The organism is Ureibacillus sp. MALMAid1270 (assembly GCF_049202975.1).
Taxonomy (GTDB): Bacteria; Bacillota; Bacilli; order Bacillales_A; family Planococcaceae; genus Ureibacillus.
The window spans coordinates 1-57,671 of sequence record NZ_JBMIRP010000099.1 but is presented as its reverse complement, the minus strand read 5'-3'; the positions used below and the strand labels follow the sequence as shown (position 1 = coordinate 57,671).

Annotated in this window: 48 protein-coding genes and 2 pseudogenes (1 of these 50 running past the window's edge); 41 read left to right on the top strand and 9 right to left on the bottom strand. The window is 38.2% G+C overall.

The window, feature by feature from the left end:
* The 12 genes from ACOQFO_RS16985 to pnp form a co-directional block, all read left to right on the top strand.
* Window positions 1-3,348, top strand: partial view of a PolC-type DNA polymerase III gene (locus ACOQFO_RS16985; RefSeq protein ID WP_421690865.1) — the 3' portion only. 978 nt of this gene lie to the left of the window's left edge; the window shows 3,348 of its 4,326 coding nt (coding positions 979-4,326); its start codon lies off the left edge, out of view; its stop codon occupies window positions 3,346-3,348.
* Between the two features lie 314 nt (window positions 3,349-3,662).
* A complete protein-coding gene (gene rimP / locus ACOQFO_RS16980) occupies window positions 3,663-4,139 on the top strand; it encodes a ribosome maturation factor RimP (protein ID WP_421690864.1) in 477 nt (158 codons plus the stop codon).
* Window positions 4,140-4,164: 25 nt separating this feature from the next.
* A complete protein-coding gene (nusA, locus tag ACOQFO_RS16975) occupies window positions 4,165-5,316 on the top strand; it encodes a transcription termination factor NusA (protein WP_421690863.1) in 1,152 nt (383 codons plus the stop codon).
* A gap of 76 nt (window positions 5,317-5,392) precedes the next feature.
* Entirely contained in the window at window positions 5,393-5,671 is a 279-nt protein-coding gene (gene rnpM / locus ACOQFO_RS16970; RefSeq protein WP_421690862.1) for an RNase P modulator RnpM, read from the top strand.
* The gene (locus tag ACOQFO_RS16965) at window positions 5,668-5,976 is read left to right on the top strand and encodes a YlxQ family RNA-binding protein (RefSeq protein ID WP_421690861.1); all 309 of its coding nucleotides are present in this window, start codon (window positions 5,668-5,670) and stop codon (window positions 5,974-5,976) included. Before rnpM ends, ACOQFO_RS16965 begins: the two co-directional genes overlap by 4 nt.
* Before the next feature lie 15 nt (window positions 5,977-5,991).
* Window positions 5,992-8,358 carry a translation initiation factor IF-2 gene (gene infB / locus ACOQFO_RS16960; protein ID WP_421690860.1) on the top strand — a complete coding sequence of 789 codons (2,367 nt, stop codon included), beginning with the start codon at window positions 5,992-5,994 and terminating at the stop codon, window positions 8,356-8,358.
* Entirely contained in the window at window positions 8,355-8,633 is a 279-nt protein-coding gene (locus ACOQFO_RS16955) for a DUF503 domain-containing protein (protein ID WP_421690859.1), read from the top strand. Before infB ends, ACOQFO_RS16955 begins: the two co-directional genes overlap by 4 nt.
* 54 nt (window positions 8,634-8,687) lie before the next feature.
* The gene (gene rbfA / locus ACOQFO_RS16950; RefSeq protein ID WP_421690858.1) at window positions 8,688-9,029 is read left to right on the top strand and encodes a 30S ribosome-binding factor RbfA; all 342 of its coding nucleotides are present in this window, start codon (window positions 8,688-8,690) and stop codon (window positions 9,027-9,029) included.
* Window positions 9,030-9,977: 948 nt separating this feature from the next.
* Window positions 9,978-10,898: a tRNA pseudouridine(55) synthase TruB gene (gene truB / locus ACOQFO_RS16945; protein ID WP_421690857.1), complete on the top strand. Its 921-nt coding sequence runs from the start codon at window positions 9,978-9,980 to the stop codon at window positions 10,896-10,898.
* Between the two features lie 11 nt (window positions 10,899-10,909).
* Window positions 10,910-11,860: a riboflavin biosynthesis protein RibF gene (gene ribF, locus ACOQFO_RS16940; protein ID WP_421690856.1), complete on the top strand. Its 951-nt coding sequence runs from the start codon at window positions 10,910-10,912 to the stop codon at window positions 11,858-11,860.
* Window positions 11,861-12,042: 182 nt separating this feature from the next.
* The gene (gene rpsO / locus ACOQFO_RS16935) at window positions 12,043-12,312 is read left to right on the top strand and encodes a 30S ribosomal protein S15 (protein ID WP_421690855.1); all 270 of its coding nucleotides are present in this window, start codon (window positions 12,043-12,045) and stop codon (window positions 12,310-12,312) included.
* Between the two features lie 403 nt (window positions 12,313-12,715).
* On the top strand, window positions 12,716-14,833 hold the full coding sequence (gene pnp / locus ACOQFO_RS16930) for a polyribonucleotide nucleotidyltransferase (protein WP_421690854.1): 2,118 nt from the start codon (window positions 12,716-12,718) through the stop codon (window positions 14,831-14,833).
* A gap of 352 nt (window positions 14,834-15,185) precedes the next feature.
* Here the strand turns inward: pnp and ACOQFO_RS16925 are convergent, their stop codons facing one another.
* Both ACOQFO_RS16925 and ACOQFO_RS16920 read right to left on the bottom strand, forming a co-directional pair.
* Window positions 15,186-16,472: an ABC transporter permease gene (locus tag ACOQFO_RS16925; RefSeq protein WP_421690853.1), complete on the bottom strand. Its 1,287-nt coding sequence runs from the start codon at window positions 16,470-16,472 to the stop codon at window positions 15,186-15,188.
* Entirely contained in the window at window positions 16,462-17,157 is a 696-nt protein-coding gene (locus tag ACOQFO_RS16920; RefSeq protein ID WP_421690852.1) for an ABC transporter ATP-binding protein, read from the bottom strand. Before ACOQFO_RS16920 ends, ACOQFO_RS16925 begins: the two co-directional genes overlap by 11 nt.
* 112 nt (window positions 17,158-17,269) lie before the next feature.
* Here ACOQFO_RS16920 and ACOQFO_RS16915 point away from each other — a divergent pair, with 112 nt between their 5' ends.
* Window positions 17,270-17,497 (top strand): hypothetical protein, encoded by a 228-nt coding sequence (locus ACOQFO_RS16915; RefSeq protein WP_421690851.1) that lies wholly within the window; start codon window positions 17,270-17,272, stop codon window positions 17,495-17,497.
* A 797-nt stretch (window positions 17,498-18,294) separates the two neighbouring features.
* On the top strand, window positions 18,295-19,521 hold the full coding sequence (locus ACOQFO_RS16910; RefSeq protein ID WP_421691083.1) for a M16 family metallopeptidase: 1,227 nt from the start codon (window positions 18,295-18,297) through the stop codon (window positions 19,519-19,521).
* A 51-nt stretch (window positions 19,522-19,572) separates the two neighbouring features.
* Here ACOQFO_RS16910 and ACOQFO_RS16905 read toward each other — a convergent pair whose 3' ends face one another.
* The 4 genes from ACOQFO_RS16905 to ACOQFO_RS16890 form a co-directional block, all read right to left on the bottom strand.
* Entirely contained in the window at window positions 19,573-20,175 is a 603-nt protein-coding gene (locus ACOQFO_RS16905) for a hypothetical protein (RefSeq protein WP_421690850.1), read from the bottom strand.
* Between the two features lie 11 nt (window positions 20,176-20,186).
* The gene (locus tag ACOQFO_RS16900) at window positions 20,187-20,807 is read right to left on the bottom strand and encodes an ABC-2 transporter permease (protein WP_421690849.1); all 621 of its coding nucleotides are present in this window, start codon (window positions 20,805-20,807) and stop codon (window positions 20,187-20,189) included.
* The gene (locus ACOQFO_RS16895) at window positions 20,767-21,654 is read right to left on the bottom strand and encodes an ABC transporter ATP-binding protein (RefSeq protein ID WP_421690848.1); all 888 of its coding nucleotides are present in this window, start codon (window positions 21,652-21,654) and stop codon (window positions 20,767-20,769) included. The genes ACOQFO_RS16900 and ACOQFO_RS16895 overlap by 41 nt, the downstream gene beginning before the upstream one ends.
* 99 nt (window positions 21,655-21,753) lie before the next feature.
* Window positions 21,754-22,128, bottom strand: a complete 375-nt coding sequence (locus ACOQFO_RS16890; protein ID WP_421690847.1) for a GntR family transcriptional regulator — start codon at window positions 22,126-22,128, stop codon at window positions 21,754-21,756.
* 287 nt (window positions 22,129-22,415) lie between these two features.
* On the opposite strand from ACOQFO_RS16890, the gene ACOQFO_RS16885 reads away from it, so the two are divergent.
* From ACOQFO_RS16885 to ACOQFO_RS16775, 23 genes are all read left to right on the top strand, one after another.
* The gene (locus ACOQFO_RS16885; RefSeq protein ID WP_421690846.1) at window positions 22,416-22,682 is read left to right on the top strand and encodes a YlmC/YmxH family sporulation protein; all 267 of its coding nucleotides are present in this window, start codon (window positions 22,416-22,418) and stop codon (window positions 22,680-22,682) included.
* Complete coding sequence (locus ACOQFO_RS16880) at window positions 22,682-23,464, top strand: dipicolinate synthase subunit A (protein WP_421690845.1); 783 nt, start codon at window positions 22,682-22,684, stop codon at window positions 23,462-23,464. The genes ACOQFO_RS16885 and ACOQFO_RS16880 overlap by 1 nt, the downstream gene beginning before the upstream one ends.
* Complete coding sequence (locus tag ACOQFO_RS16875) at window positions 23,458-24,048, top strand: dipicolinate synthase subunit B (RefSeq protein ID WP_421690844.1); 591 nt, start codon at window positions 23,458-23,460, stop codon at window positions 24,046-24,048. Before ACOQFO_RS16880 ends, ACOQFO_RS16875 begins: the two co-directional genes overlap by 7 nt.
* 102 nt (window positions 24,049-24,150) lie before the next feature.
* Entirely contained in the window at window positions 24,151-25,188 is a 1,038-nt protein-coding gene (locus tag ACOQFO_RS16870) for an aspartate-semialdehyde dehydrogenase (RefSeq protein WP_421690843.1), read from the top strand.
* A gap of 15 nt (window positions 25,189-25,203) precedes the next feature.
* Window positions 25,204-26,106 carry a 4-hydroxy-tetrahydrodipicolinate synthase gene (gene dapA / locus ACOQFO_RS16865; RefSeq protein WP_421690842.1) on the top strand — a complete coding sequence of 301 codons (903 nt, stop codon included), beginning with the start codon at window positions 25,204-25,206 and terminating at the stop codon, window positions 26,104-26,106.
* An 860-nt stretch (window positions 26,107-26,966) separates the two neighbouring features.
* Complete coding sequence (locus ACOQFO_RS16860; RefSeq protein WP_421690841.1) at window positions 26,967-27,203, top strand: hypothetical protein; 237 nt, start codon at window positions 26,967-26,969, stop codon at window positions 27,201-27,203.
* A 459-nt stretch (window positions 27,204-27,662) separates the two neighbouring features.
* Window positions 27,663-29,330, top strand: a complete 1,668-nt coding sequence (locus tag ACOQFO_RS16855; RefSeq protein ID WP_421690840.1) for a ribonuclease J — start codon at window positions 27,663-27,665, stop codon at window positions 29,328-29,330.
* 198 nt (window positions 29,331-29,528) lie between these two features.
* Window positions 29,529-31,865, top strand: coding sequence for a DNA translocase FtsK (locus ACOQFO_RS16850; RefSeq protein ID WP_421690839.1), 2,337 nt, complete (start codon window positions 29,529-29,531; stop codon window positions 31,863-31,865).
* Between the two features lie 311 nt (window positions 31,866-32,176).
* Window positions 32,177-33,238 (top strand): BMP family lipoprotein, encoded by a 1,062-nt coding sequence (locus ACOQFO_RS16845; protein ID WP_421690838.1) that lies wholly within the window; start codon window positions 32,177-32,179, stop codon window positions 33,236-33,238.
* Between the two features lie 1,453 nt (window positions 33,239-34,691).
* On the top strand, window positions 34,692-35,765 hold the full coding sequence (locus ACOQFO_RS16840) for a BMP family lipoprotein (protein WP_421690837.1): 1,074 nt from the start codon (window positions 34,692-34,694) through the stop codon (window positions 35,763-35,765).
* Window positions 35,766-36,366: 601 nt separating this feature from the next.
* Window positions 36,367-37,905, top strand: coding sequence for an ABC transporter ATP-binding protein (locus tag ACOQFO_RS16835; RefSeq protein WP_421690836.1), 1,539 nt, complete (start codon window positions 36,367-36,369; stop codon window positions 37,903-37,905).
* On the top strand, window positions 37,905-38,954 hold the full coding sequence (locus ACOQFO_RS16830) for an ABC transporter permease (RefSeq protein ID WP_421690835.1): 1,050 nt from the start codon (window positions 37,905-37,907) through the stop codon (window positions 38,952-38,954). The genes ACOQFO_RS16835 and ACOQFO_RS16830 overlap by 1 nt, the downstream gene beginning before the upstream one ends.
* Window position 38,955: 1 nt before the next feature.
* Window positions 38,956-39,915, top strand: coding sequence for an ABC transporter permease (locus tag ACOQFO_RS16825; RefSeq protein WP_421690834.1), 960 nt, complete (start codon window positions 38,956-38,958; stop codon window positions 39,913-39,915).
* A gap of 988 nt (window positions 39,916-40,903) precedes the next feature.
* Window positions 40,904-42,181 (top strand): EF-P 5-aminopentanol modification-associated protein YfmF, encoded by a 1,278-nt coding sequence (gene yfmF, locus ACOQFO_RS16820; RefSeq protein WP_421690833.1) that lies wholly within the window; start codon window positions 40,904-40,906, stop codon window positions 42,179-42,181.
* A complete protein-coding gene (gene yfmH / locus ACOQFO_RS16815; RefSeq protein ID WP_421690832.1) occupies window positions 42,168-43,466 on the top strand; it encodes an EF-P 5-aminopentanol modification-associated protein YfmH in 1,299 nt (432 codons plus the stop codon). The genes yfmF and yfmH overlap by 14 nt, the downstream gene beginning before the upstream one ends.
* Before the next feature lie 104 nt (window positions 43,467-43,570).
* The gene (gene ymfI / locus ACOQFO_RS16810) at window positions 43,571-44,299 is read left to right on the top strand and encodes an elongation factor P 5-aminopentanone reductase (protein WP_421690831.1); all 729 of its coding nucleotides are present in this window, start codon (window positions 43,571-43,573) and stop codon (window positions 44,297-44,299) included.
* Window positions 44,300-45,147: 848 nt separating this feature from the next.
* The gene (locus ACOQFO_RS16805) at window positions 45,148-45,405 is read left to right on the top strand and encodes a DUF3243 domain-containing protein (RefSeq protein WP_421690830.1); all 258 of its coding nucleotides are present in this window, start codon (window positions 45,148-45,150) and stop codon (window positions 45,403-45,405) included.
* Window positions 45,406-45,783: 378 nt separating this feature from the next.
* Window positions 45,784-46,575: a DUF3388 domain-containing protein gene (locus tag ACOQFO_RS16800; protein ID WP_421690829.1), complete on the top strand. Its 792-nt coding sequence runs from the start codon at window positions 45,784-45,786 to the stop codon at window positions 46,573-46,575.
* A 78-nt stretch (window positions 46,576-46,653) separates the two neighbouring features.
* Entirely contained in the window at window positions 46,654-47,577 is a 924-nt protein-coding gene (locus tag ACOQFO_RS16795) for a RodZ domain-containing protein (RefSeq protein ID WP_421690828.1), read from the top strand.
* 1,124 nt (window positions 47,578-48,701) lie between these two features.
* A complete protein-coding gene (pgsA, locus tag ACOQFO_RS16790) occupies window positions 48,702-49,283 on the top strand; it encodes a CDP-diacylglycerol--glycerol-3-phosphate 3-phosphatidyltransferase (RefSeq protein WP_421690827.1) in 582 nt (193 codons plus the stop codon).
* Window positions 49,284-49,421: 138 nt separating this feature from the next.
* Window positions 49,422-50,678: a competence/damage-inducible protein A gene (locus tag ACOQFO_RS16785; protein WP_421690826.1), complete on the top strand. Its 1,257-nt coding sequence runs from the start codon at window positions 49,422-49,424 to the stop codon at window positions 50,676-50,678.
* 224 nt (window positions 50,679-50,902) lie between these two features.
* A complete protein-coding gene (locus ACOQFO_RS16780; protein WP_421690825.1) occupies window positions 50,903-51,112 on the top strand; it encodes a hypothetical protein in 210 nt (69 codons plus the stop codon).
* The gene (locus ACOQFO_RS16775; RefSeq protein ID WP_421690824.1) at window positions 51,109-51,498 is read left to right on the top strand and encodes a hypothetical protein; all 390 of its coding nucleotides are present in this window, start codon (window positions 51,109-51,111) and stop codon (window positions 51,496-51,498) included. Before ACOQFO_RS16780 ends, ACOQFO_RS16775 begins: the two co-directional genes overlap by 4 nt.
* A gap of 169 nt (window positions 51,499-51,667) precedes the next feature.
* Here ACOQFO_RS16775 and ACOQFO_RS16770 read toward each other — a convergent pair whose 3' ends face one another.
* From ACOQFO_RS16770 to ACOQFO_RS16760, 3 genes are all read right to left on the bottom strand, one after another.
* Complete coding sequence (locus ACOQFO_RS16770) at window positions 51,668-52,048, bottom strand: hypothetical protein (protein ID WP_421690823.1); 381 nt, start codon at window positions 52,046-52,048, stop codon at window positions 51,668-51,670.
* A gap of 49 nt (window positions 52,049-52,097) precedes the next feature.
* Window positions 52,098-52,481: a hypothetical protein gene (locus ACOQFO_RS16765; protein ID WP_421690822.1), complete on the bottom strand. Its 384-nt coding sequence runs from the start codon at window positions 52,479-52,481 to the stop codon at window positions 52,098-52,100.
* A 135-nt stretch (window positions 52,482-52,616) separates the two neighbouring features.
* Window positions 52,617-53,234, bottom strand: coding sequence for a hypothetical protein (locus tag ACOQFO_RS16760; RefSeq protein WP_421690821.1), 618 nt, complete (start codon window positions 53,232-53,234; stop codon window positions 52,617-52,619).
* Between the two features lie 313 nt (window positions 53,235-53,547).
* Here ACOQFO_RS16760 and ACOQFO_RS16755 point away from each other — a divergent pair.
* The 4 genes and pseudogenes from ACOQFO_RS16755 to ACOQFO_RS16740 form a co-directional block, all read left to right on the top strand.
* A pseudogene (locus tag ACOQFO_RS16755) lies at window positions 53,548-54,051 on the top strand (ATPase domain-containing protein); the annotation flags it as partial.
* 768 nt (window positions 54,052-54,819) lie between these two features.
* A complete protein-coding gene (gene ltrA / locus ACOQFO_RS16750; protein ID WP_421690820.1) occupies window positions 54,820-56,313 on the top strand; it encodes a group II intron reverse transcriptase/maturase in 1,494 nt (497 codons plus the stop codon).
* On the top strand, window positions 56,310-56,696 hold the full coding sequence (locus ACOQFO_RS16745; RefSeq protein WP_421690819.1) for an HNH endonuclease: 387 nt from the start codon (window positions 56,310-56,312) through the stop codon (window positions 56,694-56,696). Before ltrA ends, ACOQFO_RS16745 begins: the two co-directional genes overlap by 4 nt.
* Before the next feature lie 95 nt (window positions 56,697-56,791).
* Window positions 56,792-57,358, top strand: a pseudogene (locus ACOQFO_RS16740) (DNA recombination/repair protein RecA); the annotation flags it as partial.
* Window positions 57,359-57,671 lie beyond the last annotated feature (313 nt).

Sequence of the window (57,671 nt, the reverse complement as noted above, 5' to 3'; positions counted from 1 at the left end):
GAAACAAGAAAAGATACTGCACCAGAAGGCGAAAAACGTGTAGAACTACATCTACATACGCCAATGAGTACAATGGATGCCGTTACACCAATCGATCAGTTAGTGGGACAAGCGGCTAAATGGGGCCATAAAGCAATCGCCATAACAGACCATGCCGTAGCTCAAGGCTTCCCAGATGCATATGCAGCAGGGAAAAAGCATGGCATTAAAATTATTTATGGTGTAGAAGCGAACTTAGTAGACGATGGTTCACCAATTGCTTACGACGAGCAACATATCGAATTAGATAGTGCAACATTTGTTGTATTCGACGTTGAGACAACAGGTCTTTCTACTGCATATGACACAATCATCGAGTTAGCCGCAGTAAAAATAAAAGATGGAAAAGTAATCGATAAATTTGAACGATTTGCTAATCCTCATAAACCTTTAACAGCAAAAATTATCGAGTTAACACATATTACTGATGACATGTTAGTAAATGCGCCAGAAGTGGATCAAGTTGTAAGTGAGTTCCGCGAATTTATTGGCGACGCCATTGTTGTAGCCCATAATGCATCCTTTGATATGGGATTCTTATATACAGCGTATGAAAAGGCTGGTATTAAGGACGTTATTCACCCTGTAATTGATACGTTGGAACTTTCTCGTATGTTAAATCCGACATTGAAAAGTCACCGTTTAAATACGTTAAGTAAAAAATATGGAATCGAATTAACCCAACATCACCGTGCGATTTATGATACAGAAGCAACTGGTGAGTTAATGCTTCATTTATTGAAAGAAGCGAAAGAAAAAGGTATTCATTATCATGATGATTTCAATAAACATATCAATGGTGATGACAGCTATAAACAAGGTAGACCTTATCACTGTACGATTTTAGCCGTTAATAATGATGGGTTAAAAAATATGTTTAAGCTCATTTCCATTGCTCATACCGAAACGTACCACCGTGTTCCAAGGATTAGACGTTCCGATCTTATTAAGTTAAGAAAAGGACTGATTATTGGATCTGGTTGTAGTAACGGTGAATTGTTCGAAACGATGATGAATAAATCACCAGAAGAAGCAGAAAAAGTAGCGAAGTTTTACGACTACATTGAAGTTCATCCGAAACCTGTCTACTCACAATTAATTGATGGTGGAATTGTTCATGATGAATGGAATTTAGAAGATATTATTCGAAAACTTGTGAAGCTTGGAAAGAAAATGGACAAGCCGGTTGTTGCAACAGGTAATGTTCACTATTTAAATGAAAACGATCATATTTTTAGAGAAATATTAATTAGTTCTCAAGGTGGGGCAAACCCTCTAAATCGTTATAGACTGCCGAAAGTTCATTTCCGAACAACGAATGAAATGCTAGCGGAGTTTGATTTCTTAGGTCCTGATTTAGCGAAAGAGGTCGTAGTAACGAATTCACAAAAAGTAGCGGATATGATTGGTGAAGTTGTTCCGATTAAGGACAAACTATATACACCAAATATTGAAGGGTCCAATGAGCAAATTACAAATATGACCTATGAAATGGCTCATAAAATTTACGGTGAGAAATTACCTGAGATCGTTGAAAAACGAATTGAAAAAGAATTGGATTCCATTTTAGGACACGGGTTTGGGGTTGTTTATTTAATCTCAGCTCAGCTCGTTAAAAAGTCGTTGTCAGACGGTTACTTAGTAGGTTCACGTGGTTCCGTAGGTTCTTCCTTCGTTGCGACGATGATGGAAATTACTGAAGTTAATCCATTAGCACCGCACTATATTTGCCCTAAGTGCCATTACAGCGAATTCTTTACAGATGGTTCAGTTGGTTCTGGGTTCGACTTACCGAATAAAGAATGTCCTGAATGTGGTACAAACTTGAAAAAAGACGGCCACGATATTCCGTTCGAAACATTCTTAGGATTTAATGGGGATAAAGTTCCCGATATCGACTTGAACTTCTCTGGTGAATACCAAGCTCATGCCCATAACTATACAAAAGTGCTATTCGGTGAGGATTATGTATTCCGTGCTGGAACAATTGGTACGGTTGCCGAAAAGACAGCTTACGGATATGTAAAAGGGTATTCAACAGATCATGGGAAGACGTTTAGAGGGGTAGAAGTTGATCGACTTGTACAAGGTTGTACAGGCGTTAAACGTACAACAGGTCAGCACCCGGGTGGTATTCTAGTTGTACCTGATTATATGGACATTTATGATTTCACACCTGTGCAATTCCCGGCAGATGCTCAAGACTCAGAATGGAAAACAACGCATTTCGACTTCCATTCCATTCACGATAATATCCTGAAGCTCGATATACTAGGACACGATGATCCGACCGTATTACGTATGCTACAAGATTTAACAGGGATTGATCCAAAGTCGATTCCAACCGATGACCCAGAAGTAATGAAAATCTTCTCAACTCCTGAATCTTTAGGTGTAACAGAAGAACAAATTATGTGTAAAACAGGTACACTAGGGATACCCGAATTTGGTACGCGATTTGTTCGCCAAATGTTAGAGGAAACAAAACCATCTACATTTAGTGAATTGCTTCAAATTTCCGGGTTATCCCACGGTACCGATGTTTGGTTAGGTAATGCACAAGAACTAATTCAAAACGGAACTTGTGTATTGGCAGAAGTAATCGGTTGTCGTGATGATATTATGGTTTATTTAATTTACCGTGGATTAGAACCAGGGTTAGCCTTTAAAATTATGGAATCGGTGCGTAAAGGGAAAGGCTTAACGGAAGATATGGAAGCTGCGATGAAAGCTCAAAATGTTCCGAATTGGTATATTGATTCTTGTAAGAAAATCAAATACATGTTCCCGAAAGCACATGCCACTGCCTACGTATTAAACGCAGTGCGTATTGCATGGTTTAAAGTGCACCATCCACTTATTTATTACGCAACATACTTTACAGTTCGTGCAAGCGACTTTGATTTACTTTCAATGTCTCAAGGTGCTTCGATGATTCGTGCCCGCATTGAAGAAATAAATGCTAAAGGTTTAGAAGCTTCGAAAAAAGAGAAAGATTTATTAACGGTATTAGAAATTGCTCTTGAGATGGCAGAGCGCGGAATGAATATTCGTAAAGTAGATTTATACCGTTCTCAAGCGAGTGAATGGGTCATTGATGGAAATTCATTAATCCCACCATTTGATGCCATTCCTGGATTAGGTACAAACGTTGCGAAGGCGATTGTAGCTGCAAGAGAAGATGGAGAATTCCTATCAAAAGAAGATTTACAAATGCGCGGCCGTGTATCTAAAACGTTGATTGACTATATGGATCAAATGGGCTGTCTTGATGGCATGCCGGATGCTAATCAGTTGTCGTTGTTCTAGAAACATGTGTCAGTTTTACGTAAATTTGCAATCAGTATTGATTTATGCTATTGTAAAAGTAATAATTTGTTGATAGTTATGCAGCAAAAGAGTGGGTTTATATCCCGCTCTTTTCTGTTGTTACGGTTATCTCAAATTTCGTAGGCGACTTTTAGACAGTTTCACCAGTAATGGTGAAGGTCTTATTTATCTAGCTAAATGTTGTAACCAAACTTAGTCACAACATTTCGTTTTCCGTATGTTCTTTGTATATATCTACTACAACTTGGAAATATAAGCATAAAGAACAAGAACGAGTACGTTGGGAGGATCTTATGAGCAAAGTAACAACAGTCATTGAAGAGCTTGTCACACCAATTTTAGAGGAGCTAAACCTTGAACTAGTTGATATCGAATTCATCAAAGAAGGGCGCAATTGGTTTCTTCGAGTTTATATCGATACACCAGGTGGCGGGATTGATATAGAACAGTGTGCATTAGTGAGTGAACGACTAAGCGTTATCCTCGATGAAAAGGATCCAATCGAACAAAACTATTATTTAGAAGTTTCTTCGCCTGGTGCTGAGCGTCCATTAAAGAAGGAATCTGACTTTGAAAAAGCGGTTGGTAAATTTATTTATGTGAAAACATACGAACCGATTAAAGACATGAAAGAATTCGAAGGCTATTTAAAAGCATATAATGATGATGGCTTAGAAATGGAAGTTCGTATTAAAACACGTAAATTAAATGTTTTCATTGATAAAGACAAAGTTGCAAAAGCTCGACTGGCAATTGACTTTTCATCATAACAGAATATTTAGGAGTGAAAATGAAATGAGTAGTGATTTACTAGATGCTTTAACTGCTCTGGAACAGCAAAAAGGAATTTCAAGAGATGTATTAGTTGAAGCAATCGAGGCAGCCCTAGTTACTGCATATAAACGTAATTTTAATCAAGCACAAAACGTGCGTGTCGACTTAAATTTAGAAAATGGTTCGATGAAAGTTTATTCACGTAAAGATGTAGTCGAAGAAGTAGAAGATGATCGTCTACAAGTTTCTTTAGAAGAAGCAAAAGAAGTGAATCCAGCATATGAAGTTGGCGATATTTTAGAACAAGAAGTAACGCCTAAAAACTTCGGTCGAATCGCTGCTCAAACTGCAAAACAAGTTGTGACACAACGTGTTCGTGAAGCGGAACGTGGAATCATTTATGAAGAATTTATCGATCGTACTGACGATATCGTTAACGGTACAATTGAGCGTATGGATTCTCGTAACGTTTACATTAGCCTAGGAAAAGTGGAAGCAGCTTTACCAGTCAACGAGCAAATTCAAGGTGAAGTTTACAAACCTCAACAACGTCTGAAAGTCTATATTACGAAAGTAGAACGTACAACTAGAGGACCACAAGTTATTGTATCAAGAACGCATCCAGGATTATTACGTCGCCTATTTGAAATGGAAGTTCCAGAAATTTATGAAGGTGTCGTTGAAATTAAATCAATCGCACGTGAAGCAGGTGACCGCTCTAAAATCTCTGTCTATGCTCATGACAAAGATGTAGATCCAGTTGGTTCATGTGTTGGTGCAAAAGGACAACGTGTTCAAACGATCGTTAACGAATTAAATGGTGAAAAAATTGATATCGTTGAATGGTCAGAAGATCCTGTTGTATTCGTAGCTAACGCATTAAGCCCATCTAAAGTATTAGATGTTCAAGTAGATGAAGAAGAAAAATCAACTACAGTTGTAGTTCCTGATTATCAATTATCTTTAGCTATTGGTAAACGTGGTCAAAACGCTCGTTTAGCTGCTAAACTAACAGGCTGGAAAATTGATATTAAGAGTGAAACAGATGCGCGTGAATTAGGAATTTATCCATCTGAATCAAGCACGTTCTTAAACCAATATGACGAAGATGAAGAAGAAAATGAGTCATTCGATAACGTAGAATACGATTTATATCAAGACGACGAAGAATAATCATCTTAAGATCATTAATTAGTGAGAGATCAATGCAACTCATATAGTGTAAGGAACTAGTAGGAAGGTGATTCTCATGTCGACAGGGAGAAAAGTACCTTTACGTAAATGTGTCGTAACAGGTGAAATGCTTCCAAAGAAATCTATGATTCGTGTTGTTCGCTCTAAAGAGGGTGAAGTATCCGTTGACCCAACTGGTAAAAAGAATGGGCGCGGTGCTTATATATCAAAAACTGAAGAGGCCGTTGAACTAGCTCGTAAAAAAAATAGTTTAGAACGCCAATTAGAAGTAAAAATCCCTGAAGAGGTATATGAGGAATTATTGAGACTGATCCGCAGGGAGTCGATTTTATGACAAACGACAAGCTATTCCAGTTAATTGGATTAGCGGCGAGAGCTCGTAAAATTATTTCAGGGGAAGAATTAGTTGTGAAATCTATACAAAACGGTGATGCTAAGCTTATCTTCTTAGCCTCGGATGCTTCTCATAATTCTTCCAAAAAAATTCAAGATAAATGTAAGTTTTACAATGTTGAGTATCATGTGATAGGTGATCGCTACGAACTAGGACATGCTACTGGTAAAGAAGCCCGAGTCGCAATTGCTATTACAGATAGCGGCTTTGCGAAAAAGATGTCTAGTCTACTCAACGAAAAATAAATCGGGGGTGAGCTGATGACCAAAGTTCGAGTTCATGAGTATGCAAAAAAAGTGAATAAATCAAGTAAGGAAGTCATTGAAGAGCTGAAAAAATTAGATATTACGGTGACTAATCATATGTCAACGCTGACAGATGATGCTGTATCTAAATTAGATTCTGTGTATAACCAAAACGGAAAAGCAGCCAACCAAAGTGCTTCTACACCAAAACAAGAGAAACAAGCTAAACCAGCTCCAAAAAACCAAAATATTCAAGGTAATCAAAAAATCCAACAAGAAAAACGAAAAGAAGATAGAATGACAGAACAAAATAAAACTACGCGACCAAATAACGCACCACAAAACAAACCCAAAACGTCAAACGACAAACCAAAAAACAACAATCAACGCAACAATTCTCAAAGTAATAGCCAACGTAACAATAACCAAGGTGGTCAAAACCGTGGAGGTAACGACTTTAGAGAAGGTAACAATAATAATCAAGGCAACAACCGCAACAACAATAAAGGCGGCGGTGGTGGTGGCTTTAACCAAAAAAATAAAAAGCCAGGAATTCACGGTGGTAAACGCCGTCATCCAAAAACACACCAACCTTCACAACCGGTTGCACCAAAAGAACTACCAGAAAAAATTACTTTCTACGAGTCACTAACTGTTGCAGAATTAGCGAAAAAATTACATCGTGAGCCATCTGAATTAATTAAAAAATTATTCATGCTTGGTGTAATGGCAACAATTAACCAAGATCTTGATAAAGATGCAATCGAGTTAATTTGTGCTGATTACGGTGTTGAAGTAGAAGAAGAAATTCGTATTGATAAAACGGACTTAGAAGTTTACTTCGAACAAAACGAAGAAACTGTTGAAGGCGAGTTAATTGAACGTCCACCAGTCGTAACAATCATGGGTCACGTTGACCACGGTAAAACGACTTTACTTGACTCAATCCGTAATACGAAAGTAACAGCTGGAGAAGCTGGTGGTATTACACAACATATTGGTGCTTACCAAGTTGTTGTTAACGACAAAAAGATTACATTCTTAGATACTCCTGGTCACGCAGCATTTACAACAATGCGTGCACGTGGAGCGAAAATTACAGACTTAGCGATTATCGTAGTTGCTGCAGATGATGGTGTAATGCCTCAAACAGTTGAAGCGATTAACCACGCTAAAGCTGCAGAAGTACCAATCATCGTTGCAGTGAATAAAATGGATAAACCAACTGCAAATCCTGACCGCGTTATGCAAGAACTAACAGAGCATGGTCTAGTTCCAGAAGATTGGGGCGGCGATACAATCTTTGTTCCAATTTCTGCATTAAAAGGCGAAGGTATCGACAATCTACTTGAAATGATTTTATTAGTTTCTGAAGTAGCAGAGTTAAAAGCAAATGCTAATCGTACTGCTCTTGGAACAGTAATTGAAGCTCAATTAGATAAAGGCCGTGGATCTGTTGCTACACTTCTAGTGCAAGACGGAACTTTACGTGTTGGAGATCCAATCGTAGTAGGTCATGCATATGGTCGTGTACGTGCGATGGTAAATGATGTTGGCCGTCGAGTAAAAGAAGCGGGCCCTTCAACTCCAGTTGAAATCACTGGTTTAAATGAAGTACCACAAGCTGGTGACCGTTTCGTAGTATTCGAAGACGAGAAAACAGCTCGTCAAGTTGGTGAATCTCGTGCGATGACAGCTATTCAAGCAAGCCGTTCTGAAAAACAACGTGTAACACTTGATAACTTATTCGAACAAATGAGCCAAGGTGAAGTAAAAGAATTAAACGTAATCGTGAAAGCCGACGTACAAGGTACTGTTGAAGCGATGGCTGCCTCATTAATGAAAATTGATGTAGAAGGTGTAAATGTAAAAATCATTCACACAGGCGCTGGTGCGATTACAGAATCAGATATCTCACTTGCTGCTGCATCGAACGCAATCGTTATTGGATTTAACGTGCGTCCAGATGTAAATGCAAAACGTGCTGCGGAAGAAGAAGGTGTTGAAATTCGTTTACACCGAATCATTTACAAAGTAATTGAAGAAATTGAAGCAGCGATGAAAGGTATGTTAGACCCAGAATTTGAAGAAAAAATTATCGGTCAAGCAGAAGTTCGTCAAACAATCAAAGTATCAAAAGTTGGTACAATTGCTGGATCTTACATTACAGAAGGTAAAGTGACTCGCGATGCTGGTTTACGTGTTATCCGCGATGGCATTGTTATCTTTGAAGGTGAGATTGATTCTTTAAAACGTTTCAAAGACGATGCAAAAGAAGTAGCAAAAGGATACGAATGTGGTATTACTATTAAAAACTTCAATGACATTAAAGAAGGCGACATTCTAGAAGCCTTTGTTATGGAGGAAGTTAAACGCGCATGATTGTCTACGCCGAAGTAGAGTTTATGATTCAAACAGCCCATTCGTTAAAGGAAAAACGTGCCGTTCTTCAAAGAATGATCTCTCGCACAAAGCAAAAATTTAACGTCTCTATTGCTGAAATTGATCATCAAAATGTGTGGCAGCGTACAAAACTAGGTATTGTCGCTGTCTCTTCTTCGAAAGACAGTGCGGAACGCGAAATTAATAATGCGCTACATTTCTTACAATCCTACCCCGCATGGGACCAACTAGATGTTTGGCGAGAATATTTATAAATGTTTAGGGGATAAATAACCTAAAGAAATTGTTGAGTATTAGGGGTGACAATTATGTCATTACGTTCAAATCGTATAGCAGAACAAATCCAAAAAGAACTTGGGGAAATTATTAGCCGCAAAATCAAAGACCCACGCGTTGGTTTCGTAACAGTAACAGACGTACGCGTGACTGGAGATCTGCAACAAGCAACTGTTTATATCACTGCTCTAGGAAATGAAAAAGAACGCCAAGAATCCTTAGCAGCCTTAGTAAAGGCTACAGGCTTCATCCGTTCAGAAATCGGTCAACGCATTCGATTACGCCGTACTCCCGAAATAACATTCGAATTCGACGCTTCCGTCGAATATGGCAATAAAATCGAAGAGCTCCTACGCTCGATTCATAAAGAGTAAAACACAGAAAGCCTGCGTCTGCATCCAACATGCAGGCAGGCTTTTTGTGTTGGGTTTGGGTTGTGGGGTGCTGTTCTGTGCGGGGTGCGGTGCTGGCGGCGGTGAAGTGCGGGAAAGCTGGAGTTGCGTGACAAAATATCGAGGAGAGCTCTGAAAGTGTCACGAAAGCGTGAGTTGCGTGACAAAAAAACGAGGATAGCTAAAAAGTGTCACGTCTGAGACATTTGGGAATGGAAACATGAGTGAAATGTCTCAAAAGCCGGTGAAATGAGACATTTTGAGTTGGAATCAGAAATAAAATGTCTCAAAAGAGGGTGAAATGGGACATTTTGAGTTGGAATCAGAAGTAAAATGTCTAAAAAGAGGGTGAAATGGGACATTTGGTGATGAAAACATCAGCAAAATGTCTCAAAAGAGGGTGAAATGAGACATTTTGAGTTGGAATCTAAAATTAAATGTCTCAAAAGCCGGTGAAATGAGACATTTTGAGTTGGAATCAGAAATAAAATGTCTCAAAAGCCGGTGAAATGAGACATTTGGAGATGAAAACATCAGCATAATGTCTCAAAAGTGGTTGAAATGAGACATTTGACGGTGGAAACCCCAAGGAAATGTCTCATATGCTGAATTCTCGGGACAACTTTCTTCAGAAACCAGAAAAAGTGTCTAGAAAACCCAATTTACTAGACAACTTTCTTCAGAAAACGAAAAAAGTGTCTAGAAAACCCGATTTACTAGACAACTTTCTTCAGAAAACGAAAAAAGTGTCTAGAAGACCTGATTTACTGGACAACTTTCTTCAGAAACCAGAAAAAGTGTCTAGAAAACCCGTTTTACTAGACAACTTTATTCACTAAACCAAAAAATTGTCCAGAAACCCAGAACACCAAATCCAGAAAACCCATCTTTATTAACTAATATCAATTCTCCCCGGAGGTGAACATACAAATGAGCGATTTAAACGGCATCCTGCCTTTATGGAAAGAACGAGGCATGACGAGTCATGACTGCGTATTTAAATTACGAAAAATTTTAAAAACGAAGAAGGTCGGCCATACGGGGACATTGGATCCGGCTGTAGAAGGTGTGCTTCCAATCTGTATTGGACAGGCTACGCGTATTGCGGAATACTTAACAAACGCCGGAAAAGAGTATGAAGCTGTTGTATCCATTGGTAGAACTACAACTACCGAAGATGCGGAAGGCGAAACGGTTGAGCAAGACGCCTCCATCAAATCCATATCTAGAGACCAGCTCCTAGCTGCCCTAACAAAACTAACAGGCGAAATCTCACAAACTCCACCGATGTACTCAGCGGTGAAAGTGAACGGCAAAAAACTGTACGAATATGCACGAAATGGGGAGACGGTTGAACGTCCGACACGTCAGGTGACAATTTATTCCCTAGAGTTGTTAGATGAAAAACCCCTATACGAAGGCGTAGAAGTGACGTTCAAAATCCGAATTGCTTGTAGTAAAGGGACTTACATTCGAACACTTGCAGTACAAATTGGGGAGCTTTTAGGCTATCCCGCACATATGGCTTCGCTAGTACGAACAAAATCTGGGACATTCACAAAAGATCAATGCCGAACACTCGAGGTAGTCCAACAACAAATGGAAGAAGGAGCAATCCAACAAGTCATCCTTCCTGTTGAATATGCGCTATCGTCATATCCATTTATTGAAATTACAGAAGACAATAAAAAACAAATTTTGAATGGACAAGTTCTTCCTATTCATGATTTATTAGAAATACATGATAAAATAGTATTTACTTCAGATGGTAAGGTACTTGCAGTGTATATACCTCATCCTGAAAAAGCAGGTTTGATGAAGCCTGAGAAAATGTTCCCAAACATAACGTAGGAGGCTTAGGTATGAATGTGATTCATTTAAAATATCCCCATCAGCTCAATGAATTAGAGGACTCAACCAATTCTTATTCATTGGCAGTTGGATTTTTTGATGGTGTACATAGAGGTCATCAAGCGGTCATTAAAAGTGCGATTCAAAAAGCAGAAGAATTAAATGTGCAAAGTGCAGTGATGACATTTGATCCGCATCCATCGATTGTTCTTGGTGGCCGTAAAGAGAAAGTATTTTATATTACTCCACTCCAACAAAAGATCAATATATTAAAAGAGCTTGGTGTAGATACGGTATTTGTTGTTCAATTTACATCCGATTTTGCCAAGCTGACACCTGAAGAATTTATTAATTTCTTTATCCGTGATTTGAATGTTGTGCATGTTACGGCTGGATTTGATTATTCTTTCGGTGCATTTGGAAAAGGAAATATGGACACAATGAAGGAATTAAGTAACGGTGATTATGGTGTTACAGTTGTGGACAAACTGACAGATGATGAAGAAAAAATTAGCTCTACACGAATTCGCAAAAGCCTACAAGCAGGCGATATGGAAGAGGTTTATCATTTATTAGGCAGACCATATGCAGTACCGGGGATTGTTGTTCATGGCGATAAACGTGGACGCACAATTGGTTTCCCAACAGCGAATATTCAATCGCAAGAAGGTAGCTTTATTCCAGCAACAGGTGTTTATGCCGTTCGTATTTTAGTTCAAGACGAATGGTATGATGGAGTTTGTAATGTCGGCTACAAGCCAACTTTTAAAAATCCTGAAGATAAACAGCTTTCGATTGAAGTTCATATTTTAGATTTTAATAAAAATATTTATGGCGAAGAAGTTGTCGTTGGCTGGTATAAAAGAATTCGAAGTGAGCAAAAATTTGATGGGATCGAATCGTTAAAAGCTCAAATCGAAAAAGATAAACAAGAGGCGATTCTTTATTTCCAAAATCATTAATCCAAAAATAAAGTAGGAAATCCAAACAGGCAAATCTAGCAAACGTGGATATTCCTTGCTCTCATTTTCGAATTGTGTTACTATACTTTAGTACAGTTATGTACTATCCTTAGCTCGGCTTTTCGATTCTCCAACGACTGCTGTGCTAATGGAGTTAAATAAAATTTAGGAGGTCCATCATAATGGCTATTACAAAAGAACGTAAAAACGAACTTATCGCGGAATTCCGCACACACGAAGGAGATACTGGTTCTCCAGAAGTACAAATCGCAGTTTTAACACACGAAATCAACGCGTTAAACGAACACATCCGTACACACAAAAAAGATTTCCACTCAGAACGCGGTTTACTTAAAAAAATCGGACGTCGTCGTCACTTATTAAAATACTTACGTGATACTGATGTTCAACGTTACCGTGAGTTAATCCAACGTTTAGGTTTACGTCGATAATCGAAAGTTTTCACATTGTGAGCAAAGTAGGTTTGAATTTGTATTCAACTACAAATACTATTTTCAAGAAAACTTCTTCGCGTACAATTAGAAAGCTGATCATACGAAAAGCGGGAAATTTTCCCGCTTTTTATTTATGTAAAAATAATTTTTTATAGTAAATACATTGATCCCCTAAATGAAATGTAAATTTTAACGAAAAATCCATTTTTTTATCGAAAATATTATGCATATAAAATTGTTTTTTGTTACACTTACTATTGGTACATTATATATATTGAGACGTATTGTGTCTGTACACTGATATGAAATTCAAATTAGATCAGTAAAAGAAATCAAATCGATTTTCACCAAAATAGATTGGCGACAAATCGTGTTTTTCTATGAGAAAGGGGTTCATTAAATGACCGAAAAGAAAGTCTACACTTACGAATGGGCAGGACGTCCATTAGTAATCGAAGTTGGGCAACTTGCTAAACAAGCAAACGGCGCTGCTTTAGTTCGTTACGGCGAATCTGCAGTATTAGCTACAGCTACAATGTCAAAACAACCAAAAGCACTAGATTTCTTCCCACTAACAGTGAACTATGAAGAACGTCTATATGCTGCTGGTAAAATTCCTGGTGGATTCATTAAACGTGAAGGACGTCCTTCTGAGCATGCGATTTTAACATCTCGCTTAATCGACCGTCCAATCCGCCCAATGTTCCCAGATGGCTTCCGTAACGAAGTACAGGTTATTTCAATGGTTATGTCATCTGATCCAAACGGTCCTACTGACATGGCAGCAATGATTGGATCATCTTTAGCATTAGCTATTTCTGATATTCCGTTTAACGGACCGATTGCTGGTGTTCACGTAGGTTACGTAGATGGTGAGTTTATCGTCAACCCAACAGTTGAACAATCAGAAAAAAGTACGATTCACTTATCAGTAGCAGGAAATAAAGATGCTATCAACATGGTAGAAGCAGGGGCTCTTGAAGTACCTGAAGAAATCATGCTAGAAGCAATCATGTTTGGTCATGAAGAAATTAAGAAATTAATTGCCTTCCAAGAACAAATCGTTGCTGAAGTAGGTAAAGAAAAAATCGAAGTGACTTTATTTGATATCGATAAAGAAATCGAAGCTCAAATTAAAGAAGCTTGTGAAGCTGATATGAATGCAGCAATCCAAACTGCTGAAAAACATGCTCGTGAAGAAGCAATCACTGCTGTTAAAGAGCGCGTAATCGCTAGCTACGAAGAGCAAGAAGCAGACGAAGATACAATGAAGCAAGTGAAAACAATATTAGATAAAATGGTAAAAGATGAAGTTCGCCGTTTAATTACAGAAGAGAAAGTCCGTCCTGATGGTCGTAAACCAGATGAAATTCGTCCATTATCTTCTGAAGTCAACTTATTACAACGTGCGCACGGTTCTGGTTTATTCACTCGTGGACAAACTCAAGCATTATCAATTTGTACATTAGGGCCATTAGGTGACGTACAAATTATCGATGGTCTTGGTCTAGAAGAATCTAAGCGCTTCATGCACCACTATAACTTCCCTCAATTCTCAGTAGGGGAAACTGGTCCAATGCGTGGTCCTGGTCGTCGTGAAATTGGTCACGGTGCGTTAGGTGAGCGAGCATTACTAGCTGTAATTCCAGATGAAAAAGACTTCCCATATGCAATCCGTTGTGTATCTGAGGTATTAGAGTCAAACGGTTCTACATCACAAGCTTCAATCTGTGCATCAACTCTTGCAATGATGGACGCAGGTGTTCCGATTAAAGCTCCAGTTGCTGGTATCGCAATGGGTCTTGTGAAAAAAGGCGAGCACTACACTATTTTAACTGACATTCAAGGAATGGAAGACCACCTTGGAGATATGGACTTTAAAGTAGCAGGTACTGCAAAAGGTGTTACTGCGCTTCAAATGGACATTAAAATTGATGGATTATCACGCAATATTTTAGAAGAGGCATTACAACAAGCAAAAGCAGGTCGTATGATCATCCTTGAACATATGCTTTCTACAATGGACAAGCCTCGTACATCATTATCACAATATGCGCCTAAAATTGAAGTAATTCGTATTAACCCAGAGAAAATCCGTGATGTAATCGGTTCTGGTGGTAAAACAATCAATAAAATTATCGAAGAAACTGGTGTAAAAATCGATACTGAACAAGATGGTACAATTTACATTTCTTCTACTAATGATGCAATGAACAAACGTGCGAAAGAAATTATCGAGTCAATCGTTCGCGAAGCAGTTGTAGGCGAGTACTACATGGCAACTGTACGTCGTATCGAAAAATTCGGTGCATTCTGTGAAATCTTCCCAGGCAAAGATGGATTATTACACATTTCTGAAATCCAAGAAGAACGTACAAATAAAGTTGAAGACGTTCTAAAAATTGGCGATCAGTTATTAGTAAAATGTATCGAAATCGACAACCAAGGCCGCGTAAACTTATCACGTAAAGTAGTTATTAAAGAAGAAAAAGAACGCGCTGAACAAGCTCAACAATAAGTATGAATAGTAAGTGACTCTGGGCACTGTTAATGTGCAGTGTGCCAGGCACTGAGTTCAAGGGCATTGCAAAGTACCCAAATACTTTCCGCAAGCAGGAAATGAAGAATGACTTCGTTTTCTGTTTTTTATTTTGTTTTTTGGAGTGGGGATGTGGATGTGGATGTGCTTGGGGTAGTAAAAATTGTATTTATTTAGTATAAATTTGATAATGTCGAGATTGTTGCGTGAAACTTCGCGATTTTCGATGAAATTGTCGGGATTATTAGTGAAAATTTCGGGATTATCAGTAAAATTGTCGGGATTAAAAATAAAAAAGGAATGAAGTGCGAAACTTCATCCCTTTTATTAATTATAATTCTTGTCTTAATGCTTGGATAACTTCAATTTTAGTTGCTTTACGAGCTGGTCGCCAACCGGAAAGGATTGCAACGAAGATACTAATACCGCCCGCTAATAGGACAAGGCTAATCGGAATGATAGAGAACGTAATGCCAGCCATATCAGTATTGTCTTCTGATAAAGCATAAGAAACAACTAATGGAAGAACCGCATTAATTACATAACTTAAACCGTAAGATACGATTACTGCTAAAATCGTTCCCACCAATCCAATGAAGGCACTTTCCATTAGGAACAGTCGCTGAATGATTGATGGAGAGGCGCCGATTGCTTTTAATACACCGATTTCACGAGTTCTTTCAGTTACCGCCATCGTCATCGTGTTAAAGATACCAATTGAAGCGATTAAAATTGAAATAGTACCGATAAAAATAAGTCCGATTTTGAAAATTAAGAAGAATAAATCTAGTTCTTTCACTTGCTCAATAGGAGAATAAACTTGGTAGTTATTTTCTTTTAATTGATCTAACACGGGTAATACGTTTTCTAATGTATCAACATATATTGTTGTCGCTGGATATGCAATTAAGTCAGGTTGTTCTTCAAGTAATTCGTCGCTGAATAAAATACTGCTGTCGACTAGGAACTCATAATCTGGTGCTTCTAAAATACCAACAATTGTAAAAGTGTGACCCTCATCTAAATATTCCATAGTCTCCGGATCCATAAATTGAAGCGTGACTTCTTTATTTAAAATCTCACCTTTATAGCCTTCTCCTAAACCATTATACCAATTGCCTTGCTCATCTGCTTCTTTTGATTTTTGTTCAATGATTTCACGATCTTTATCATTTAGTAAACGCTGTGCGAAATGGTATCCTACTACAATTTCATTTGCGTTTTCTGGAAGTCGACCTTCACTTAATGTAGATGGAAGCTTTGCCAGGTCTTCCATATTAACGGCTTTCCCCATAGATTCCGCTTCACGATCTTCTAAAGTTGTGCGAATGGAATCTGAAAGTTCATAGCGTGTTAACACGACGTTTACATGATCCATTTCTTCGATTTCTGTCATCTCTTCTTGCGTTAACGGTTCATCGCCCCAAAGGTTAATTTCTGTAATGTCTTCTTGATTTAAAATTTCTCGTTTAATTGATTCTTGCAGCCCAAACCCTACTGAAGCAAGGACAATTAAAAATGCACACCCGATCATAGCAGCTAGAACTGTCATAGTAACACGAAGTTTATTTTTACTCATATGTTGTAAAACGAATGAAAGTTGATCTTTAAATAACATGTTTCACATCTCCTAACAATAAACCATCATGCATGCGAAGTTTGCGGTGCGCAATTTGAGCAACCTCTTCATCATGGGTAATGATCATAAAAGTAATATTTTCTGTTTTATTTAAGTGCTTGATAAGGTCAAGAATCTCTATCTCAGTTTGAGAATCGAGACTTCCAGTAGGCTCGTCCGCTAAAATAATCGGCGGGTTGGTAATTAAGGCGCGTGCAATAGAAACTCGTTGTTGCTGCCCACCTGAAAGTTCGTTCGGATAATGGTCCGCTACATGGGTTAAGCCCACTTTTTCAAGAATTCTCTCTACGTTATGCTTACGGATCGATTTTTGGACACCCTTTAATTTGAGTGGAAGCTCCACGTTTTCGAAAACGTTCTGATTCGGGAGTAGCTGAAAGTTTTGGAAGATGAATCCGAAGTTTTCTAATCGGAACGCTGCGCTTTGCTTTTCATTAAATTTCGCGATTTCGGTGTTGTTGACCTTAATAGATCCAGAGTCCGGTTTCATAAACCCTGCAATGACTTGGAGAAGCGTCGACTTACCGGAACCACTTTTCCCAACAATCGAGATGATCTCCCCCTGATTTATTTTGAAGTCAATATTCTTTAACACCTCAATTTTCTTCTCTTTTCCTTTCTTCCTGATTTTAAATGTGTGATTCAAAGATTGAACTACTATCATATTCTCAGTCCTTTTGATTAATTTACTAGTTTGAGTCTACCCAACGAATCTGAAGAAAAGGGGAGAGAATTTATGAAGATTTTCTTAAGAAGTTTTTAAGGGGGGGAAATGATTGGAGTTTCGTGACAAATTTATAAGGATTAAAGAGATTCTGTCACGCAACAAGGGTATGCGTGCCAAAATTTCGGGGATTGATGAAATATTGTCACGAAACAAGAGAATGCGTGCCAGATTTTCAGGGATTAATGGAATTTTGTCACGCAACAAGAGAATGCGTGCCAGATTTTCAGGGATTGATGGAATTTTGTCACGCAACAAGCGGATACGCGCCATTTTTTAATTTTGAATAGAATCACGGAATTCTGTCAAAATAAACCTGTTATTTAGACAACTTTGAATAGAATCACGAAATTCTGTCAAAATAAACCAGTTATTTAGACAACTTTGAATAGAATCATGAAATTCTGTCAAAATAAACCACGTATCTCGACAACTTTGATTGAATTGATGAAATTCTGTCAAAATAAACCTGTTATTTTGACAATTTTGAATAGAATCACGGAATTCTGTCAAAATAAACCTGTTATTTAGACAATTTTGAATAGAATCACGAAATCCTGTCAAAATAAACCACGTATCTCGACAACTTTGATTGAATTGACGAAATCCTGTCAAAATAAACCTGTTATTTAGACAATTTTGAATAGAATCATGAAATTCTGTCTAAATAAACCTGTTATTTAGACAATTTTGAATAGAATCACGAAATTCTGTCTAAATAAACCACGTATCTCGACAACTTTGATTAAATTAATGAAATTCTGTCAAAATAAACCAGTTATTTAGACAATTTTGAATAGAATCACGGAATTTTGTCTAAATAAGCATCGTATTTAGACAACTTAGATTGGATTCACGAAATTCTGTCCAAATAAGCCCAGTATTTAGACAACTTAGAATGAATTCACGAAATTCTGTCCAAATAACCCCAGTATCCTGACAACTTTGACTTAATCCACGAATTTCTGTCAAAATAAACCGCCCTAAAACCCCGCCCCCAAAACCCCCTCAGTTGAATCCTCCCACAAATTAGCATATGATGTATAAATGTTAGATTTTTTTGAAATAGGTGAGCGAATGGTATCGGTATATACATGTCAAAATGGGGTGCGCATTGTGTCGGAGGTTATTCCGCATGTGCGTTCTATATCAGTAGGGATATGGGTAGGGGCTGGATCTCGTTTCGAAGCACCGGAAGAGAACGGCATTACGCATTTTATTGAGCATATGCTTTTTAAAGGGACGAAGACGAGAACGGCGAAACAAATCGCAGAGGAGTTCGACCGAATCGGTGGGGAAATCAACGCCTTCACAACAAAAGAGAACACTTGCTACTACGCAAAAGTGCTCGATCATCATGGTGAGCTCGCAATCACGATCTTAGCGGATATGTTTTTCAACTCGCTTTTCAATCCAGTAGAGTTGGAAAAAGAAAGACAAGTTGTACTTGAAGAAATCCTGATGAGTGAAGATGCGCCTGATGATGACATTCATGAGCAATTGTGGCAGGTTATGTATCCAACAGATTCACTTGGACTACCGATCTTAGGAAACAGCAAGACACTAGAAACGTTTTCAGCGGACACAATCTACAATTATATGCAAAAGCATTATTACCCAGAAAATATTGTGATCTCTGTGGCTGGGAATATTACGACGGAATTATTAGTACATATTGAAAAGCTATTTAGCCAATTCACAAGATCTCCGCATGCAATAGAGCAAACTGTGACGTATCCTGCATTTCATTCAGGACGATTTGTAAAAAGTAGAGATGTGGAGCAGTCGCATATTGCAATTGCGTATCCTGGTGTTGGCGTGAATGACAAAGGTTACTATAGTTTTATTGCCATGAATAACATCCTTGGTGGGAATATGTCATCTCGTTTATTCCAAGAGATTCGCGAGGATAAGGGGCTTGCGTATAATATTTTCTCTTATCATTCAAGTTACACGGACGTCGGGTCACTGACGATTTACGGAAGCACAAATAATCAGCAATACCCACTGCTTCAGGAATCGATTGACGAAACACTCATGAAAATAAAAAGCGAAGGTGTTTCCGAAACGGAAGTACACAACGCAAAGGAACAGCTTAAAGGAAGCTTCGTTCTTAGCCTAGAGGGTACAAATGCACGAATGAGTCACAACGGCCGAAACGAATTAATTCACGGGAAGCATATGACGATGGATGATATTATCGCCGAGATTGATAAAGTAACCCTGGATCAAGTAAACTCGCTATTAAGACAAACTTTAAGCGCGGACCCAGCGATTGCACTGATAGGACAAAATGTTAAATAAAATAAAACCTAAAAAACTAAGTGAGCCCAGATACTCACTTAGTTTTTTTCATTACACAATATCCAATTCGTACATCCTCACGCACTTCTTATAACTAATCCATAAAACAATATGAAAGAGTACGGGAATCAAATAATATGGAATAAACCCAAGGAAAATCATGAAAATAATGTAAATAATCCCAACAACAATGGATGTACCAATCGCTACACAATAACTCATGAACTGGAATTTATCACGATCTCGAAAACGGTAATTTATATAAAACACCACCGCGATACTTGTAATCGACATGCAAAAATAGAGTGAATAAGAGAATAAAATACCTTTACCACTCTGGTCTTCACTTACCAAAGCTACAGGCAAACCAAATAGAAAGATCAAAACACAGTAACCCCACGCTATTAACATCGGTGCCATAACATGATTTTTCCGTTTAATAGGAAAAGTGTTAAAATAATTTTCCAAATTCCTTCTTCTTGTAATAGCAATAACTTCTACCGCAAAAATCGAAATGCAAATGAAAATATATATTTCTAATGAAAAGGTAAACCCAGAGAAAAGATAAAGTAAACTAAAAACGATAAGCATTCCGATTGAAACTAACATTGCTCCCAATTGATGTGAGATGTGAAAATGCAGTAATGCCAGCATTTTAGCCCCCCTTAAAACTGCTTTTGTCCATACCATTTAACCGAAAGAATATAGGAAATTAATAGAATAATGAAAGCCCCAATAGGTACATAGTTAATGAAATTCTTAACTTGATTCATATCAATGTTCTGAAAATATTGTTGAATAAAACTTGAACCAAATACCGGAATAAACACAATAGCAAAAATGATCAATTTCGCTTTATCGGAACCGAATTTAATATAAAACGGGATCGTGATAGAGACATACAATAGACCAACAGATAAAATGATCACAAGCCATTGAAAAATCTCAAATGGAGATAATGTATTAATAAAATCACCTGAAATATAAGCGATCGGGGTTAATATTACCATCCCGATAATAATCAAAATCAACCCTAAAATAAATTTACTTTGAACAATCGTTTTTCGATCAATCGGTAGAGTATTCACGTATTTATCCCACTTACTCATCTCATCAAATGAAAAGGCAGTGGACAGTTGCAAGGAAGCAAAAATCAGCGCAAATATGATCAAAACCGCACCCATATCTGTAATGAGGGAAATTAAGATAAAAATCGCGAAAATGCCAATCATCCATTTGATTTGTTTAGTTAGCATTAAAAAATCTTTCATCAACAAAGCTCGCACTGCCATGTACCCCTTTCACATAAATTAACATGATTTCTTCAATAGTAGGTTGAGCTAATTCAAAAGCTGTACTTACTTCATTTCGTTTCACAAGAACTTCAAGTCCGAATGAGTTTTCACGCGTAGCAAGGATACTTTCTGGAGGTAGGTCCTTTAATTCTTCTTTTGTACCTCGCCAAATCGCATATTCATATAGCAGCGTATCTTTACTCTCACTAAATAAGATTTTCCCTTCGTGAATAAAGGTAATATAATCCGCGATTTTCTCTAAATCACTTGTGATATGGGATGAAAACAGAATGCTGTGTTCTTCGTTTTGCATAAACTCTAAAAAGAGGTCGAGAATTTCATCGCGAACAATTGGGTCAAGTCCGCTCGTCGGTTCATCTAAAATTAATAACTTCGGATGATGAGCGAGGGCAATCGCAATCGACAATTTCATTTTCATACCACGGGACAGTTCATTTAACTTTTTGTTTTCTTGGACTTTCAATTTATTTAATAAATGAAAATAGTAAGATTCATCCCAGTTAGAAAAGACTTTGTTCATGAATTTGCTAATTTTTTTCGCCGTTAATGTTTCAGGAAAATGAAGGTCATCAAACACGACACCAATTTCGGATTTAATGGCAAGTTCATCCTCAGACATCTCTTTGCCAAATAAACGAATTTTCCCAGCATCGATTTTTAATAAATCCAATATACATTTAATCGTCGTAGTTTTCCCCGCACCATTCTCACCAACAAACCCCATTATGGTTCCTTTAGGAAGGGTGAAGGACACATCTTTCAGTTGGAATTTTTGTAAAAACTTACGTAAATTAATCACTTCAATCGCATTCGTCATAAATTCATCCTCCGTTTCTTTTAGACTAGGGACATTGGGGACAGTAAAAGTGTCCCACCATCAAGCTGGGACACTTTTACTGTCCCCACCGTCCCACAACTAACCTTCCTCCAACAGCAGGGTAAGCAGCTCTTGAACCTCTTTTGATGGGAGTCCTGCTGTTTTGGCAAGGGTTACGGCTTTTTGTAAGTGTTCTTCCACTTGACGCAGTAGTTCTTCGTGTAGGAAGTCTTGATTGCGCTCAGCGACGAAACTACCTTTTCCAGCAACAGTTTCGATGAAGCCATCTCGTTCTAAATCCGCATATGCCCGCTTTGTCGTCATCACACTAATTTTTAAATCTTTAGCAAGGGCGCGGATCGAAGGGAGGGGGTCACCTGACTTATATTTGCCTGAAAGAATCGCTTGTTTAATTTGTTGTGTAATTTGTTCATATATTGGTTTATCACTAGCATTACTAAGTCGAATAAACATCCATGCACCACCTTAAAATCAACTTAGGGACGTGGGGACAGAAAACACTCAAAACTGTTTAGAACTAGGAAGCCATACCTACTCAAATGTTCCATTAACAAAACTGGGACACTTTTACTGTCCCCAATGTCCCACGTTCAACTGTATATACACAGTATATACAGTTAGAACGGTGATGTCTAGTGATATTGTTTGAAAATTTTTACAAGAAGAAAACTTTCATTTGGAGCATCACCCAAAAATTAAGTACTGCATATGCTAACAATGAGCTCGGGAGGAGGGAAAACATGCTGTTATCGGAGCTTGCTGAAAAAGAGCTGATCGAAATGGAGAATGGTGTGCGATTTGGATTCTTAGCGGAAACGGAATGTATTTTTGATCCGAAAACAGGGATTATTTACGGATTTGAACTGTTGGATCAATCGGCTAAGATACCTTTTCAAAAGAAAAAATCAACGCAAACACTATTTATCCCTTGGGAAGAGATTCATCTAATTGGTGAGGATCGTATTCTATTTCGAAAGGCGAAACCAACAAGAAAACAGTATGACTGATGGAAAATGAGAAGTGGCTTATTATTGGTACCGATGCAAGACTAAAAAGTTTAGCAAAAAAGCTAAGTAATGGGGATCGTACTGTTTACTACAAAAGCGAAACCACATGGAGCGAAGAATTAAACTTAACTGCATTTAACTTTCAACCTAATCACGTCGTATTACCCATTCATCCGCTACCAATAGAGGTTGCAGTTGTTTTGGGGCTTTCCAATGCGAAAATTTTTGCAGGGAAGCTCAATGAGGAATGGAAAGAAATATTAAAAAATCACGACATTCATTACTATTTACAAGATGAATCTTTCATTTGGAAAAATGCACAATTAACTGCAGAAGGTTTTATTTCATTTTTCCATAATACGAAACAGGCAATTTACGGCAAGAAATTCATTATTACAGGGTTCGGACGCGTTTCTAAACTGCTTGCCCACGTACTAAAAAGTATTGGTGGGGAAGTATGTATCGCTGTGCGTGCCCATGTTCAGTTGAATGAAGCGAAGGCTTTTCAATATGAGGCCGTTTATTTAGACAATGTTTCAAAAGTAAAAGGAGATTATTTCATCAATACGATTCCCGCTAAATGGATCGACGAAAAATTTAATAGCGATATCGAAATGCCAATCTATGATCTAGCTTCCTCTCCAGGGTGTTTACAAGATAATGTGGAACGTTCTAATTACGAATTATTGCCTGCACTACCTGGAAAATATTTTCCACAAGATGCAGCTCATGTTTTATATGAATCAATTGTTGGACAAATAAGGGGGAGAGAAGAATGCTAGAAGGAAAACGCATAGGCCTTGGCATCACGGCATCCCATTGTACGTATGAGGATGTTGTGCCGAAAATAACACAATTTACAGAAGCGGGAGCGACAGTTGTACCAATTATTACACATTCTGTATTAACAGCAGCGACTCGATTTGGTACAGGTGAAGAGTGGATTAAAAAAATCGAGTCGATTGCTGGGGAAAGAGTAGTATCTTCTATTGTAGAAGCAGAACCTTTTGGACCGAAAAATCCATTAGATGCAATGGTCATTGCACCAATGACAGGAAACTCCATTAGTAAATTTGCCAATGCCGCTACAGATAGCCCTGTACTAATGGCAGCAAAAGCTACATTACGAAATGGATCACCTGTTGTACTTGGTATCTCCACAAATGATGCCCTAGGTTTAAACGGCGTCAACATTATGAGATTAATGAACTCCAAAAATATCTACTTTATCCCATTCGGGCAAGATGACCCTATTAACAAACCAAATTCATTAATTGCTGACTTTACTAAAATGCGTGAAACTGTAGAACATGCGCTTTTATATAAAAAACAACTCCAACCTTTATTAATCCAATATTATAAATAGTCAAAAATTACACAAATATTAGTAAAACATTTCTCACACAAAACAAAAAAACTATGATACAATTTCAACCATTATGTAATTAGTAATGAGGAGAGATGAGATATGACAAAGCAATTAGTAGTTGCAATTGTTGGTGCAACAGGCGCAGTAGGTTCACAAATGAAAGAACAGTTAATTAAACGGGAATTTCCGATTAAACATATAAAGTTTCTTGCTTCTGCTCGTTCAGCAGGTAAAGAAATCGAATTTAATGGCAAAACGTATATCATTGAAGAAGCTACTCCAGAAGCCTTTGAAGGTGTGGATGTAGCATTCTTCTCTGCTGGTGGATCAGTTTCTGCCAAATTAGCTCCAGAAGCTGCAAAACGTGGTGCAGTAGTAATTGACAATACAAGTCATTTCCGTATGCACCCAGAAGTACCATTAGTTGTACCTGAAGTAAACAGAGGAGATCTTGCGAAACATAACGGAATTATCGCAAATCCAAACTGTTCAACAATCCAAATGGTAGTGGCACTACAACCAATCCGTGAAAAATTTGGTTTATCAAAAGTAGTTGTTTCTACTTACCAAGCAGTATCAGGTTCAGGTATTTCTGCTATTCAAGAACTTCGTGCACAAAGCGCGGAGTGGGAAAAAGGGAAAAACGTAGAAGCGAATATTCTTCCTGCAAAATCAGATAAAAAACACTATCCAATCGCACGTAACGTTATTCCGCAAATCGATGTATTTACGGAAAATGGCTATACGTATGAAGAAATGAAAATGATCAACGAAACGAAAAAAATCATGCACTTACCAGAGCTTCACGTTGCTGCAACATGTGTACGTGTTCCAGTCGTTTCAGGTCACTCTGAATCGGTTTATATTGAAGTCGAGCAAGAAACAAACGTTCAAGAAATTTTTGACGTATTAAGAAATGCTCCGGGCGTTGTACTCCAAGACGATATTACTCAACAAGAATACCCAATGCCTATTTTCGTTGAAGGCGAAGACCCTGTTTACGTAGGTCGCATTCGCCAAGACTTAGATAATAAAAAAGGTTTCCACTTATGGGTTGTATCCGACAATTTATTAAAAGGTGCTGCGCTTAACTCAATTCAGATTGCAGAAACGATGTTGGAGGATAACTTACTATAAGGGGTGTAAGTTTAAATGGATTTAGGTCGGATAGCTACGGCCATGATTACCCCATTTGACAGAAATGGTGATATCGATTATGTCGTAGCGGAACGAGTTATTGAGCATTTATTACAAAATGGCACAGATTCAATCGTAGTTTCTGGAACAACAGGAGAAACACCGACCTTAACAATCGAAGAAAAAAGAGCATTCATCCAATTTACGATTAAAACGGTAGACAAACGTGTCCCAGTAGTGGCAGGGATTGGTTACAACGACACTGCTTATACAATCGGGGCGGCACAATGGGTAGAAAGTACAGGTGCAGACGGCATCATGGTCGTTGCACCTTTCTACAACAAACCCAACCAACGTGGTATCTATGCACACTTTGAAGCAGTTGCCAAATCCACAAGTTTACCAATAGTGGTCTATAATGTCCCTGGTCGTACTGGAGTGAATATATCAACCGAAACATCCATCGCACTAAGTAAGATTCCAAATATTCGAGTTGTCAAAGAAGCAAGTGGCAGTCTCGATCAAATGACAGAAATTCTAGGTAATGTGGACGATGACTTTTACGTCTATAGTGGTGACGACAGTCTAACATTACCACTTATTGCTGCAGGTGGCCGCGGCGTCATTTCCGTAGCCTCTCACGTAGTAGGGAACGACATGCAACTCATGATTCGCGCCTTTGATGAAGGCCGTCACGATCTTGCTGCAGAAATTCATCAAGCCTTATTGCCGTTAGTTCGCGAACTATTCGCAAGTCCAAACCCAGTCCCAGTCAAATACGCCATGAGCAAAATGGGCTTCGACGTCGAGCACGTCAGACTCCCATTAGTCGGCTTAAGAGACGAAGACAAAGTAGACTTCGATAAAGTCTGGAATACCTACCAGGCCAAAGCGAAAAAGTTCAGAGCGAAATATTAATTTGAATGAAGAGTGGCTCCGCTGCAGCTGTGGTGGGCGCTTGATATATTGGGAACCGACTGACACAAATTGTGTTGGTCGGTTTTTTGGTTTAGAGCGTAGGACAGCGGGGAGGGTGGAGGAGATGAGAAATATGAATAGAAATATTCAGACTAATAAAGGGTTAATGGACAAAACCCAACTGATGTGAAGTGGAAATGTCCATTATATAGGTGTTAATAGACAAAACATAGTGAAAATAAACGTGATTTGTCCATTAAGTGCGAGTTAATGGACATTACCAAATAAAAACAATGGTGTATTGTCCAATATGAAGACGATAATGGACAAAACAATAGGGTAAGCAATTGATACTGTCCATTAACATTGTGTTAATGGGCAAAACTAATTGAATGCGACATTGAAATGTCCAATAAAATAACAGGAAATTCCATATCAGTGCCCAAACAGGCTTGAATTTTTGGTGAAAGGTAACATAAAACGGCTCTATGTGCCCGAACGAGTATGATTTTCATCCGAAAGGTAACATAGAACCCTTCTAAGTGCCCTAACACCCATAAATTTCACCAAAAAGGTAACATAGAACGGCTCTATGTGCCCGAACAAGTTTGATTTTCATCTGAAAGGTAACATAGAAATGTTCTAAGTGCCCAAACACCCATAAATTACACCAAAAAGGTAACATAGAACCGCTCTATGTGCCCGAACTAGCCCGATTCTAATCCTTAAGGTAACATAGAACCCTTCTAAGTCCCCATCATCCCCTGGACTCTTTCCAAAAAGTCTCATAGAATCTTTTTACTCCCACCCACCACTACTTACTTTAGCTACACTCCCCAAAAAGTACTTTCTCACATTATGTGATCCGTTACACGCCAGAAGGGTACAAAGATGTTTGGGAAGGGGTAGCGACGCTTCGAGTAAGTGACAAAATCGCCCCTTATGATATCCAACAGAATGGCACAATTGGCTTTGTTGCAGGTGGCAATGAACTTTATTACGCGTTAATAAAAACAAAACCAATCCCTGAAGTAACTGCTCAGTGCTATAAATACAATGAAAACAGAATGAAATATGAATTAGTCGAAACATATTAATCACGCCAAATTAAATGTGGTGCTGCCATAACCCAAAGCACCCGCACCTTCCCGCAAACTCATCCCCAATCCACCACCAAAACCGCCCACAATCCCATCCTCCAAAATCCCCATTCTATCACCAAATCTCCCACACCACTTCGCCTCTCTAGTAAACATCTCTCAATTCCAACACGCTCTTTCACTTTTTATTTGTTATATATCCAAACACACCTTATAATGGATATTAAGTGGTTGTTTTGTTCGGGATATTCATTTTTTTACAGTATTAGTCTAAATACCTGGAATTTGGACGTAATGCAAGAAATTTAACAATATATTCGAGAAACTATAAACATAAATAAGTAAGTGTTGTGCCTAAGGCGATTGGGATCATGGTTAACGGAGTAAAATGTACATGAGTAGAAACTCCCAAAATAGATCCGATCTGCTAGGGCGAATATTATAGGAGGAAATCAAGTGACAATTACAAAAAATGAAATCATCCGAGTGATCCCTCTTGGAGGAGTAGGGGAAATCGGAAAATCGATGTACGTGGTCGAAATCGATGATGAGCTTTTCGTTGTGGACAGCGGTTTAATGTTCCCGGAAGATGAAATGCTTGGGATCGATATCGTGATTCCTGATATCACGTACCTTGAAGAAAATAAACAACGCGTAAAAGGGATCTTTTTAACACATGGTCATGAAGACGCAATCGGCTCCATTGCCTATGTACTACAAAAAGTTCAAGCCCCTGTTTACGGTTCAAAGTTAACAATTGCTTTAGCAAAAGAACATTTAAAAGACTTACCTGTTCCACATCCAATTAAATTCTTTGAAGTAACGAATAGAAGTCGTATGAATTTCAATTCTACATATGTGACGTTTTTCCATGTGACACATAGTATTCCTGATGCATTAGCGATTGTTTTCCATACATCAGAAGGTGCAATTGTTTACACAGGTGAATTTAAATTTGATCAATCTGCTAAAGGGAAATATAAGCCTGACATCGCAAAAATGGCGCAATTAGGGGAAGAAGGTGTTTTCCTACTATTATCTGAATCTACTGAAGCAGAGCGTCCAGGCTATACAACAAGTGAAACTGTAATTGAAGATAAGTTAGCAAAACTTTTCTACTCTGCACCAGCTCGTATTTTAGTGGCGGTGTATGCGTCGAACTTCATCCGCATTCAACAAGTGTTTACTCATGCACAACAGGCAAATCGTAAAGTCGCATTGATTGGAAAAAGTTTAGAGAAAGTCATCAATATTGGTGTGAATCTTGGCTATCTAACAATCGATGAAGAAACATTAATCCCAGTTCAAGACATTCATAAATACAATGATGACGAGCTAATCATTATTGTTACGGGCAATCAAGGCGAACCACTCGATGCGCTTGATAAAATCGTGAAAAAACAACATCGTGATATCCGAATTAAAGATACAGACACTGTACTAATCACGTTTACACCTTCACCAGGGATGGAAATTCAAATTGGTACAGCTATGAATAACCTTGCAAAAGCAGGGGCAACGGTAATGACTGCCGATAAAAAAATCCATGTTTCTGGACATGGTAGTCAAGAAGATTTGAAATTCATGCTAAACATTTTAAAGCCAAAATATCTAATCCCGATCCAAGGCGAATACCGTATGTTAATTGCCCATTCAAAAATTGCGCAAGCAGTGGGCATGCAGAAATCTCAAATTTTTATCGCAGATAAAGGCGATATCGTTGAATATAAAAATGGTAAAATGCGCATGAGCGGTCGTGTTCATGCTGGAAATGTCCTAATTGATGGAATTGGTGTTGGTGACGTTGGAAACATCGTCTTAAGAGACCGTAAACTTCTATCACAAGATGGAATTTTCATCATCGTTGTAACATTAAACCGTGCACAAAAGAAAATTGCTTCAGGTCCAGAAATCATTTCTCGTGGATTTGTGTATGTGCGTGAATCAGAAGAGTTAATCGTGGAAGCAACAGAAATAGCACGTGGTGTAATTGAAAAATATGTTGCAAAAGACACATTTGAATGGACAAACATTAAGCAAGAAATTCGCGACACGTTAAACGCGTTCCTATTCCAACAAACGAAACGACGCCCAATGATTATCCCAATCATTATGGAGTACTAATATACAGTAGTCATTGTAAGTGAATGAACAAACAACGGAGGATTTTCTTAACCGAATATACGGGTAAGGAAATCCTTTTTCACTTCAATGATGTAGAATTTGCTCAAAATTTGCGATGGAGACAGCTACCGTGAGACAACCGTGACAGCAGCTCAAAAATCGCAAATAAGAATTACAGTAAAGAAATAGGTGAAAGTAATGGCAGAGAGAAAACGAAGACCATCCACAAAAGCAAAAAATAAAGGTGGACCATTAATATATGAAATTATGGGATTGTTATTAATTGCAATTGGCATCATCGTCTTTTTTGAATTCGGTGTTGTTGGAAGCGTTACTCAATCCGCTTCCATGTTTCTATTAGGAAATTTATATATTTTCATTCCCATTTTTACTGTGTTTCTAGCAGTAGTGTTAATGATTCAGAGAAGACCAATTACATTAAAAGACCGAATCGTAATCGGGTTCATTTTATTAATTTGTAGTTTGACGATCTTTAGTCACAGTTTCTTATTTGATGATTTAACTAGAAGAGATGCGCTTCTCTCAGATTCGGTATTAAGAGAGACTTGGAGAATCTTAATAGAAAATGAAGGAATAGCCACAAGAAGTGATGCACTTGGCGGGGGAATGGTTGGTGCGGTTTTATTTAGCTTATTCCACGTATTGTTTGATGCAAGTGGTGCAAAAGTAGCAGCATGGGTGATTTTATTCATTGGACTTATTTTACTTACAGGTAAAGCACTCATACCCTTTATTATCGAAAAAGGTCCGCATATTAAGAAAAGATTCGCAAGAAAAAAGAAACCAAAGAAAATAGAAAAAGCGAATGAAAATGAAAAGGCAGAGTCCAAACGTGAAAACCGATCAGCACGAAAAGCAGCTGCTAAGACGCCAGATGTCCCTATAAATGAAGTTGTTGCCACGAGTATCGACACGTACGAAGATGAACCAATTATCATTCAACAACCAACTAAGGAACCAATTATTTCTGCGTTTACACAAAATATTAAACATGATCCAAAACCGCCAGAACCAGCTAAAGACGAAATCGATGAAGTGGATGACGGGTTCGAGGAGCAATTGAAAAAAGCGGTTCAAACAAATGTTGAAAACACAGACTATAAATTGCCAACGATGAATTTACTCCAATTACCACCTGAGCATGACCAAAGTGGCGAATACTCAGTTATTCAAATGAATGCAAAAAAACTGGAGCAAACTTTCCATAGCTTTGGTGTAAAAGCTCGTGTAACACAAGTTCACCTTGGTCCAGCTGTTACGAAATACGAAATCATGCCGGATGTTGGGGTGAAAGTAAGTAAAATCGTAAGTTTACAGGATGACCTAGCACTTGCTCTTGCGGCAAAAGATATACGTATGGAGGCACCAATTCCAGGGAAATCTGCTATCGGAATTGAAGTACCAAATAGCGAAGTTGCCATGGTTACGTTACGTGAAGTTTTAGAAGCAAAAGAAAACAATCGCCCTGACTCGAAATTGCTAATTGGGTTTGGTCGCGACATTACAGGACAAGCTATATTATCCGAGTTAAATAAAATGCCGCACTTACTTGTTGCGGGATCCACTGGTAGTGGTAAATCCGTTTGTATTAACGGTATTATTATATCCATTTTAATGCGTGCAGCTCCTCATGAAGTGAAGATGATGTTAATAGACCCGAAAATGGTTGAGTTAAATGTTTATAACGGAATCCCGCATTTATTGGCTCCAGTTGTAACAGATGCACGTAAAGCTTCACAAGCATTGCAAAAAGTCGTTTCTGAAATGGAAAGACGCTACGATTTATTCTCCCATACAGGGACGAGAAATATTAAAGGTTATAACGATCATGTCGATCAATTCAATGCTGAAAATGGAGAGAAACATCCGAAACTTCCGTATATCGTTGTGATTATTGACGAGTTAGCGGATTTAATGATGGTTGCCTCCCATGATGTTGAGGATTCCATTACACGACTTGCTCAAATGGCGCGTGCTGCCGGAATTCACTTAATCATCGCAACTCAAAGACCTTCTGTTGACGTTATCACTGGGGTCATTAAAGCGAATATTCCTTCCCGTATAGCTTTTGCCGTATCATCAGCGATCGATTCGCGCACAATATTAGATATGGGCGGTGCAGAAAGACTATTGGGAAGAGGTGATATGTTATTCTTACCAGCAGGTGAATCAAAACCGGTTCGTGTACAGGGTGCATTCGTATCGGATGATGAGGTTGAGGCTGTTGTTGATTTCGTAATTGAACAGCAAAAGGCACAGTACGATGAAACAATGATCCCAACCGATGAACCTGAAAAGGCTTTTGAAGAAGAAGTCGATGAATTATATGATGAGGCGGTTCAACTAGTTGTTGAAATGCAGACAGCTTCGGTTTCCATGCTACAGCGACGATTTAGAATAGGCTATTCAAGAGCAGCACGAATTGTCGATCAAATGGAAATGCGCGGCGTAGTCGGTCCACCTGATGGATCAAGACCAAGACAAGTGTTGATCAATAAACAAAACGTAGAATAAAGAATGCTTTCATTCATTTTCAACAAATTTATAAACATTTGTTCATTTTTTTAACAAAAGTTTGTAAAAGTTATTTTAATTTAATGTAAAGCATGTTATATTGATAAACATTGGTAGGAATGTTCAGCATCAATTGTGTAATTACTTGGTTTATTCTCCTTTGTATTAATTTGTACGAAGAGACATTCCGAATTTTGAACTCTAATGATGTTTATACGGAGTAATTGTTCCATGTAATTTTCCATATAGGATGTAAAGACGAACATCATAGACTGCTAAATACTTACTAAATCCTTTGGAGGTACAACAACATGAAAAAACGTAAGTTTGGGTTTGCAATTGTCTCAATTCTTGCTGTTGGTACGCTTTTAGGTGCTTGTGGCACGAAAGATGAAGGCAAAGACAATGCAAAAAATGACGAAGACACATTCTCAGTTGCAATGGTAACTGACGAAGGTGGGATTGACGACAAATCCTTCAACCAATCAACTTGGGAAGGAATCGAGCAATTCGGTAAAGAAAACGGCTTAAAAAAAGGTAACGGTGGTTACGACTACCTACAATCTGAATCAGAAGCTGATTATGTAACAAACTTAACTAACTTAATCCAACGTGACTTCGACTTAGTATTCGGTGTTGGATATAAACTTCATAATGCAGTAGTAGAAGTAGCTGAACAACGTCCAAATGCGAAAATCGCTATTATTGACGAAGTGGTTCCAGATATTCCAAACGTAGCATCAATTATGTTTAATGCAAACGAAGCTTCATACCTAGCTGGTGTAGCAGCAGCTCTTGAAACAAAAACTGGTAAAGTTGGTTTCATCGGTGGTATGGAAGGTGCAATTATCGGTGGATTCGAAGCTGGTTTCGTAGCTGGTGTTGAAGCAGCTAATCCAGACGTAGAAGTATTAGTTCAATATGTAGATAGCTTCACGGATGCAGAAAAGGGACGCTCAATCGCAGCATTAATGTATGACCAAGGCGCAGACATTATCTTCCACGCTGCTGGTGGTTCTGGTAACGGTTTATTCACAGAAGCAAAAGAACGTAAACAAAAAGATCCAAATGCAAACGTTTGGGTAATCGGTGTTGACCGTGACCAATACGACGAAGGTCAAGTAAACGCGGATACAAACGTAGTATTAACTTCTGTATTAAAAGAAGTTGGTATCGCTGCACAAGAAGTAGCTAAATTAGCTCAAGAAGGTAAATTCCCAGGTGGAGAATTAATCACTTACGGTTTAGCTGACAACGGCGTAAGCTTAGCCGACGACCGTGGTGCATTATCAGACGAAACAAAAGCTCAAATCGAAGAATACAAACAAAAAATCATCGACGGTGAAATCGAAGTACCGAACGAACCTAAATAATAAATATTGGGTGATCAGTGAAACACGAAGGCTGGCGCAAGGGTGCGCTGGTCTTTGTGTTTTTTTGTTTTGGGGGATGAGGTTGGGGGAGTGAGCAAAAGTGACAATCTATGTGACCAAATGAATAAGATTCATGTGTGAAAGGTAACATAGAACCGTTCTAAGTGACCAAGTGTATGAAAATTAGGAGTGAAAGGTAACATAGAGAGCTTCTAAGTGACCAATTGAATGAAAATTGAGAATGAAAGGTAACATAGAATCATTCTATGTGACCGAATGGATGAAAATTGAGAATGAAAGGTAACATAGAACTGTTCTAAGTGACCAAATGAATGAAAATTGGGAGTGAAAGGTAACATAGTGGCCTTCTAAGTGATCAAGTGAACGAAAATTGGGAGTGAAAGGTAACATAGAAGCATTCAAAGTTAATTGAATAAAGAATATTAGACTTGTTAAGTCACTATGAATTTTTCTAATGGACAATATTATTATAATATCGTCCTTAATTGTCCATAAGACCGCTGATAATGGACAAAACAAGTAAGAACCCACCCCGAACTGTCCATAAGACCGTTTATAATGGACAAAACAAGAAACATTCCACCTTGAACTGTCCATAAGACCGTTTATAATGGACAAAACAAGTAAGAACTCTCCCCGAACTGTCCATAAGACCGCTTCTAATGGACAAAACAAGTAGCATTCATCCCTGAACTGTCCATAAGACCGCTGATAATGGACAAAACAAGTAAGAACTCTCCCCGAACTGTCCGTAAGACCGTTTATAATGGACAAAACAATAAACATTCCACCTTGAACTGTCCATAAGACCGCTTCTAATGGACAAAACAAGTAGCATTCATCCCCGAATTGTCCATAAGACCGCTTATAATGGACAAAACAAGTAGCATTCATCCCCGAACTGTCCATAAGACCGCTGATAATGGACAAAACAAGTAGCATTCATCCGCGAATTGTCCATAAGACCCCTGATAATGAACAAAACAAGAAACATTCCACCTCGACCTGTCCATTAACCCGAATTCACTCACAATACCTTCACTAAAACACACCCAAACAAACCTAAGCTCCTAGACCCAGCTATTACCTAAAACACCACTTGAGCCCCAAAACCTCTAATTTTTCCATTTATCTTCCAACCAACCACACTCCACCCCGATCCACCAAACCTATTAGTATGTCACAATAATTCTAAAACCTCCAATTAGCATGACATAATTCGCTAAATTTCGCACAAATTTCTTCAAATTTTAAAGTTACTTAACATATTTGATTAAAAACAGTTTTAATAGTTTGTAAAAAATGATATATTAATGAACGGTTAGTAGGAATTGTTCTAATTTGTGTGAAAATAGAGAAAACATACTTATTTGAGCAGATAAGTGATCCTACTAATAAATTACTAACTAATCCTTTGGGGGGACCAAAAATCATGAAAAAACGTAAGTTTGGTTTTGCAATGGCTTCTATTTTAGCTGTTGGAACACTTCTTGGTGCTTGTGGTGCTAAAGAAGAAGGCGAAAAAACAACAACTGGTGAAACTACTACAGAAGAAAATGATTTCTCAGTTGCAATGGTAACTGACGTTGGTGGAGTTGATGATAAATCATTCAACCAATCAACTTGGGAAGGCCTTGAGCAATTCGGTAAAGATAACGGTTTATCAAAAGGAAATGGTGGTTACGACTACCTACAATCTGAATCAGAAGCTGATTATGTAACGAACTTAACAAACTTAATCCAACGTGATTTCGATTTAGTATTCGCAGTTGGATATAAATTACACGACGCAGTAGTAGAAGTTGCTGAACAACGTACAGATGCGCAAATCGCAATCATTGACGAAGTTGTTCCAGATCTTCCAAACGTTGCTTCAATTATGTTTAACGCTAACGAAGCTTCATTCCTTGCTGGTGTAGCAGCAGCTCTTGAAACAAAAACTGGTAAAGTTGGTTTCATCGGTGGTATGGAAGGAGCAATTATCGGTGGATTCGAAGCTGGTTTCGTAGCTGGTGTTGAAGCTGCTAACCCAGACGTAGAAGTATTAATACAATATGCTGATAGCTTCTCAGATGCAGAAAAAGGTCGTTCAATTGCTGCTTTAATGTATGATCAAGGTGCTGACATTATCTTCCACGCTGCTGGTGGTGTAGGTAACGGTTTATTCACAGAAGCTAAGGAACGTAAACAAAAAGATCCAAACGCTAACGTATGGGTAATCGGTGTTGACCGTGACCAATACGATGAAGGTCAAGTAAACGCGGATACAAACGTAACATTAACTTCTGTATTAAAACGCGTTGATGTTGCTGCTCAAGAAGTATCTAAATTAGCTAAAGAAGGTAAATTCCCAGGTGGAGAATTAATCAATTACGGTTTAGCTGATAACGGTGTTGACTTAGCTGATGACCGCGGTGTTATGGCTTCAGAAACAAAAGCTAAAATCGAAGAATTCAAAAAACAAATCATTGATGGTACAATCGTTGTTCCAAACGAACCAAAATAATTTTCTTAAATTGTTCAAATCATGAAGGCTAGCCTATGCTGGTCTTCATGTTTTTCTGTCTTGTGGGATTTTTCTAAAAACTTTGATTAATTGAAAACATGCTTTTTTTCTAAGTTTGTTGACAAATTCACTAAATTATTGCTATAAATTAGCAGATGAAAAGTTTTAAATTTCGAAATATAATATTTTAGGAGTTTTGAAACTTTTCTTGTGTTAATTATTCATTTTTGTTGAGAAAACGCATACTAGCATAAATATAATCAGCTAGTAAATGTTTAAAGCGTTGCATTGATTTTTAATACTTGATGTAAACGCTTCCTGAGCAAAGATCGATAATCATTTTTAGCGAGCACACGATTTGAATGAAGGAAGTTACCGCATAAATGTTGAATAGGTAATTATTCATATTACTACTTCTTCAGAACTACCATTGCGAATAAAGCTTCAACTTACATCATATCGTGTAGATTTACACAAAAATTTCTCGTGAATGGATAACACAAGACAAATATTTTTCACACAATTATGCAAAGAAGTGTAATTGAATTGATGATACAATGAATCAATCATACTAATTAAAAGTCGGTAAGGAGTGAACAGGTTGGAGTATGTAATTGAAATGCTTGGCATACGAAAGCAATTTGGCAATTTTGTAGCCAATAACAACATTACGCTTCAAGTTAAAAAAGGAGAAATCCATGCATTATTAGGTGAGAATGGTGCTGGAAAATCCACTCTAATGAACGTTTTATTCGGTTTATATCAACCTGAAGCGGGCGTCATTAAAGTAAATGGGAAAGAAGTAAAGATAACTGACCCGAACGTAGCAAACAGACTCGGAATCGGAATGGTGCATCAACACTTTATGTTAGTTGAGAACTTTACGGTTACGGAAAACATTATTTTAGGAAACGAGCCGACTAAAGCAGGGACGATTAATATTAAAAACGCTGCGAAAAAAGTTCAAGAACTTTCAGAGCGTTACGGTTTAAACGTAGACCCTTATGCAAAAATCGAAGACATTTCAGTTGGTATGCAACAACGTGTTGAAATTATTAAAACATTATACCGTGGTGCGGAAATTTTAATCTTTGACGAGCCTACTGCTTCATTAACACCTCAAGAAATTACTGAGTTGATCCAAATTATGAAGCTCCTTATTCAAGAAGGTAAATCAATCATTTTAATTACACACAAACTGCAAGAAATTATGGATGTTTCTGACCGTGTAACTATCATTCGTAAAGGGGAAGGTATTGGCACAGTTAATACTTCTGAAACAAACCCAACACAACTTGCAGAAATGATGGTTGGACGTCAAGTAACATTCAAAACAGAGAAAAAAGATCCGAATCCAACAGATACAGTATTGAAGATCGAAAATTTAGTAGTTGCCGATAATCGTGGAATTGAAAAAGTTAAAGGACTAAATTTAGAAGTGCGTGCTGGTGAAATCGTAGGTATTGCTGGTATCGATGGTAATGGACAAGCAGAACTTATCGAAGCGATTACTGGTTTACGTAAAGTGAAAAGCGGTAAAGTCATGCTTAACAATAAAGACATTACTGGCTTCAAACCTCGAAAAATTACAGAAGCGGGAATTGGACATATTCCACAAGACCGTCACAAACACGGACTAGTTCTTGACTTCCCAATTAGTCACAATATCGCATTACAAACTTACTATAAAGAGCCGATATCAAAAGGCGGCATTATGGATTACAAAAAGATTAAAAGTATTGCTGGTAAAATCATTGAAGAATTTGACGTTCGTACAGCGAGCGACATGTCTTTAGCACGTGCTTTATCTGGTGGTAACCAACAAAAAGCAATCATTGGTCGTGAAATTACACGTAACCCAGATTTATTGATCGCTGCACTACCAACACGTGGTCTGGATGTAGGAGCAATCGAATACATCCACAAACGATTAATCGAGCAACGCGATAAAGGAAAAGCGGTTTTATTAATTTCATTTGAATTAGATGAAGTCATGAATGTTTCAGATCGTATTGCAGTTATCTATGACGGTGCGATTATTGATACAGTGATTCCAAAAGAAACAAATGAACAAGAATTAGGCTTATTGATGGCTGGACAAGAGTTATCAGGTAGCAGCAAAAAGGGTGGTGAAGCATAATGAGTAGCCGCACTCAGAATTTTTTAGTCCCAGTGATTTCAATCATTCTAGGTTTAATCTTTGGGGCAATTGTGATGTTAGTCAGTGGTTATAGCCCAGTAGATGGGTATATTGCTTTATGGAATGGTATTTTTGGTAGTAGTTATAACTTAGGTGAAACAATTCGTACTATCGTTCCTTATATTTTCTCAGGTTTAGCGGTTGCCTTTGCTTTCCGCACAGGACTATTCAACATCGGGGTTGAAGGTCAATTAATCATGGGATGGTTCGCCGCAGCTTATGTAGGGTTTGCAGTTGACCTACCAATGGTAATACACCTTCCACTTGCGATTCTTGCAGCAGCAGTTGTTGGTGCATTATGGGCATACATCCCAGGTTTATTAAAAGCTCATCTAGGTGTGCACGAAGTAATCGTGACAATTATGATGAACTACATCGCCTTAAGATCAATTAACCCACTTATTGACTGGGTAACAGGCGGATCAGAGCGTACTCCAAAAGTACATGAATCAGCTTCATTACGTTCAGACTTTTTACAATCAATTACAGACTTCTCTCGTTTGCACTGGGGATTCATTATCGCAATCATTGGTGTAGTCGTAATGTGGTTCATTCTAGAGAAAACAACTCGTGGTTACGAGTTAAAAGCAGTAGGATTTAACAGAAACGCTGCAGAATATGCAGGGATGAATGTTAAGAAAAATATCGTATTATCGATGCTTATTTCTGGTGCGTTTGCAGGTTTAGCTGGTGCAATGGAAGCATTAGGTACATTTGAAAATATCGCAACAATGTCTTCTTTACCAGGTATCGGATTTGACGGTATCGCCGTTGCTTTATTAGGAGCTAACCAACCAGTAGGTGTATTCTTTGCGGCAATTTTATTTGGTTCATTGAAAAATGGTGGTATCAACATGCCAAACGAAGCCGGTGTACCAAACGAAATCGTGTCCATCGTAATCGCCTTAATTATTTTATTTGCAGCTTCAGGCTATGTCATCCGACTATTGCTTGATCGTGCAGGGAAATCGAAAAAGGAGGTAAAATAAGATGAGCTTTTTAGAAGTGCTTTATTTTATCATTCCTTCAGCTATATTTTATGCAGCTCCAATAATCATGACGGCAATTGGTGGCGTATTTACAGAACGTTCGGGTGTAGTAAATATTGGTCTTGAAGGAATTATGATCGTCGGAGCAGCAAGTAGTATCATCTTTAACTTAACTTTTGTTGACGCATTCGGAACATTAACACCATGGGTAGGCTTAATTGTTGCAATGATCTTCGGTATTTTAATGGCATCGATCTTAGCAATTGCTGCAGTATCATTCCGTGCTGACCAAACAGTATCTGGGGTTGCCATCAATATGTTAGGTCTTGCAGCAACAGTATTTATCGTAAAATTAATTTACGATAAAGGTCAAACTGACTCAATTTCACAACGTTTCTCACGTTTTGATGTTCCGGTTTTATCTGACATTCCATTCATTGGACCATTATTTTTTGAAGATGTATACGCAACTTCATTCCTTGCCTTCGCAGTGGTAATCATTGCTTGGTTCGTATTATACAAAACACCATTCGGTTTAAGAATTCGTGCTGTTGGGGAACACCCAATGGCTGCTGACACAATGGGTATCAACGTTGCAAAAACACGTTACATTGCAGTATTAATCTCTGGTGCTCTTGGTGGTATCGGGGGAGCAATCTTCGCACAAGCAATCGCTGGTAACTTCTCAGCTTCAACAATCAGTGGACAAGGATTCATGGCACTAGCTGCTATGATCTTCGGTAAATGGCATCCACTAGGCGCAATGGGAGCAGCATTATTCTTCGGTCTAGCTCAATCACTGAGCGTAGTCGGAAACGCAATTCCATACGTAAAAGATATTCCACCAGTAATCTTAGCGATCTTACCTTACGCATTAACAATCATCGCTTTAGCTGGATTCATCGGAAAAGCAAACGCACCAAAAGCAAGTGGTGTGCCTTATATTAAAGGGAAAAGATAATTTAATTTTTGGAAAATGAAATGCGCAGCCGCAACTCGAGGGGGACTTCGGGGTGCGGTTTTTTGTATTTGGTTGCGGGGATGAAGGGGACTGGTGTGTGTGTTGGTGCGGAGAATAGGCGGGTGATAATGGATATTTCGGTTTTGGGATGGGGTGGAAATGTCCATTATGATGAGGTTAATGGACAAAACGTGTGGGGAACTGGGGTGTATTGTCCAATAAGAAGGTGATAATGGACAAATCGGTTTGGGAATAAAGTGAAACTGTCCATTATACTGGTGATAATGGACAAAACAAACATGTAACTTGTATAAAGTGTCCATTTCCGTACTACCAGATTCAGAAACTTTATTCGCTTCCTCAACAACCTTATTACTATTCACACCAGTCTCTGCAGCCGCCTCAAACGTATTGTTTCCTGCAACCGCGATAAAATTGAACTCGCACATAAAGCTCCGAAATCCACCCATAAACCTTCAAAAATCGCCCATAAAGCCTGGAAACTCGCCCATAAACCTTCAAAAGCCGCACATAAAGCCCCAAAACCCGCCCATAAAGTCTGGAAACCCGCACATAAACCTTCAAAACTCGCACATAAAGCTCCGAAATCCACCCATAAACCTTCAAAACTCGCCCATAAAGCTCCGAAACCCGCCCATAAACTCCCAAAACACGCCCATAAATCCCCACTACTCACAATCTCTCAAAATTGACCCCAAAACCTCTCTCCTAAAACCACCAAGCCAAAACTCCTATGACCGATTTTATTTCCGAATACATATTAATTTTTGCATAAACCATAATAAGACATGTATAGTAGTGTTATGAATTGTTATTTTTTAGCGATGTTGGAAAATTATTTTCCAATCGAAGGATATAACAGAATTCATTCCGAGTTAAACGTGCGATGAAAGAGTGACACTAAAATAGTCCAAAGTCGCAGCTAATTAAAGATGATTTACAACCTAGAATAGAGAGGGGTATTTATTTGTTTTCAACAATTGAGATTGCCAAGGGCGTTTCCCTACATATTCGACAATCCTCACAATTCAAAACGGTTAATTTTTCAATAAAGTGGAGAAAGCCACTTACAGTTAAGGATGCGGCAGAGCGTTCGGTTTTATCCAACGTGATGCACCATAGTAACGGGAAATTTAAAAAAGCGGCCGAATACCGTAGTCATTTAGATGATCTGTACGGTACGGTTATGTATTTTGATGCGTCAAAGCGCGGCCAAGATCACACAGTAGTTTTGAATGTTGAAACGGTGAATGATCAATATTTAGCAAATAATAAAGTCCTTGATGACGTAATTGATTTAATTCAAACAGCGATTTTTAACCCCAATTTCGAAAATGATCAATTTGTTCCTTCTATCGTGGAACGCGAAAAAGAAATGATTATTCAACGGATTCAATCAGTTTTTGATGATAAAACACGTTATGCTCATCAACGCCTAACGCAAATTATGCGACCAAATCAACCAGCATCCATTTCAGCGAATGGTACGATTGAAGAAGTGAAAAAAGTAACACCTGAAAGCTTAACAAAAGCTTACCATTCCATGATCAATGAAGACAAAATTGATATTTATGTTCTTGGGGATGTGGATGTTGAAGCGATTCAGGAAAAACTTGTAAACGCTTTACAGTTCAAAGACCGTGAACCAATTCCTTACCCGGAATACCCTGAAGAAGGACCGGAAAAAGAATATACAAATGAAAAACAAGAAATGAATCAAGGGAAATTGCATATGGGTTATAGCACGCCAATCAAATTTGGTGATGAAGACTATCCAAAAATGCAAATTTTCAATGGTGTATTTGGTGGGTATGCCCATTCTAAAATTTTCATGAATGTACGTGAACGTGAAAGTTTAGCTTACTATGCTTCAAGTTCTTATTCATCTCACTACGGTCTTGTATACGTTGTTTCTGGAATCGAGCCGTCCAATGAGAAAAAAGCAATTGATGTCATTAAAGAACAGCTTGATGCCATGAAAAATGGTGAAATTACTGACCTTGAACTGAATCAAACAAAAGCGATGATGACGAATCAATTAAAAGAAGCGTTAGATTCGGCGCGTGGACAAATAGATATTTATGATCAATACAAAGACTATGGTGAAGAATTCTCAGTTGACACTTGGAAAGAGCGTTGGGCGAAGGTTACGAAAGAAGACCTACAGCAAATGGCTGAGAAGTTAAAACTAGAAGCGATTTACTTCTTAAGTGGGAAGGAGGGCACACAAGATGCAAACAATTGATTTTAAGCAGCTTGATGAAACACTTTACTATGAAAAACTTTCAAACGGATTAGAAGTTTATATCTTGCCGAAAAAAGGTTTTTCAAAAACTTATGTGACCTTTACAACGAAATACGGTTCAGTGGATCGCACATTTAAACCGCTTGGTGAAGATGAAATGATCACGGTGCCGGATGGAATTGCGCACTTTTTAGAACATAAAATGTTTGAGAAAGAGCATGGAGACGTGTTCCAACAATTTAGTGAATACGGTGCATCAGCAAACGCATTCACTACTTTCGCGCGTACGGCGTATTTATTCTCTTCAACAGACAACGTGTTAAAAAATACAGAAACACTTTTGAATTTTGTGCAAGAGCCATATTTCACTGAAAAAACAGTGAATAAAGAAAAGGGCATCATTGGCCAAGAAATCCAAATGTACAATGACCAACCTGATTATCGAGTGTATTTTGGTACGATTGAAAACATGTTCCATAACCATCCAGTGAAAATTGACATTGCCGGAACTGAAGAATCAATCGATAAAATTACGGCGGAGCACTTATATACTTGCTATAACACTTTCTATCATCCATCCAATATGATATTATTTGTAGTTGGTGCGGTGAATCCGGACGAAATGATCGAGTTCATTAAAAAGAATCAAGATCAAAAAGTATTCAAAGAAGCGGCGGAAATCGAGCGTCACTTTGAAGATGAACCAACAGAAGTAGCACATAAAACACGTGAAATTAAAATGGATGTGCAAAAACCAAAAGTGTATATCGGCTTAAAAGCGAAAGAAACAAATCTTTCAGGCGATGCAATGCTGAAACACGAGCTTTCTGTGCAAATTGGTTTAGAATGTCTATTCGGCCGTGCTTCTGATTTCTACACAAATGTGTATGAAAGCGGTCTGATCGACGAGTCATATGCCTACGATTTCTCCCTTGAACAAGGATTTGGCTTCGCGTTAATAGGATCAGACACTGCGGATCCAGATAAATTCGCAGAGTTAGTGCTTGAGCAAATTAATAAAGTCGAAACGGAAGATGTGTTTAAGCCTGAAGCAATTGAGCGTATTAAACGCAAAAAAATTGGCTTCTTCTTACGTGCACTAAACTCAATCGAATTTATTGCCAACCAATTCACACGTTATAAATTCAATGACATGAACCTATTTGATGCAGTGCCTGTTATTGAAAAATTAACAGTCGAAGACATTAAAGAAGCGTTCGGCACAATTTTAGGTGAGTCACAACAAACAGTGTTTAAAGTAGTTCCAGTGAACGAGCGAAATTAATGAAGGAAAGCCTTCGAGGCGTATTTCAAGTGAATGAAATAAATCCGCAAGCCGCCATCGCGTCAGAGCAGCTTCTGAAAATTTAAGTAAGTGAGCGAAACAAAATGAACAAATTTGCACTTGTACTTGGGGCATCTGGTGCAATCGGGAGTGCCATCTGTCAGCGCTTAGCAAAAGACGGATGGTCCCTCTATTTGCATTACAATAAAGGAACAGAAAAAATTCAGCAACTGTTGAAGGAACTAACTCTTGATTACCCAAATCAAGAGTTTATTCCTGTGCAATCGGACTTTACCGATGTGAATGGTGCTGAAACATTGGCGCCACAAATCTTTCATTTAAATGCAGTCGTGTTTGCAAGCGGCCATGCATATTATGGACTGATTGAAGATACACCTGTTGAAGAAATGGATAAACTTTGGCATGTCCATGTGCAAAATCCAATTCGATTACTTGCGTTGCTTTCGGGAAAACTACGTAAAAATGATGTAAGTTATTGTTTATTCATTGGCTCTATATGGGGCGAGGCAGGATCCGCTGGTGAAGCGGTGTATGCGGCGGTAAAAGGTGCACAACATTCATTTGTTAAATCATACGCCAAAGAAGTTGCGTTTAACCGGATTCGAGTAAATGCAATCGCGCCTGGATTTATTGAGACAGAAATGAATAACCACTTATCGGATGAAGAAAAATCCCGGGTATTTGAAGAAATCCCACTTGCACGCGCGGGTGAAACTCGTGACGTTGCCAACATGGTCGCGTTTTATTTAAGTGGTCAAGCTGATTATGTCACAGGGCAGATTATTCGTGTGAATGGTGGATGGTATATTTAAGTTTGGATTGAGTCATTGCCCGAAATGGGTGAATTTCTGTGTGAAAGGTAACAGATAAGCGATCTCAATGACCGAATGAGCTAAAATTAAGCACGAAAGGTAACAGAGAAACCGACTCAGTGACCAAACAAACTTAAAATGAGCACGAAAGGTAACATAGAAACGTTCTATGTGCCCAAACCGACCAAAAATAGCCCTAAAAGGTAACATAGAAGCTGTCTATGTGCCCAAACGGAACAAAAATAGCCCTAAAAGGTAACATAGAAGCTGTCTATGTGCCCAAATGGAACAAAAATCATTCCAAAAGGTAACATAGAAGCTCTCTATGTGCCCAAACGGAACAAAAATCATTCCAAAAGGTAACATAGAAGCTCTCTAAGTGACCAACCGAATCAAAAATAAACCCAAAAGGTAACATAGAAGCTCTCTATGTGCCCAACCGAATCAAAAATAAACCCAAAAGGTAACATAGAAGCTCTCTAAGTGCCCAAACGGAACAAAAATAGTCCTAAAAGGTAACATAGAAGCTCTCTAAGTGCCCGAACGGAACAAAAATAGTCCTAAAAGGTAACATAGAAGCTCTCTAAGTGCCCAAACGGAACAAAAATCATTCCAAAAGGTAACATAGAAACATTCTAAGTGACCAACCGAATCAAAAATAAACACAAAAGGTAACATAGAAGATCTCTAAGTGCCCAAACCGACCAATATTAATCACGAAAGGTAACATAGAAACCATCTATAAACCCAGCCCAATCAAAAATTCATAATTTCTCTCACCGCCAAATTAGTTAGTACATAAAAAAATCTCCTTTGCTCATACTAATTGTGCAAAGGAGGAGTGAAAAATGGGTTTATTAGAAAACTGGGATCGTTGGACAGGGTTTTTAGGCAAACAAGTTGATAATGCTGAAAACACTGGTATGTCCAAAAAAATGATTGAAGCCACTGCTGTTCAAATCGGTGACTACTTACAAAAAAACGTAGATCCTAAAAACGAGCAAGAACGCGTACTTTCTGACTTATGGGGAGTAGCTTCTAACGATGAAAAGCATGCTATTGCTAACTGTATCATCAAGCTTGTGCACAACAATCGCGTACAATAACATTCATTTTTCTTCTATCCATTATCAATCTTGGTAAGGGTTGCAGGGGGATGTTTGGTACGTGGCACACGTGCATTTTAGGAGCATACAAAAAAATGGCGCAAAGTCACAACTTTAAAAATTACCCTTCTCACTTCATGTGAGGCCTCATATGTTTCTTGTAAAAGGAGGCTTTGTCCTCCTTTTCTTTTACTAACACCATGACAATTAATGGAAATTTTACACAGTATAATATATGAATCTATCTTTCTACATAAAGTGGGAAAATTATTTAGGAAGATTTTTGTCGTTTTGCAACTTTTCAATACATAGAAAATCCGCTATGATGAAACTATTAATATAATTTTTCGTTTCAATAGTAAGGGGACGATTTTTTTTATGAGTGAATGGTATTTTGAATATGAGATTCAAGTGAATCGTCCAGGGTTATTAGGTGATATCGCGTCACTACTTGGTATGCTTAGAGTCAATATAGTATCCATTAATGGGGTCGATGAAGGTCGTCGTGGAATGCTTTTAAATGCTGAAACTGAAGATTCCATTGAACGATTTATTTCTATTGTGTCTACAATGGAAAACATTCATGTTACAAAATTTCGTCAACCAAAAATTCGCGATCGCCTAGCTGTAAGACACGGCCGCTACATCCAAAGAGATGTAGATGAAAAAAATACTTTCCGATTTGTTCGTACAGAACTAGGTATTCTTGTTGATTTCATGGCGGAACTTTTCAAAATGGAAGGACACAAACTAATCGGAATCCGTGGTATGCCAAGGGTTGGTAAAACGGAATCGGTAGTAGCTGCCAGCGTCTGTGCCAACAAAAAGTGGATTTTCTTATCATCTACAATGATTAAGCAAACACTCCGCAACAAACTCATTGGTGATGAGTTCAGTGACAATAATATTTTTATTCTAGATGGTGCAGTAACACGTAATAGTAACGACGAAGGACATTTACGTCTCGTTCGTGAAATCATGAAAATGCCAACCATCAAAGTAATTGAACATCCAGATATGTTTGTCCAAATATCAGAATATAAAATAGAAGATTTTGACTATATCATTGAATTACGACACGATCCAAATGAAGAAATCACTTATGACATAATGGAAAAAAATCAAATGATGTCTCAAACGGACAATTTTTTCGGAGGATTTAATTTTTAGTAGTTGATTATGAAATTGGCGCTAGTTGGCCAAATAAGCTAAAGCGAAATTTGATTACAGTAAAAGAAGGTGAGAAAAGTGACGGAGCTCGGTACTCGACTGAAAGAAGCCAGATTATCTAAAGGATACAGCTTAGATGATTTACAAGAAATTACAAAAATTCAGAAACGATATTTGGTGGGCATCGAAGAGGGCAATTATTCAATTATGCCAGGTACTTTTTACGTACGCGCATTTATAAAACAGTATGCAGAAGCAGTAGGATTAAAGTCAGAAGAACTTTTAGAACAATATAAAAATGAAGTTCCGAGCACGACTCCTGAAGAGGTAACTCAATCTGTTCCTTATACTCCAACACGCAGAAACTCTAGATCATCAGGAAAAATGATGGAAACTGCACCAAAAATTATAGTGGCATTATTTATCATCGTGATCATAGCGGTTATTTGGTTCCTCTACTCTCAAAAGGTACAAAACATACCTGAAGATGAACAAGTAGATGAAACACAATTTGAATACGATCAAAAACCGACCCCAACACCAAATGAAAATGACGAAACTTCTGGTTCTACTACAGATGAAGGCGAAGCAACTGACGAAGAAACAGATACTGAAGAGCCTGTGGAAGAAGAACCTGCTGAAGAACAATCCATCAAAGTTTCTGAAACAAGAACAGAAGCAGACGGAAGTATCACTACAGTGAATGAACTTTCTAACACAGAAACACTCAATATTAAAGTTGTCGTTTCAGGTGATACATGGGTTGGTATCCAAGACGCAAACCGAGCTGAACAAATTACAGCTGACGTATACGGTGCTGGCGATGAAGTCACATTCGACGCAACAGCAAATGGATACGCACGAATTCGCCTTGGTAACGCAAACAACGCAAAAATCTTTATCAACGACATCGAAGTACCATACACAACAAACCCACAAGAACGTGGCAAAAGTGTACAAAACATGATCTTTAAGTTCGCGGAAGAAGCGGCGCAGGAGTAATTAGCTTAATGAAAAGCGGTCTTATGGACAGGAAGAGCGGGAAAAGTGAATGAAGTGTCCATGTGAAGTGGTCTCATGGACGAAACAAGTGGGAAAAGTGAATGAAGTGTCCATGTGAAGTGGTCTCATGGACGAAATAAGTGGGAAAAGTGTTTGAAGTGTCCATGAGAAGGGCTCTAATGGACAAAATGAGTGGGAAAAGTGTTTGAAGTGTCCATGAGAAAGGCTCTCATGGACAAAATGAGCGGGAAAAGTGAATGAAGTGTCCATGTAAAGTGGTCTCATGGACGAAACAAGTGGGAAAAGTGAATGAAGTGTCCATGAGAAGGGCTCTCATGGACAAAATGAGCGGGAAAAGTGAATGAAGTGTCCATGTGAAGTGGTCTCATGGACGAAACAAGTGGGAAAAGTGTTTGAAGTGTCCATGAGAAGGGCTCTCATGGACAAAATGAGCGCGAAAAGTGAATGAAGTGTCCATGAGAATGGCTCTAATGGACAAAACAAGTGAAAAAAGTGGCTAAAGTGTCCATAGGAAGGACTCTTATGGACAAAACACCCATAAAAAGTAACTAAAATGTCCATTAACATGTCTTTTATGGACATTAGGGTTAGAAAAAGCCGTGCAAATGTCCATTAACTAGTCCATTATGGACAATTCACACTGAAAATTTAGTTGAATTGTCCAATAACATCACTTTAATGGACGAAACTAGCTCGAAAATGGGCCAAAATGTCCATTAACTAGTCCATTATGGACAATTCACACCGAAAATTTAGTTGAATTGTCCAATAACATCACTTTAATGGACAAAACGAGCTCGAAATCCGGCTGAAGTGTCCATTAACTAATCCTTAATAGACAATTCACACCCAGCAACCCACTAAACCGTCCATTACCGCCGCCAAACCCAAGCCAATAACCCAACAACCCAATAACCCAATAACCCAACAACCCAAACCCTAAAATAATATTACATACTTATAAACTAACCGTGATTTGTGGAAACTGTATGTAACTGCAGTAAGTCACTCAACTATTTACGAACGAATACTTGAAGAAAGGCTGTGCAGAAAAATTGCTTTCTGGACAGCCGTTTTTTTAGAAATGAAAGGTGTTTTTTTACATGAATTTACCAAATAAAATAACAGTTTCGCGAATCATCTTAATCCCTATCTTTGTCATTGTCATGATCTATGACTTTGGCTGGGGAGAAATGAATTTATTCGGCGCAGACATGCCAGTCGAACATTTTGTAGGGGGATTAATATTCATCATCGCCTCTTGTACAGACTGGATTGACGGCCACTTCGCGAGAAAATACAATTTAGTTACCAACCTAGGGAAGTTTCTAGATCCTTTAGCAGATAAACTATTAGTATCCGCTGCCTTTATCGTGTTAGTCGAACTCGGCTATGCACCAAGCTGGATCATCATTGTCATCATTAGCCGTGAGTTTGCGGTCACAGGCTTACGTGCAATCCTTGCTGCAGAAGGCGGAGAAGTTGTCGCTGCAAGTAACCTAGGAAAAATCAAAACATGGGCACAAATCGTTGCGATCGCTTCCTTATTATTGCACAACACATTCTTCGTGATGTTCGGTATTCCATTTGACATGATCATGCTTTACATCGCACTAATCTTCACAGTTTGGTCTGGCTGGGACTACTTCTGGAAGAACAGAATGATTTTTGTAAACTCGAAATAACTCTAAACCACCTCGGGATTCAATAATGAATTCCGATTTTTTTATTTTCTCCCTAAGAATGAAACCAAAAAACAATCCGTAAAATATACAATCAGTTATAATAAAGGAAATAAATCCAAAAAAAGCGGGGGACCAGTGATGAATGCAGAGATTATTGCAGTGGGATCTGAATTGTTGTTAGGGCAAATTGCGAATACGAATGCGAAATTTATTTCAAGCCAACTTTCTGAACTAGGGATAAATGTTTACTTCCATACGGTGGTGGGTGATAACGCAAACCGCCTGCAAAATGCTATAAAAATCGCGGAAGAAAGAGCCGACCTCATCATATTCTCGGGTGGACTTGGCCCTACAAAAGACGACTTAACAAAAGAAACGATTGCCAAACATTTAGGCGTGCCTCTCGCTTTTGATCACGAAGCACTCACTTATATCGAGGAATTTTTCGCGAGATACGGCCGTCCAATGACTGAAAATAATAAAAAACAGGCCCTCGTTCTCGAAGGGTGTAAAGTTCTAAAAAACCATCATGGCATGGCGCCTGGTATGTTACTCGATAAAGACAATCGCACCTACATATTGCTACCTGGCCCTCCAAAAGAACTCGAGCCAATGTTCCAATTTGAAGCAAAACCACTCCTTGCCAAAAAAGTCAGCGATGGGGGCATGATTGTTTCCCACGTTCTCAGATTTTACGGCATTGGAGAAGCCGAGCTAGAAGTACAAGTTCAAGACATTTTGGACAATCAAACTAACCCAACTGTTGCGCCGCTTGCATCTGACGGGGAAGTAACCCTACGCATAACAGCAAAAGCACAGTCAGAAGAGGAAGCTTGGAAACTTATCAACGCAAAAAAAGCAGAAATCCAAGCAATCGTTGGCCAATATCAATACGGTGTGGATGATGATTCATTAACTTCAAAAACCGTGGAAATGCTTCTGCACAACAAGCTTACAATCGCAGCAGCTGAAAGTTTAACTGCTGGGCTGTTCCAATCCGAATTAGCAGAAATTCCTGGCGTAAGTGGAACGCTTGTCGGCGGATTCGTCACGTACACGGAACAAGCAAAAGTAAATCAACTTGGAATCGAACAAGCCTTACTTGAGCAACATGGGATTGTAAGTAGCGAATGCGCGGCTAGCATGGCGGCAAATGCTCGTAAAATTATGGGTACCGACATCGGCATCGGCCTAACAGGTGCAGCTGGTCCCGACTCACATGACGGCCAACCTGCAGGTACAATTTGGATCGGTTTTGCAATCGGAGATGACGAACCGGTAACGCACAAACTACAACTTTCTGGCATGCGCAACACAAATCGCCTACGCGCGGTGAAATTTGCGTGCAGTTATTTAATGAGGTTATTAGAGGAGAAAGGTTACAAGCGAGTTTAGATATAGTAGTCTCTTTTTTAAAACATTTACCTTATATAATGGTTAGAAAAATAAAAGACATTACATAACTTTTGTAATGTCTTTTACCATTTAATAATAAGATTCATTAAGCAGCTTAGTGACAAGCTTATTTTTGACTAGACTACTTCATACTTGGTAATAATATATTGCAAACAAAATTATGTACAAATTTACCAAATTATAGTAATGTGGAGGTGTAAAGGATGGAAAGTAGCAATCGTAAGGAGGTAAAAGATATGGTATCAGATACACTTGTGAGACTAAACGACATTGAAATTGAAGAAGTTTTTGCAGAACGTGCTACAAATAAAGACCGTAGAATATTAAGTGGAAAAGAACTTGCAAATGAAGCGAAAAGAGACCTAGATCAATATATGAAATTATTTGGCTTGGAGGATTTAGAAGACAAATGACGATGAAAGATCAGATTGAAAACGCCATAGATAAAATTTCAGCTATAAAAGGAGTTGGGATGGAGCCGATGTATTTAATGTTGGACGTCCTAGCTCTTTATTCTGTATATAGTGACAGATTCAATATAGTAGTTGACGAGGTAATAAAAGCAATTGAAATGATTGTAAACAACCCTTCTCTTGGACAACAATTAGATTTCAGTTTAAGTGATTACAAGTCTTATCACTTTTCAAGTCCTGGACAATTGTTAAAAGTCGGTGAATTGCCAGAAGAAGATATGAGAATTGCTCATAGGTACATGAAATCTAATAAATTAGTTGAAGTTTTAGGATTTGGGCATCGATATTTACCTAAAGTTTATGATGAACATGGCAATGAACAATAGTATTTATAAAACTCTACGCAAGAGAATTAGTAAATAGTTTAGGTATACATATATCCAAGTCAGATGATTGATAAGATTAGGATACAAACCCGTATAACATAATAAAGGTAGTCTACAGGATGAATGAACCTTTCACACCTTGCAGACTGCCTATTTATTTTATCTCATCTTACTCACCCGGCAAATACCCAACAACCTCACCAGTTTCCGAATCAACAAGTATTTCCGGAGTCCCAACCAAGGTACTTGCTACATCAACAAAAGAAACCTCCAAAACTTCCTCCCCCAAATAAGACTCATCAAACAGCTCATAGTGTTCGCCAACCTCAACAACCTGAACTTCCGCACTCTGCCAATCTCCCTCAGCGTGTTTGTCCCAGCCCATTTCCAAGATATAATCCCATGCTATCTTTCTGGCTTCATTATATTCATCGGACACGATTCCATTTTCTATGTTGGTTCCATCATCAACTTTCGGATCCGCAGAACATCCAACTAGCAAAATCAACAACAAAACCGCAAAAGCATTGCGAAGTACTGCCTTTGTCATCGGCATCCCGCCTCCTTTACATATTAGACCCTTTTAAAAAATATTAGTTTCAATTGCTCTTTAAATGACGTGAGCTGGGATTGCATTGGCTGATAAGTACCTCAGGTTGGCTGATTTCCCGCAGAACTTGGCTGATATCTCCAGGCAAAAGTTCATCTTGGCTTATAAGTAACCTGATTTGGCTGATAAGTACCTCAGGTTGGCTGATTTCCTGTAGAATTTGGCTGATATCTCCAGGCAAAAGTTTAACTTGGCTGATAAGGAACCTGATTTGGCTGATAAGTACCTCAGGTTGGCTGATTTCCTGTAGAATTTGGCTGATATCTCCAGGCAAAAGTTCATCATGGCTGATAAGGAACCTGATTTGGCTGATAAGTACCTCAGGTTGGCTGATTTCCTGTAGAACTTGGCTATCCACAAGTCGAATGAACAATTCGACCTCACTCCGTGAATATTACGTGCATATATTTGATGCGAGTACTGTAGGAGAGATGCGGTATGCACGGTCCATCAGATATATTATTTCAAAATAAAAGCGCCGTCCTAAAAAAGGATCGACGCTCATCCGTTAATCTTCTGATACAAACTCGATTGAATCTAACGCTTTCAATACATAATCTTCATAACCTAATTTCTCTGAATCAAAAATGTATGCACTGATGTAATGAGTTTTTCCTTCAAATGTTTTAGCGGCAAAATAGATTATATGTCCTGGCGCAGTCATCTTATATAGAACATCAAATTTAGTTGAATCGACTTTATGAAGTTCATGATTAGCTTCAAGTCCTGTCATTGTTACATTACTTCGCATGTTCATTTCGATCATTTCTTCGCTATCTTCTTTTAGTGCATTCTCAAAATAGAAACGAGTTCCTTCATATTCTTCTTTTCCCGTAACTGAGACAGAATAGGAAGCGACATCTCCACTTTGATTAGCACTATTTCCATCACGATAACTGTAGTCTGACGGTAAAATCATCTTTATATTTGTATTGTTGATCTTCACGAAATCAACATCTGTTTCAATGACTTCTTCACCATTTAATGTATAGACAAGCTCTTTTTGGGGAGTTTGATCTAAGCCTTCTTCGGATTTCTGTTCTTGTTCTGTTGCGGTGTTCTCGTTTGTACATGCAGCTAGTGTCATAGCGGCAATTACACTTAAATAAAGCAATGATTTTTTCATTTGGTTTCTCCCTTGGTGTCAATGTGCTCATCTGATTATACTAATCTAATAAACCATCCACCCATTATAGTTGATAGATAGGGAAATGAAAACTAAAAAATGGAAAAACTATTATTAACATATAAAAATGGTGAGAAATGAAGTTCAGGAAAACTACTTCAAAATTCAAATTTGGATACACTTTTAGTATCCAAAAAATTAATTTGGCCGAAAATCGAAAATATGTTCGGTTTTTCTTGAATCTTTCTCAAAAAAGAAGTATAGTAGAGACATAAGAAAAACAGATTCATTTTCTAATTAAGGAGGAAATTTTTTGAGCGATCGTAAAGCGGCCTTAGATATGGCGTTAAAACAAATTGAAAAACAATTCGGTAAAGGTTCCATCATGAAACTTGGTGAGAAATCTGACCTTCAAATTGAAACAATCTCAAGTGGTTCATTAGCACTTGATGCAGCACTTGGTGTTGGTGGATACCCTAAAGGAAGAATCATCGAAATCTACGGACCAGAATCTTCAGGTAAAACAACAGTTGCACTTCATGCCATCGCGGAAGCACAGAAAAAAGGTGGACAAGCAGCATTCATAGACGCCGAGCATGCCCTGGACCCAGTTTATGCACAAAAATTAGGCGTAAATATTGATGAATTAATCCTTTCTCAACCTGACACAGGTGAGCAAGCACTTGAAATCGCTGAAGCACTAGTACGTAGTGGTGCGATTGACGTTATCGTAATTGACTCTGTTGCTGCATTAGTACCAAAAGCAGAGATCGAAGGCGAAATGGGTGACTCTCATATGGGTCTACAAGCTCGTTTAAGTGTGACACGTTGCTAATTGAAAAGATTAGCCACTAATCAGTTATGAATTTGAGACTACGAATCTATATGATTCCATAATTCTTAGGTGGTTATATAATTCTAACTGTTAGGAGAACTGATATTTCGAGAGATGGAATGACGGGGTAACGCCCTGAAACGTCTCCCCTAATACTACGGTGTGCATGATTAGAGGTAAGAATAATCATGTGCAAAGCCCGTTGAAGTCGGCTGAAAGTTGTCGAAGTGGCTTACGAAAGCAAACCGAAAGCTGTCCAGAGGTGGATGGTGCAACTGATAGGTCGGGGGTCTATAAAACACCTATGGTGAGAATGTTCCCTTAGCTTACTGGAACTGACGAACTACCGAATGTACGAGCCTAAAGGCTGAACAGTAGAAATGCTGTTGTCATCAATTGGATGACGTTCGTGGGGTTGAGTAAAACTTTAATCTATGAAAAACCCTATAATGTTACAGGCATTATCAAGCGAACAGGCTTAAAGGTAGCACCTAAGGGTGTATGCAAAGATAGGAATATCGGAACGTGGAAAGCAACGAACATGGAGAGACTTACCATCTATGAAGTGTTGGTATGGAAAGGATTTTATCTATAACATACCTTAATCGTTGTGAGAGTAGTGGCACAGTACCGTTAAAGCAGTGATAATAAGCTGTGGAGGGATAGCCACAAGTCAATGAACTTATATTAGAAGAAATTAATGTATGATTGAAGGTTCGAGTAAGAAGAAAAAGAGGTGAACCTGTACTATTGGGGAAACCGACTTCACTACCAGAGAACCCGAGAAAGAAATCTGAACTTAGATTTTCAGAATACTATCAAACACAAGATATGTATGATGAACTATATAGGTTAAGTAAAGAAAATAAACACTTTACTAATTTATATAACCTCATAATTGATGAGAGAAATATCATCAGAGCATACAGGGCAATGAAAACAAATAAAGGTGCTAAGACAGCGGGAACAGATGGTAAGACAATCCATGACATTAAAAATCTAACGGAAAGCGAAGTAGTTAATCTCGTCAGAAATAAGCTGGCAGACTACAAACCTCAATCAGTTAGACGAGTCATGATACCAAAACCTAATGGGAAATTAAGACCTTTAGGAATTCCTACAATTAGTGATAGGTTGGTACAGCAATGTATTCTACAGATCTTGAAGCCAATCGTTGAAGCAAAGTTACACCCACACAATTATGGATTTAGAGATAATAGGTCAGCCCATCATGCTATAGCGAGGGTACACCATATGGTACACCAATCGCAAATAACGTATGTAGTTGATGTAGATATTAAATCGTTTTTCGATAACGTAGACCATAATATCCTAATCAAACAAGTGTGGAACATGGGTATAAGGGATAAACGAGTTATTAGTATACTCAAGAAGCTCCTAAAAGCCCCAATAGAGGGAGAAGGGATTCCGAACAAAGGCACACCACAGGGAGGAATAATCAGCCCACTATTGAGTAATATTTATCTAAACGATTTGGACTGGTGGGTTTCCTCACAATGGGAAACATATCAGTCGAGACATGAATACTCATCACATTCTAAAAAGTACAGAGCATTGAAAACTACAAACATGAAAGAAATATGGATTGTAAGGTATGCTGACGACTTTAAAATCTTATGTAGGTATTACCCAACAGCCGTTAAAACCTTTCATGCAACCAGAGATTGGCTGAGGAAAAGGTTACGGTTAGATATTAGCCCTGAAAAGTCAAAGATAGTAAACATGAAAACTAATTATACAGAATTCTTAGGTTTCAAAATCAAAACAGTTCTCAAAAAGGGGAAATGGGTAGTTAAATCTTATATGTGTGATAAAGCTAAACAAAAAATTCTTAAAGATTTAAGACAACAAATAAAATCCATACAAAGATGTAAACCTGAGAATGTCAATTTCCAGGTTGGGAAATACAACAGTATGGTACTTGGCTATCACAACTACTACAAAGTGGCTACACACATAAATAAAGATATGTGTGAAATAGAATATAAGATACTTCCTGCAATCAAAAGTAGGTTAAAGGATATTATCTCTCTAAAGAAAGGTCTAACAGATGACAAATCCTACAAGAAACTCTATCCTGATTACATCAAAACATACAGGATATATCATGTAGGAAAAAGAGCCCTATATCCAATTGGTGGCGTAAAAACCAAACCACCAATGAACTTTAATCAAAATACTTGCGATTATACAATTGAGGGTAGAAAGTATCAGCAGATATGAGAATTGTGGAATATTTAGTTAGAAACCCTAATCCAAAAGAGACTGTGGAATATAACGATAATAGAGTCAGCCTATACGTTGCTCAAAATGGTAAGTGTAGAATAACAGGCAAGTTTTTAACAATAGATGAAATAGCCTGTCATCACAAAAAACCAAGAGCTTTAGGCGGATCTGACAAATACAACAATCTGGTGATCCTACACAAATCAGTTCATAAATTAATTCATGCAACAAGAGAAGAGACAATTAAGGAGTTATCAAAAGAGCTTCTCCAATTATATGAACTGCATGGTAGGAAGAAACCGAAAAAGAAACCGAGCGAAATCATACAATTAATAAATCAATACCGAAAAATGGTAGGAAATACATTGATTACTTCTTAATATAAGTCATGATGGAACGCCGTATGATGGGAAACTGTCACGTACGGTGTGGAGTGGGGGAAAAGACGGAGATAACATCAAACTCTTACCTATCACTATTGTCTCAAGCTTTACGTAAACTTGGCGGTGTTATTAACAAATCAAACACATTGGCAATCTTCATCAACCAAGTTCGTGAAAAAATCGGTGTAATGTTTGGTAACCCTGAAACAACCCCTGGTGGACGCGCGCTTAAATTCTACTCTTCTGTTCGTTTAGAAGTTCGTCGTGCGGAAACAATCAAACAAGGTAGCGACATGGTTGGTAACAAAACAAAAATTAAAGTAGTTAAAAACAAAGTAGCTCCTCCATTCCGTACTGCTGAAGTTGACATCATGTACGGTGAAGGGATTTCTAAAGTTGGGGAAATCGTTGATATCGGTGCAGAATTTGACATCATTCAAAAGAGTGGTTCTTGGTACTCTTACGGGGACGAGCGTATCGGCCAAGGTCGTGAAAACGTAAAACAATTCCTTAAAGAAAACCCTGCTATCCAACAAGAAATCGAAGGCAAAATCCGTGAATCTCTAGGCATGGTAGCTGGCTCTTACACAATCGCAGCTCATGACGAAGACGATGAAGAAATGCCAGAAGAATTAGCATTATTATTAGACGAAGAATAATAAACACATCAAACCCTTTCTCCAGTTTTATTTGGAGTTTGGGTTTTTTTAATGAAATTTATAAATTAACCAAGCTTTCTTAACGTACAATGAGTACGGAATGGTAAAAAATCCTGAGAGCTTAGATGATTTCGAGAAAACGTAAGGAGATGGGGAAATGAAATCTTTCAAAGTAAGCCCGAAATAAAAAATATCGCACGTCTTCTGGTACGCACGACGAATAGCCTTCAATCCAATGTTTTTTTGGATTGAAGGCTATTATTTTGCACAAGCTACTTGAATCGATTTTGACCAAGGCATATAGTCTTGTAAA

Excerpts from the sequence above, each read along its gene's own strand:
- rimP (WP_421690864.1), top strand. The coding sequence starts at position 3,663 with ATGAGCAAAGTAACAACAGTCATTGAAGAGCTTGTCACACCAATTTTA.
- nusA (WP_421690863.1), top strand. The coding sequence starts at position 4,165 with ATGAGTAGTGATTTACTAGATGCTTTAACTGCTCTGGAACAGCAAAAA.
- rnpM (WP_421690862.1), top strand. The coding sequence starts at position 5,393 with ATGTCGACAGGGAGAAAAGTACCTTTACGTAAATGTGTCGTAACAGGT.
- ACOQFO_RS16965 (WP_421690861.1), top strand. The coding sequence starts at position 5,668 with ATGACAAACGACAAGCTATTCCAGTTAATTGGATTAGCGGCGAGAGCT.
- infB (WP_421690860.1), top strand. The coding sequence starts at position 5,992 with ATGACCAAAGTTCGAGTTCATGAGTATGCAAAAAAAGTGAATAAATCA.
- ACOQFO_RS16955 (WP_421690859.1), top strand. The coding sequence starts at position 8,355 with ATGATTGTCTACGCCGAAGTAGAGTTTATGATTCAAACAGCCCATTCG.
- rbfA (WP_421690858.1), top strand. The coding sequence starts at position 8,688 with ATGTCATTACGTTCAAATCGTATAGCAGAACAAATCCAAAAAGAACTT.
- truB (WP_421690857.1), top strand. The coding sequence starts at position 9,978 with ATGAGCGATTTAAACGGCATCCTGCCTTTATGGAAAGAACGAGGCATG.
- ribF (WP_421690856.1), top strand. The coding sequence starts at position 10,910 with ATGAATGTGATTCATTTAAAATATCCCCATCAGCTCAATGAATTAGAG.
- rpsO (WP_421690855.1), top strand. The coding sequence starts at position 12,043 with ATGGCTATTACAAAAGAACGTAAAAACGAACTTATCGCGGAATTCCGC.
- pnp (WP_421690854.1), top strand. The coding sequence starts at position 12,716 with ATGACCGAAAAGAAAGTCTACACTTACGAATGGGCAGGACGTCCATTA.
- ACOQFO_RS16925 (WP_421690853.1), bottom strand. The coding sequence starts at position 16,472 with ATGTTATTTAAAGATCAACTTTCATTCGTTTTACAACATATGAGTAAA.
- ACOQFO_RS16920 (WP_421690852.1), bottom strand. The coding sequence starts at position 17,157 with ATGATAGTAGTTCAATCTTTGAATCACACATTTAAAATCAGGAAGAAA.
- ACOQFO_RS16910 (WP_421691083.1), top strand. The coding sequence starts at position 18,295 with ATGGTATCGGTATATACATGTCAAAATGGGGTGCGCATTGTGTCGGAG.
- ACOQFO_RS16905 (WP_421690850.1), bottom strand. The coding sequence starts at position 20,175 with ATGCTGGCATTACTGCATTTTCACATCTCACATCAATTGGGAGCAATG.
- ACOQFO_RS16895 (WP_421690848.1), bottom strand. The coding sequence starts at position 21,654 with ATGACGAATGCGATTGAAGTGATTAATTTACGTAAGTTTTTACAAAAA.
- ACOQFO_RS16890 (WP_421690847.1), bottom strand. The coding sequence starts at position 22,128 with ATGTTTATTCGACTTAGTAATGCTAGTGATAAACCAATATATGAACAA.
- ACOQFO_RS16885 (WP_421690846.1), top strand. The coding sequence starts at position 22,416 with ATGCTGTTATCGGAGCTTGCTGAAAAAGAGCTGATCGAAATGGAGAAT.
- ACOQFO_RS16880 (WP_421690845.1), top strand. The coding sequence starts at position 22,682 with ATGGAAAATGAGAAGTGGCTTATTATTGGTACCGATGCAAGACTAAAA.
- ACOQFO_RS16875 (WP_421690844.1), top strand. The coding sequence starts at position 23,458 with ATGCTAGAAGGAAAACGCATAGGCCTTGGCATCACGGCATCCCATTGT.
- ACOQFO_RS16870 (WP_421690843.1), top strand. The coding sequence starts at position 24,151 with ATGACAAAGCAATTAGTAGTTGCAATTGTTGGTGCAACAGGCGCAGTA.
- dapA (WP_421690842.1), top strand. The coding sequence starts at position 25,204 with ATGGATTTAGGTCGGATAGCTACGGCCATGATTACCCCATTTGACAGA.
- ACOQFO_RS16850 (WP_421690839.1), top strand. The coding sequence starts at position 29,529 with ATGGCAGAGAGAAAACGAAGACCATCCACAAAAGCAAAAAATAAAGGT.
- ACOQFO_RS16845 (WP_421690838.1), top strand. The coding sequence starts at position 32,177 with ATGAAAAAACGTAAGTTTGGGTTTGCAATTGTCTCAATTCTTGCTGTT.
- ACOQFO_RS16840 (WP_421690837.1), top strand. The coding sequence starts at position 34,692 with ATGAAAAAACGTAAGTTTGGTTTTGCAATGGCTTCTATTTTAGCTGTT.
- ACOQFO_RS16830 (WP_421690835.1), top strand. The coding sequence starts at position 37,905 with ATGAGTAGCCGCACTCAGAATTTTTTAGTCCCAGTGATTTCAATCATT.
- ACOQFO_RS16825 (WP_421690834.1), top strand. The coding sequence starts at position 38,956 with ATGAGCTTTTTAGAAGTGCTTTATTTTATCATTCCTTCAGCTATATTT.
- yfmH (WP_421690832.1), top strand. The coding sequence starts at position 42,168 with ATGCAAACAATTGATTTTAAGCAGCTTGATGAAACACTTTACTATGAA.
- ymfI (WP_421690831.1), top strand. The coding sequence starts at position 43,571 with ATGAACAAATTTGCACTTGTACTTGGGGCATCTGGTGCAATCGGGAGT.
- ACOQFO_RS16805 (WP_421690830.1), top strand. The coding sequence starts at position 45,148 with ATGGGTTTATTAGAAAACTGGGATCGTTGGACAGGGTTTTTAGGCAAA.
- ACOQFO_RS16800 (WP_421690829.1), top strand. The coding sequence starts at position 45,784 with ATGAGTGAATGGTATTTTGAATATGAGATTCAAGTGAATCGTCCAGGG.
- pgsA (WP_421690827.1), top strand. The coding sequence starts at position 48,702 with ATGAATTTACCAAATAAAATAACAGTTTCGCGAATCATCTTAATCCCT.
- ACOQFO_RS16785 (WP_421690826.1), top strand. The coding sequence starts at position 49,422 with ATGAATGCAGAGATTATTGCAGTGGGATCTGAATTGTTGTTAGGGCAA.
- ACOQFO_RS16780 (WP_421690825.1), top strand. The coding sequence starts at position 50,903 with ATGGAAAGTAGCAATCGTAAGGAGGTAAAAGATATGGTATCAGATACA.
- ACOQFO_RS16775 (WP_421690824.1), top strand. The coding sequence starts at position 51,109 with ATGACGATGAAAGATCAGATTGAAAACGCCATAGATAAAATTTCAGCT.
- ACOQFO_RS16770 (WP_421690823.1), bottom strand. The coding sequence starts at position 52,048 with ATGACAAAGGCAGTACTTCGCAATGCTTTTGCGGTTTTGTTGTTGATT.
- ACOQFO_RS16760 (WP_421690821.1), bottom strand. The coding sequence starts at position 53,234 with ATGAAAAAATCATTGCTTTATTTAAGTGTAATTGCCGCTATGACACTA.
- ACOQFO_RS16745 (WP_421690819.1), top strand. The coding sequence starts at position 56,310 with ATGAGAATTGTGGAATATTTAGTTAGAAACCCTAATCCAAAAGAGACT.